This window comes from Bradyrhizobium sp. USDA3010 (assembly GCF_056429065.1).
The window spans coordinates 54,809-112,479 of the sequence record NZ_JBWJZD010000002.1 but is presented as its reverse complement, the minus strand read 5'-3'; the positions used below and the strand labels follow the sequence as shown (position 1 = coordinate 112,479).

At 63.6% G+C, this 57,671-nt stretch carries 49 protein-coding genes (2 of these 49 running past the window's edge); 22 read left to right on the top strand and 27 right to left on the bottom strand.

Annotated features, from left to right (window positions below; genetic code table 11):
• The 5 genes from AC066Y_RS03490 to psrA form a co-directional block, all read right to left on the bottom strand.
• Positions 1-532 carry the start of an MFS transporter gene (locus AC066Y_RS03490; protein ID WP_478272682.1) on the bottom strand. 773 nt of this gene lie to the left of the window's left edge, so 532 of the gene's 1,305 nt are visible here — the first part of the coding sequence; its start codon is at positions 530-532; its stop codon lies off the left edge, out of view.
• 439 nt (positions 533-971) lie between these two features.
• Complete coding sequence (locus tag AC066Y_RS03485) at positions 972-2,288, bottom strand: MFS transporter (RefSeq protein ID WP_478272681.1); 1,317 nt, start codon at positions 2,286-2,288, stop codon at positions 972-974.
• Positions 2,289-2,382: 94 nt separating this feature from the next.
• Positions 2,383-3,831 (bottom strand): phosphonoacetaldehyde dehydrogenase, encoded by a 1,449-nt coding sequence (phnY, locus tag AC066Y_RS03480; RefSeq protein WP_478272680.1) that lies wholly within the window; start codon positions 3,829-3,831, stop codon positions 2,383-2,385.
• Positions 3,832-3,854: 23 nt separating this feature from the next.
• On the bottom strand, positions 3,855-5,099 hold the full coding sequence (phnA, locus tag AC066Y_RS03475; RefSeq protein WP_478272679.1) for a phosphonoacetate hydrolase: 1,245 nt from the start codon (positions 5,097-5,099) through the stop codon (positions 3,855-3,857).
• 28 nt (positions 5,100-5,127) lie between these two features.
• Positions 5,128-6,258, bottom strand: a complete 1,131-nt coding sequence (gene psrA / locus AC066Y_RS03470) for an iron-containing alcohol dehydrogenase PsrA (RefSeq protein WP_478272678.1) — start codon at positions 6,256-6,258, stop codon at positions 5,128-5,130.
• An 80-nt stretch (positions 6,259-6,338) separates the two neighbouring features.
• On the opposite strand from psrA, the gene AC066Y_RS03465 reads away from it, so the two are divergent.
• Positions 6,339-7,247, top strand: coding sequence for a LysR substrate-binding domain-containing protein (locus AC066Y_RS03465; RefSeq protein ID WP_478272677.1), 909 nt, complete (start codon positions 6,339-6,341; stop codon positions 7,245-7,247).
• Here the strand turns inward: AC066Y_RS03465 and AC066Y_RS03460 are convergent.
• Genes AC066Y_RS03460 through AC066Y_RS03445 form a run of 4 tightly spaced genes read right to left on the bottom strand, consistent with a single transcriptional unit; the run spans position 7,216 to position 9,858 of the window.
• The gene (locus AC066Y_RS03460) at positions 7,216-8,382 is read right to left on the bottom strand and encodes an MFS transporter (protein WP_478272676.1); all 1,167 of its coding nucleotides are present in this window, start codon (positions 8,380-8,382) and stop codon (positions 7,216-7,218) included. The genes AC066Y_RS03465 and AC066Y_RS03460 overlap by 32 nt on opposite strands.
• Positions 8,379-8,816: an arsenate reductase (glutaredoxin) gene (arsC, locus tag AC066Y_RS03455; protein ID WP_478272675.1), complete on the bottom strand. Its 438-nt coding sequence runs from the start codon at positions 8,814-8,816 to the stop codon at positions 8,379-8,381. The genes AC066Y_RS03460 and arsC overlap by 4 nt, the downstream gene beginning before the upstream one ends.
• Positions 8,813-9,499 (bottom strand): aquaporin, encoded by a 687-nt coding sequence (locus AC066Y_RS03450; RefSeq protein ID WP_478272674.1) that lies wholly within the window; start codon positions 9,497-9,499, stop codon positions 8,813-8,815. Before AC066Y_RS03450 ends, arsC begins: the two co-directional genes overlap by 4 nt.
• Positions 9,499-9,858 carry an ArsR/SmtB family transcription factor gene (locus tag AC066Y_RS03445; RefSeq protein ID WP_478272673.1) on the bottom strand — a complete coding sequence of 120 codons (360 nt, stop codon included), beginning with the start codon at positions 9,856-9,858 and terminating at the stop codon, positions 9,499-9,501. Before AC066Y_RS03445 ends, AC066Y_RS03450 begins: the two co-directional genes overlap by 1 nt.
• A 49-nt stretch (positions 9,859-9,907) precedes the next feature.
• On the opposite strand from AC066Y_RS03445, the gene AC066Y_RS03440 reads away from it, so the two are divergent.
• Entirely contained in the window at positions 9,908-10,435 is a 528-nt protein-coding gene (locus tag AC066Y_RS03440) for a DUF6428 family protein (protein ID WP_478272672.1), read from the top strand.
• Positions 10,436-11,174: 739 nt separating this feature from the next.
• On the opposite strand, the gene AC066Y_RS03435 is transcribed toward AC066Y_RS03440, so the two are convergent.
• Positions 11,175-11,495, bottom strand: coding sequence for a helix-turn-helix domain-containing protein (locus AC066Y_RS03435; protein WP_478272671.1), 321 nt, complete (start codon positions 11,493-11,495; stop codon positions 11,175-11,177).
• Between the two features lie 94 nt (positions 11,496-11,589).
• Positions 11,590-13,011: a magnesium transporter gene (gene mgtE / locus AC066Y_RS03430; protein WP_478272670.1), complete on the bottom strand. Its 1,422-nt coding sequence runs from the start codon at positions 13,009-13,011 to the stop codon at positions 11,590-11,592.
• Between the two features lie 84 nt (positions 13,012-13,095).
• Between mgtE and AC066Y_RS03425 the strand changes: the two genes are divergently transcribed.
• Positions 13,096-13,911: a polysaccharide deacetylase family protein gene (locus AC066Y_RS03425; protein WP_478272669.1), complete on the top strand. Its 816-nt coding sequence runs from the start codon at positions 13,096-13,098 to the stop codon at positions 13,909-13,911.
• Between the two features lie 95 nt (positions 13,912-14,006).
• Entirely contained in the window at positions 14,007-15,383 is a 1,377-nt protein-coding gene (locus AC066Y_RS03420; RefSeq protein ID WP_478272668.1) for a polysaccharide deacetylase family protein, read from the top strand.
• A 489-nt stretch (positions 15,384-15,872) separates the two neighbouring features.
• On the opposite strand, the gene AC066Y_RS03415 is transcribed toward AC066Y_RS03420, so the two are convergent.
• The 5 genes from AC066Y_RS03415 to AC066Y_RS03395 form a co-directional block, all read right to left on the bottom strand.
• Positions 15,873-16,865, bottom strand: coding sequence for a Csu type fimbrial protein (locus AC066Y_RS03415; protein WP_478272667.1), 993 nt, complete (start codon positions 16,863-16,865; stop codon positions 15,873-15,875).
• A gap of 88 nt (positions 16,866-16,953) precedes the next feature.
• Entirely contained in the window at positions 16,954-19,323 is a 2,370-nt protein-coding gene (locus tag AC066Y_RS03410; RefSeq protein WP_478272666.1) for a fimbria/pilus outer membrane usher protein, read from the bottom strand.
• Between the two features lie 70 nt (positions 19,324-19,393).
• Entirely contained in the window at positions 19,394-20,074 is a 681-nt protein-coding gene (locus tag AC066Y_RS03405) for a fimbrial biogenesis chaperone (protein WP_478272665.1), read from the bottom strand.
• A 143-nt stretch (positions 20,075-20,217) separates the two neighbouring features.
• On the bottom strand, positions 20,218-20,742 hold the full coding sequence (locus tag AC066Y_RS03400; protein ID WP_478272664.1) for a Csu type fimbrial protein: 525 nt from the start codon (positions 20,740-20,742) through the stop codon (positions 20,218-20,220).
• A gap of 471 nt (positions 20,743-21,213) precedes the next feature.
• Positions 21,214-21,588: a hypothetical protein gene (locus AC066Y_RS03395; protein ID WP_478272663.1), complete on the bottom strand. Its 375-nt coding sequence runs from the start codon at positions 21,586-21,588 to the stop codon at positions 21,214-21,216.
• An 857-nt stretch (positions 21,589-22,445) separates the two neighbouring features.
• Here AC066Y_RS03395 and AC066Y_RS03390 point away from each other — a divergent pair.
• Positions 22,446-22,952, top strand: a complete 507-nt coding sequence (locus tag AC066Y_RS03390; protein ID WP_478272662.1) for a very short patch repair endonuclease — start codon at positions 22,446-22,448, stop codon at positions 22,950-22,952.
• Between the two features lie 13 nt (positions 22,953-22,965).
• Here AC066Y_RS03390 and AC066Y_RS03385 read toward each other — a convergent pair whose 3' ends face one another.
• The 5 genes from AC066Y_RS03385 to AC066Y_RS03365 form a co-directional block, all read right to left on the bottom strand.
• On the bottom strand, positions 22,966-28,815 hold the full coding sequence (locus AC066Y_RS03385) for a DEAD/DEAH box helicase (protein ID WP_478272661.1): 5,850 nt from the start codon (positions 28,813-28,815) through the stop codon (positions 22,966-22,968).
• Positions 28,808-30,592 carry a hypothetical protein gene (locus tag AC066Y_RS03380; protein ID WP_478272660.1) on the bottom strand — a complete coding sequence of 595 codons (1,785 nt, stop codon included), beginning with the start codon at positions 30,590-30,592 and terminating at the stop codon, positions 28,808-28,810. Before AC066Y_RS03380 ends, AC066Y_RS03385 begins: the two co-directional genes overlap by 8 nt.
• A 373-nt stretch (positions 30,593-30,965) precedes the next feature.
• Entirely contained in the window at positions 30,966-33,542 is a 2,577-nt protein-coding gene (locus tag AC066Y_RS03375) for a hypothetical protein (RefSeq protein ID WP_478272659.1), read from the bottom strand.
• Positions 33,524-33,646, bottom strand: coding sequence for a hypothetical protein (locus tag AC066Y_RS03370; protein WP_478272658.1), 123 nt, complete (start codon positions 33,644-33,646; stop codon positions 33,524-33,526). The genes AC066Y_RS03375 and AC066Y_RS03370 overlap by 19 nt, the downstream gene beginning before the upstream one ends.
• A 1-nt stretch (position 33,647) precedes the next feature.
• Positions 33,648-34,877, bottom strand: coding sequence for a DNA cytosine methyltransferase (locus AC066Y_RS03365; protein ID WP_478272657.1), 1,230 nt, complete (start codon positions 34,875-34,877; stop codon positions 33,648-33,650).
• 1,129 nt (positions 34,878-36,006) lie between these two features.
• Between AC066Y_RS03365 and AC066Y_RS03360 the strand changes: the two genes are divergently transcribed.
• The 5 genes from AC066Y_RS03360 to AC066Y_RS03340 all read left to right on the top strand — a co-directional run bounded on the left by AC066Y_RS03360 (position 36,007) and on the right by AC066Y_RS03340 (position 40,951).
• Entirely contained in the window at positions 36,007-38,079 is a 2,073-nt protein-coding gene (locus AC066Y_RS03360; RefSeq protein WP_478272656.1) for an ATP-dependent helicase, read from the top strand.
• A 19-nt stretch (positions 38,080-38,098) separates the two neighbouring features.
• Positions 38,099-38,701: a hypothetical protein gene (locus AC066Y_RS03355; RefSeq protein WP_478272655.1), complete on the top strand. Its 603-nt coding sequence runs from the start codon at positions 38,099-38,101 to the stop codon at positions 38,699-38,701.
• On the top strand, positions 38,694-39,422 hold the full coding sequence (locus tag AC066Y_RS03350) for an SOS response-associated peptidase (protein WP_478272654.1): 729 nt from the start codon (positions 38,694-38,696) through the stop codon (positions 39,420-39,422). The genes AC066Y_RS03355 and AC066Y_RS03350 overlap by 8 nt, the downstream gene beginning before the upstream one ends.
• 129 nt (positions 39,423-39,551) lie before the next feature.
• Positions 39,552-39,818: a hypothetical protein gene (locus AC066Y_RS03345; protein ID WP_478272653.1), complete on the top strand. Its 267-nt coding sequence runs from the start codon at positions 39,552-39,554 to the stop codon at positions 39,816-39,818.
• Between the two features lie 29 nt (positions 39,819-39,847).
• Entirely contained in the window at positions 39,848-40,951 is a 1,104-nt protein-coding gene (locus tag AC066Y_RS03340) for a hypothetical protein (protein ID WP_478272652.1), read from the top strand.
• 49 nt (positions 40,952-41,000) lie between these two features.
• Here AC066Y_RS03340 and ku read toward each other — a convergent pair whose 3' ends face one another.
• Positions 41,001-41,930 carry a non-homologous end joining protein Ku gene (gene ku / locus AC066Y_RS03335; protein ID WP_478272651.1) on the bottom strand — a complete coding sequence of 310 codons (930 nt, stop codon included), beginning with the start codon at positions 41,928-41,930 and terminating at the stop codon, positions 41,001-41,003.
• 212 nt (positions 41,931-42,142) lie between these two features.
• Here ku and AC066Y_RS03330 point away from each other — a divergent pair, with 212 nt between their 5' ends.
• Both AC066Y_RS03330 and AC066Y_RS03325 read left to right on the top strand, forming a co-directional pair.
• Positions 42,143-42,313, top strand: a complete 171-nt coding sequence (locus AC066Y_RS03330; protein ID WP_478272650.1) for a hypothetical protein — start codon at positions 42,143-42,145, stop codon at positions 42,311-42,313.
• Between the two features lie 3 nt (positions 42,314-42,316).
• On the top strand, positions 42,317-42,562 hold the full coding sequence (locus AC066Y_RS03325) for a hypothetical protein (RefSeq protein ID WP_478272649.1): 246 nt from the start codon (positions 42,317-42,319) through the stop codon (positions 42,560-42,562).
• 220 nt (positions 42,563-42,782) lie between these two features.
• Here AC066Y_RS03325 and AC066Y_RS03320 read toward each other — a convergent pair whose 3' ends face one another.
• Together AC066Y_RS03320 and AC066Y_RS03315 are read right to left on the bottom strand one after the other, a co-directional pair.
• Positions 42,783-43,283, bottom strand: a complete 501-nt coding sequence (locus AC066Y_RS03320; protein WP_478272648.1) for an NUDIX hydrolase — start codon at positions 43,281-43,283, stop codon at positions 42,783-42,785.
• Between the two features lie 16 nt (positions 43,284-43,299).
• A complete protein-coding gene (locus AC066Y_RS03315; RefSeq protein WP_478272647.1) occupies positions 43,300-45,150 on the bottom strand; it encodes a DUF7380 domain-containing protein in 1,851 nt (616 codons plus the stop codon).
• Between the two features lie 429 nt (positions 45,151-45,579).
• On the opposite strand from AC066Y_RS03315, the gene AC066Y_RS03310 reads away from it, so the two are divergent.
• The 6 genes from AC066Y_RS03310 (at position 45,580) to AC066Y_RS03285 (ending at position 52,177) form a co-directional block, all read left to right on the top strand.
• Positions 45,580-46,725 carry a patatin-like phospholipase family protein gene (locus AC066Y_RS03310; RefSeq protein ID WP_478272646.1) on the top strand — a complete coding sequence of 382 codons (1,146 nt, stop codon included), beginning with the start codon at positions 45,580-45,582 and terminating at the stop codon, positions 46,723-46,725.
• Positions 46,726-46,802: 77 nt separating this feature from the next.
• Positions 46,803-47,783, top strand: a complete 981-nt coding sequence (locus AC066Y_RS03305) for a cyclic GMP-AMP synthase DncV-like nucleotidyltransferase (protein WP_478272645.1) — start codon at positions 46,803-46,805, stop codon at positions 47,781-47,783.
• A gap of 40 nt (positions 47,784-47,823) precedes the next feature.
• Positions 47,824-49,563 (top strand): ThiF family adenylyltransferase, encoded by a 1,740-nt coding sequence (locus AC066Y_RS03300; RefSeq protein ID WP_478272644.1) that lies wholly within the window; start codon positions 47,824-47,826, stop codon positions 49,561-49,563.
• A complete protein-coding gene (locus AC066Y_RS03295) occupies positions 49,560-50,039 on the top strand; it encodes a Mov34/MPN/PAD-1 family protein (RefSeq protein WP_478272643.1) in 480 nt (159 codons plus the stop codon). Before AC066Y_RS03300 ends, AC066Y_RS03295 begins: the two co-directional genes overlap by 4 nt.
• Before the next feature lie 225 nt (positions 50,040-50,264).
• Positions 50,265-50,936 (top strand): hypothetical protein, encoded by a 672-nt coding sequence (locus AC066Y_RS03290; RefSeq protein WP_478272642.1) that lies wholly within the window; start codon positions 50,265-50,267, stop codon positions 50,934-50,936.
• Positions 50,937-51,181: 245 nt separating this feature from the next.
• The gene (locus tag AC066Y_RS03285) at positions 51,182-52,177 is read left to right on the top strand and encodes a hypothetical protein (RefSeq protein WP_478272641.1); all 996 of its coding nucleotides are present in this window, start codon (positions 51,182-51,184) and stop codon (positions 52,175-52,177) included.
• 51 nt (positions 52,178-52,228) lie between these two features.
• Here AC066Y_RS03285 and AC066Y_RS03280 read toward each other — a convergent pair whose 3' ends face one another.
• Positions 52,229-53,497, bottom strand: coding sequence for a radical SAM protein (locus tag AC066Y_RS03280; protein ID WP_478272640.1), 1,269 nt, complete (start codon positions 53,495-53,497; stop codon positions 52,229-52,231).
• 155 nt (positions 53,498-53,652) lie between these two features.
• The gene (locus tag AC066Y_RS03275; RefSeq protein WP_478272639.1) at positions 53,653-53,859 is read right to left on the bottom strand and encodes a hypothetical protein; all 207 of its coding nucleotides are present in this window, start codon (positions 53,857-53,859) and stop codon (positions 53,653-53,655) included.
• A 759-nt stretch (positions 53,860-54,618) separates the two neighbouring features.
• On the opposite strand from AC066Y_RS03275, the gene AC066Y_RS03270 reads away from it, so the two are divergent.
• Positions 54,619-54,822, top strand: a complete 204-nt coding sequence (locus AC066Y_RS03270) for a hypothetical protein (protein WP_478272638.1) — start codon at positions 54,619-54,621, stop codon at positions 54,820-54,822.
• Positions 54,823-54,892: 70 nt separating this feature from the next.
• On the opposite strand, the gene AC066Y_RS03265 is transcribed toward AC066Y_RS03270, so the two are convergent.
• Positions 54,893-55,891, bottom strand: a complete 999-nt coding sequence (locus tag AC066Y_RS03265; RefSeq protein ID WP_478272637.1) for an alpha/beta fold hydrolase — start codon at positions 55,889-55,891, stop codon at positions 54,893-54,895.
• 341 nt (positions 55,892-56,232) lie between these two features.
• On the opposite strand from AC066Y_RS03265, the gene trbB reads away from it, so the two are divergent.
• The 3 genes in view from trbB to AC066Y_RS03250 are tightly spaced (each overlapping or abutting the next) and all read left to right on the top strand, a layout consistent with a single transcriptional unit that may run on beyond the window.
• The gene (trbB, locus tag AC066Y_RS03260) at positions 56,233-57,222 is read left to right on the top strand and encodes a P-type conjugative transfer ATPase TrbB (protein ID WP_478272636.1); all 990 of its coding nucleotides are present in this window, start codon (positions 56,233-56,235) and stop codon (positions 57,220-57,222) included.
• Entirely contained in the window at positions 57,219-57,530 is a 312-nt protein-coding gene (locus AC066Y_RS03255; protein ID WP_478272635.1) for a TrbC/VirB2 family type IV secretion system protein, read from the top strand. Before trbB ends, AC066Y_RS03255 begins: the two co-directional genes overlap by 4 nt.
• Positions 57,527-57,671: the 5' portion of a VirB3 family type IV secretion system protein gene (locus tag AC066Y_RS03250; protein ID WP_478272634.1), read on the top strand. 128 nt of this gene lie beyond the right edge of the window; the window shows 145 of its 273 coding nt (coding positions 1-145); the start codon lies at positions 57,527-57,529; its stop codon lies off the right edge, out of view. The genes AC066Y_RS03255 and AC066Y_RS03250 overlap by 4 nt, the downstream gene beginning before the upstream one ends.

Sequence of the window (57,671 nt, the reverse complement as noted above, 5' to 3'; positions counted from 1 at the left end):
CGCGCCAGGAGCTGAAGGCCGCCATCAGCCAGGCGATCACGATCGAGCCGAGCGCAGCACCAAGCGGCGCGCCGCCGTCCAGCAGGGTGGCGCCGCGGCCGCGTTCGGTCTGCGTCATCCAGATCGCGTTGAGCTTGCCGCCAGCCGGATAGATCGGCGCTTCCGACGCGCCGAGCCCGAGCCGGGTCAGCAGCAGCAGCATCCAGCTGGTGGACAGCGCCGCCAGCGCCTGGAAGAAGCCCCAGAACAGCGTTGCGAGGGCGATCACGATCCGCGGCTTGAAGCGATCGGCGAGCATGCCGCCCGGTACCTGCATCAGCGCGTAGGTCCAGAAGAACGAGCTCAGGATCAGGCCCTGCATCGCCGGATCGATGTCGAACTCCTTGGCGATCACAGGCATCGCGACCGACAGCGAGGCGCGATCGATATAGTTGATCGAGATCAGGAACAGCATCAGCAGGAAGATCTTCCAGCGCACGCCGGATGGCTTCGCCGTATCTGCCATTGCGATGGTGGACACCTGATCGCTCATTGCTCGCTCCTCTGCCGGCAGATTGTTTTTGCCCCGCGCGACCTTCGTCATCGAAGGTCATCGGCCCTCTCCTGCCCCGCGCAAAGTCTGCTTCAAGCCGCGCGAGGCGACAAGCACATTTTGTATTCTGCATGCAATTTTATATATCATATTGATATTACGTAATATTATTCCTAAGACGCTTTGTTGTTAGTCAGCCCGTGATGAGGAATTGGGCGTCAGTTCGCCGGCGCGGCCAGGCGGTTTCAGCGAATTGGCGCGGTGTTTGGGCTCCAGCGTTCGCGCGCGGCTGCGTTCCGCTGGCTGCAAAAAGGCGTAGCCCGCATGAGCGAAGCGACATGCGGGACCACAGCAACCCCGAATATCGCTTCGCTCATCCGGGCTACACATACCCCGATGGCCGCGTCCCGGGCAGTCACCCGGGACGCATGTGAGTGAGCTAGCGTCGGATGAAGGCTGCCACCACGGCGCTGGAGGTCGCGCAGACCGCGACCACTAGGAACACCAGCGACGTCTGGTTATGCTTGTCCATGAAGTGGCCGATGATGGGCTCGCCGAGACCTGCGAACAGATAGGCGAAGGAGTTCATCACCCCGGTCGCGGTCCCTGCCCGCTTGTGGCCGACCAGATCCGGGCACAGCGCCCAGAACGAGGATTGCGGGCCATAGGTGAAGAAGCCGCACAGGAACAGCACCGTCATCCCGAGATAGACCTCGGAAGTCGGGATCGCGTACATGCACAGCGCGGTGACCGCGGCGAGCGCCATGTAGAGCACGATGGCGAGGTAGCGGCGCGAGCCGAACACCTTGTCCGAGACCCAACCGTTGCTGAAGGCGCCGACCGCCATGCCGACCGGCAGCGCGATGCTGATCCAGCGCGGATCGATCACCGAGGTGGCGCCGGCCTTGGCCCAGTTGCTGCCCAGGAAGTGCACAGGCACCCACACGAGCAGCCCGTAGCGCGCCGCGTTCTGGAAGCCGATCGAGACGCCGGCGACCAGCAGGCGCCAGTTCGACAGCACCGCCTTGTAGCGCGCGAGCGAGCCCTCATTGGAGTCGACCGCGGCTTCGGTTGCGGTGACGTCGTCGGCCTCGTCATGCGGCGAGGCAAAGCCCATGTCCTCGGGCTTCTCGCGCGCGATCAGATAGAACGCGATGCCGCCGAGCAGCAGCAACACCACCGGGATCCGGAAGATCCAGCGCCAGTCGAGCTGGAAATAGCCGACCACCACCAGCGACGTGACGAACGACAGCACCGAGGCGAGACCGGCCGCGAACGTGTAAAGCCCATAGACCGTGCCGCGCTCGTGCCGGCCCCACCAGTTCGACAGCAGGCGGCTGCCCGGCGCCCACCCCATCGACTGGAAATAGCCGTTGATACCCCAGAATGCCGTGAGGCTGACGATCCCGGTCGAGAGGCTGGTGGCCCAGTTCATGATGAAGGAGAGGATCGCGCCCGCGCTCATCACGCGGCGGCCGCCGAACTTGTCGCCGAGATTGCCGTTGATGGCCTGCCCGACCGCGTAGCACCACAGCAGCGCCGCGCTGGCCCAGCCCAGCGCCTCCTTGGTGACGCCGAACTCGGCCTGGATGCCGGGAATGGCGAAGCCGAAGGTTTGCCGTCCGGTGTAGAAGAACAGATAGCAGAACATCGCCGCGAACAGCATCCGCCACTGCGCGCGGCGGAACGATGTCGCAAGCTCCGGGTTCTGTATTCCGACCGAGCCTACGCTCGCCGGACTGAATGTGACCGACATTGAAACCTCCCCTGTTGCCAACTTAATTTTCGCGTTCCGGCCGCGCAGTCTTCTTGTTGTCATCGCGCGGTCTCCGCTTCTCCTCGGCTGCGGGCTATGCAGGCCAGGGCAGCGAATAGGTCTTGACGTTGGTGAAACTCTTGATCGCCTCCTGCACGCCTTCCTTGTAGCCAAGGCCGGAGTCCTTGATCCCGCCGAACGGCGACATTTCGATCCGGTAGCCCGGCACTTCCCAGACATTGACGGTGCCGACGTCGAGCTCGTTGACAAAGCGCGTGATGTAGTCGAGCCGATTGGTGCAGACACCGGACGACAGGCCGAACGCGGTCGAATTCGAAATCCGGATCACGCTGTCGATGTCGTTGGGTACGCGGATGATCGGAATGACCGGACCGAAGGTCTCCTGCATCACCAGCTCGCTGGTGTAGGGAATTCGATCCACCACCGTCGGCGGATACAGCGCGCCCTTACGGTCGTTGCCGTGCAAGAGCTCGGCGCCGTCGGTGACGGCGGCATTGACGCGGCGCTCGAATTCCGTGGCCGCGCCCTCATGGATCACGGTGCCGACGTCAACCGTCGGGTCCATCGGATCGCCGCACTTCAGGGTGCGTGCCTTCTTCAGAACGAGAGCAGCGAAATCGTCGGCGACCGCTTCCACGCAGAGGATCCGCTTGACGGCGGTGCAGCGCTGGCCGGAATTCTTGGTCGCGCCGGCGACCGCAAGCTCCGCCGCCTTGTCGAGGTCGGCGTCCTCCATCACGATTAGCGGATCGTTGCCGCCGAGCTCGAGCACCAGACGCTTGTAGCCGGCTTTGTCGGCGATGTGCTTGCCCACCCTGACCGAGCCGGTGAAGGTCACGAGATCGGCATCCGGGTCGGTGATCATCGCATCGCCCATCGAATGCGGATTGCCCGTCACCACCGACAGCATCTCGGGCGGCAGCCCGGCTTCGTACAGCACGTCGGCGAGCGCGAGCGCGGTCAGCGGCGTCAGCTCGGTCGGCTTCAGCACCACGCGGTTGTTGGTCGCGATCGCCGGCGCGATCTTGTGGCTCACCATGTTGAGCGGATGGTTGAACGGCGTGATCGCCGAGATCGCGCCGAGCAGCGGCGTCCGCGTCGTGAAGATCTTGCGCGCCTTGCCTTGCGGGCTGATGTCGCAGGAGAAGGTCTCGCCATCATCCCTGATCGTGAGCTGCCCGGCGAACGAATAGACGTCGTAGGCGCGGCCGGCCTCGTAGAGCGAATCCTTCCAGCACAGGCCGGACTCCGCGGTGATCAGCCGCGCGAATTCCTCCTTGCGGCCGGCGAGGATCTCGGCGGTGCGCAGCAGGATGCGCTGGCGCTCGTAACGCGTCAGCTTCGGCTTGAACGCCGCCGCCTTGGCAAAGGCGCTACGCACGTGCTCGGGGCGCGCCGCCGGAACGGTGCCCACCACTTTGTTGGTATAGGGATTGAAAACCTCGACATGCTCGTCGGTGTCGACGAGGCTGCCTGCGATGCGCATCTGCTCGTGGCGAACGGCGGGGGTCTGGACGTTCATGATGATGTCCTCATGTCCAGGTGTCACTGGATGCGGTTAAGCGCGACGTCGAAGGCGTCGAAGTTGCGCAAGGCATGACCGGCCGGCAGCGCGATCTTGCGGTTGGCGATCAGCGGCACCCGTTGCTCGGTCAGCCCGCCATGCGACCGCAGCGGCTCGGTCAGGCCGGACAGATCGTGCCGGGCTTCGCTGGTGCCGAGCACCTTGTGCCTGGTCGAGATCACGACGATGTCGCCGATCCGGTCGGGCGGCAGCTCGAACCGGGCGCAGGCGTCGTTGCGCGGCAGCGCCACCTCGATACCCTTGATGTCGCGCAGCCGCATCAGCAGCGTGTCGACGTCGGCGCCCTCGGGCGTGTAGATCGTCGCGAACGAGCCGAGCGCGCCGTGATGGGCGACATAGGGATCCGTGATCGGCAGGATCACGCGCGCCGCGCCCTTCCCGGTCCAGTCGTCCATGACGTCCTGGAGGTAGATCACGTCGGGTTTGCCGTCGGGCAGGTGCTTGTCGTTCATGCCGTGGTCGGCGGTCGCCACGATGGTGCAGCCGAGCGCATCGAGCCGGGCAAGATAGCCGTCGATCATCGCGTAGAAGTCGTTGGCGACCTTGGTGCCAGGTCCGACCTTGTGCTGGATGTAGTCGGTGGTCGACAGGTACATCAGGTCCGGCCGATGCCGCTCGACCAGCTTGACGCCGGCCGCGAACACGAAGCGCGACAGGTCGGCCGAATAGACCTCGGGCAGCGGCAGGCCGACGAAGTCGAGCACATTGTCGATGCCGTTGTTGGCCCTGGTGGCCTGGTCGGCCTTCTCCGACGAGAAGGCAATGGCGCGGCCGCTCGCATAGTCGAGCCCGTAGGCCAGCAAGGTGCGCAGCTTGTCCTTGGCGGTGACGGCGGCGACCTTGTAGCCGGCGTCATGGACACCGGCCAGGATGGTCGGCGCGCGCAGGAATTTCGGATCGTTCATCATGACTTCGGCATCGTTCGCCCTGTCATAGAAGTAGTTGCCGGCAATGCCGTGCACCGCAGGCGGCCGGCCGGTGATGATCGATAGGTTGTTCGGATTGGTGAAGCTCGGGATCACGCTGGCGGCATGCACATGCGCGCCCTCCTTCATGAAGCGCGCGAAGGTCGGTGCAACGCCGGCCTCGATCGCCTGCTCGATGTAGCCTGGCTCCGAGCCATCGAGGCAGATCACGACCGTTGGCCGCGTCGGTGCGTCGTAACCGCGCCCGTTGACGGTGATGATTTTGCGATTGTCTTGCATGATGTCTCTCCGTGTCGCTATGCCGTCGTCACGCGCTCGCCGCGCTCGGCATCCGCAACGTCTGCGATGCCTCGATCAACCGTTCCTTCGACCCCAGGAAGTTGCGGCCGCGCTCACCCTCGAGCGAATCCGCGATCAGCGCGTGCCACTCGCTGCGCTCGATCCTGTAGGCGGCCGGATTGCAGGAGATGCCGAGCCGCGCCATGAAGTCCTCGAGATCGTCGGCCGCGCGCGCCAGATCGGCGCCAAAGATCTGCCGGAGGCTGTCCTCGCAAAGCCCGCCCGCCCCTTTCACGCTGCGCAGCACCATCGGCAGCGAGAACGAGCAGGCGATGCCATGCTGCACGCCGTGCCGCAGCGTGATCGGATAGGACAGCGAATGCGCGATCGCGGTCTTGGTGTTGGAGAACGCCAGCCCAGCGAACAGTGCCGCTTGCGCCATCCGGCTGCGCAGCTCGAGATTGCCCAGATCATTGGCGAGCCTCGGCAGCACGTCGAGAACGCCACGCGCCGCCGCCACCGCATGGTTGGCCGACACCGGGTTGTTGTTGACGTTCCAGATGCTCTCCAGCGCATGCGACAGCGCGTCGAGGCCGGTGCTGATGGTCAGAAGCTGCGGCTTGCCGAGCATCAGGCGCGGATCGATCACCGCATGGGTCGGATAGAGCGACGGAAGCGCCAGCGAGTATTTCTTGCCGTTGGCCTCGTCCCACACCGTGCCCCAGCACGTCACCTCGCTGCCGGTGCCCGCGGTGGTCGGGACCGCGATGATCGGAATGGTCGGGAGGCGCTCGGCGCCCTGCTGCGTCTCGAGATAGGTTTTGACCGTCGCGAAATCGCTGCCCGCGGCCGCGAACACCTTTGCGGAATCGATCGCCGAGCCGCCGCCGAGCGCGATGATCACCTCGGGCCGGCTGGCGAGCCCGGCAAACCGGGCGGTCTGCTCGGTGAGCAGGCGATAGTCCGGATTGGGCGCGACGTCGCGGATGGTCAGGATCGAGGGACCCGCCGCGTCGCGCAGCCGCCGCTCGAGTTCGGCGAAGAACGGCTCGCCATAGGTCACGAGCGCATAGACGCGCTTGCCGATCAACTCCGGCAGCTTGTCGAAGCTGTCGGCTCCGAATTCGATCTGTACCGGGTTGGAATATGTCCAGGCCATCAGCGCGTCCTCCATTTGACGCGAACGTACGGCGCCGGCTGCTATTGACAAATTCATTCTACGGATGCGTTCTATTGATTATGTCAATAGTATTCAGCCAGCTTCGCGCCTTTCATGCAGTCGCCACCCATGGTGGCTTCACCGCGGCGTCGCGCGTGCTCAATGTCGGGCAGCCGACGCTGACCATTCAGGTCAAGGAGCTGGAAGAGACCTACGGCGTCGAGCTTCTGATCCGGAAGCCGCGGCACACCGAGCTCACCGAAGCCGGCGCCGCGCTGTTCCAGATCACCCGCGGCATCATGACATTCTGCGACGAGGCGCACGAACTGCTGGCCGCGCACGGCAAGGCGACCAAGGGCCATCTGCGGGTCGCGACCGTCGGGCCGTTTCATGCCACCGAGATCATTGCGGCGTTCAAGCGCCATCACCCCGAGGTGCAAATCTCGACCCTGCTTGGCAATTCCGAGCGGACTTTTCGCCACATCGTCGACTTCGAGGCCGACGTCGCGATCCTGGCGGAGGTCCCGGAGGATCCGCGCGTCACCATGATCCCCTATCGCACGCACCGCGTGATCGTGTTCGTCAACCGCGACCATCCCTGGTTCAAGCGGAAATCGGTCAGGCTGCGCGAGCTCGCCGACCAGCCCATCGTGCTGCGCGAACGCGGCTCGACCACGCGGCGCGCCTTCGAGGCGACGATGCAGGCCGAGGGCATCAGGATCGAGCCGGTGTTCGAGATCGAAAGCCGCGAAGGTGTGTGGAAGGCGGTCGAGCGCGGGCTCGGCATCAGCATCGTCGCCGACTTCGAATTCGTGCCGCATCCCAACCTGCGCGCACTCGAGATCAGCGACCGCACCATCAAGACCCAGTACAGCATCGCCCATCACAGCGGGCGCGGCCACTCCCCGATCATCAAGGCGTTCATCGATACGGTTCGGCGGATGAAAGGTCGCGACGCTACTGCGAGGGGATCTTCGGGTCGGTCTTGAGTGCGAACAATGCCAGGAGCGCAGCCAGACTGAGGGCCGATGTGACCGCGAACGTATAGCCGCCGAGCGGTGCAATCAGAAATCCGAAGACCAGCGGCGCGATCGCTTGCGACAGTCGCGATGGCGCGCCGAGCAGCCCCAAGCGGTAGCCGTAATCCTTCGGACCGAAGATCGCCAGCGGCAGCGTGCCGCGCGCAATAGTCAGGATGCCGTTTCCGGCGCCGTGCAGCAGCGCAAATATCCCGGCGAAGCCACCGCCGAACAGGCCGATGACGCAGGCGCCCAAGGGGTGCGTGATGCAGGCCAATCGCGCCGACCAGAGTGGATGGAAGCGCTTCAGCAGGCTCGCTTCGACAATCCGTGCCGCCACCTGCGCCGGGCCGATCAATGCACCTGCCGCAATCGCCTGCGTTTGCGTTGCGCCCAACGCCTCCAGAATTCGCGGCAAATGAACCGCCATCGCCGACGTGACGCTCCAGGCGGCCGCGAAGGCAAAGGCGAGCAGCACCATCGCGCGGTCGATCGGAATATGCGGCTTTGGCGTGTCGGCTGCGATCCGATGCTCGCTCTTCAACCTGGGGACCAGGAAGGCGTTCAACGGCAGGCAGATCAGAATGTGCGCAGCCGCCCAGCCGAAGCAGGTCCAGCGCCAGCCGATGGTTGCAAGGCCCCACGCGGTGAGCGGCCAGCCGATCGTGCTGGCAAACCCGGCGATCAGGGTAATGCCGGTGATGGAGCGGCGTGCGGCGTTGCCATAGATGCGCCCGAGCGCCGCGAAGGCTGCATCATACAGGCCAAGGCCCATGCCGACGCCGAGCAGCAGCCAGCTTGCAGCCATCAGAACGCGGCCTTGCGAAAGCCCGAGCAGGATCAGGCCGAACGCCAGGATAAGATTGGACGCACAGAGCACTTCGCGCCCGCCCATGCGATCGATCTGGCGGCCGACGCGCGGGCCGAGCAGTCCTGATATCACGAGCGCCATCGAGAACGCGGCGAACAGCCAGTTCGTGGATATGCCGAGGTCCCGCGCAATCGGGTCCGCGAGAATGGCCGGCAGATAGTAGCTCGACGCCCAGGCCAGGGTTTGCGTAGTGCCGAGCGCGACGATCAGGAGGTTATCTGCACGGCGGCTCATTCAGCGCGCGCACCCGGCGTCTTGGGCGATATCTTGGGCGAAACCACCTCGCCGTCTTCCTTGACGAACCGGCCGATGTCGGCAACGGCGAGGAGATCGAGGACGGCCTCGGACGGCCGGCATAGCTTCACGCCCTTCGGCGAGACCACGATGGGCCGATTGATCAGGATCGGATGCGCCATCATGAAATCGATCAATTCGTCGTCGCTCCATTTCGGATTGGCGAGATCGAGCGCGGCATAGGGCGTGCCTTTCTCGCGGAGCAGCGCGCGCGGTGTCATGCCCATGGCAGCGATCAGCGCGATCAGCTTGTCGCGCGAGGGAGGCGTCTTGAGATATTCGACGATCTCGGGCTCCTCCCCGCTTTGGCGGATCATTGCCAGGGTGTTGCGCGACGTCCCGCAATCGGGATTGTGGTAGATCGTGATCGTCATCGGACTGCTTCCTTGGTGGTTTCGGCGCCCCGCAGCAGCCAGGTCATGAATGCAAGCGCGACCATGGCTCCCAGAACCTCGGCGACGATGAAGCCCGGCAGATCCTGCGCGCGGATGCCGGAAAACGTGTCGGTAAACGATCGCGCGATGGCGACGGCCGGATTGGCGAACGACGTGGATGCGGTGAACCAGTACGCGGCCGTGATGTACAGCCCGACCAGCCATGGAATCGCGGCCTCACGAAATCGGAGGCCACCGATGATCGTTGCGATTAGTCCGAACGCGGCAACGAATTCGGCAAACCATTGCGGAAATCCCGTCCTTGCCTTCGCCGAGAATTCCAATAGCGGCAGGCCGAACATGGCGTGCGCGATCATTGCGCCGAGGATTCCCCCGAGCACCTGCGCCGCGGCGTATTGCGCGGCATGCGGCGGACGGAGTTCGCCCTTGAGCATGAAGACCAGCGTGACCGCCGGATTGAAATGCGCGCCGGATATTGGCCCGAGGATCGTGATCAGCACCACCAGAATGGCGCCGGTCGGAAGGGTGTTGCCGAGCAGCGCCAATGCAACGTCCTTGGTCAGCGTCTCGGCCATGATGCCGGAGCCAACGACGGTCGCGACCAGCAGCAACGTACCGAATCCCTCGGCCACTAGGCGCCTTGGCAGGTCGAAATCGCGCATCAGGCACGCGCCTTCTTCTTGACCGTGGGGGGCCTGCACTCGGCATCGGCGAGCGCCGGCGCGCAGATTTCCGGGTGGCCCGCGCAGCAATCCTTCATCAGGAAGGCAATGAGATCACGCAAGCCGGTGAAATCCGCCGAGTAAATGATCGAACGCGCCTCGCGACGCGGGACGATCATGCCGGCATGCTCGAGGTCCTTCAGATGGAACGATACGTTGGATGGCGATACTGCGACCGCCTCGGCGATCGCCCCTGCCGCTATGCCATCGGGACCGGCCTGTACAAGCAATCGCACGATCCGAAGCCGCGTTTCCTGCGACAGCGCGGCGAAGGCGGTTCGGGCTTGACGCTCCTCCATCTTTCGATAATCCTACAATTCAATAACCATTGAAATGAGGATAGCAGCCGTGACCACGCTTGCCAATACCCGATCGACCGTCGGCGCCCTGCTCCCGGTCGAAGAGCTCTCGTCCGCAGCGCTGCTTTCCAGCCTCGAGGCACACAAGGAGAAGCCGCTGATCTTCAGTTACGACGGCCGGGATGTCCGCCCCAGCTACCACGTCACCGAGGTCAAGACCGGCTCATTCAGAGGGCTCGATTGCGGGGCGAACCCCGAGAGCTGGAGCGAGACCTTCATTCAGCTCTGGGACATCGAGGAGGAAAACCGGGGCCACATGCCGGCCGGAAAGTTTCTCGCGATCATCCGCAAGGTCGACGAGGCCGTCGGCTTCGATCCGCAAGCCAGGCTGACCTTTGAGGTCAGCGACGGTGTGCGGCCGATGCAAATCTATCGCGCGGAACGCATGGATACGGGCGACGCCGCGATCCGCGTCTATCTCTCGGCGCGCCCGTCGAGCTGCAAGCCGCGCGACCGATGGCTGCAGGAGCAGCAGTCGTGCTGCGCGCCGAAAGCCAAGCAACCGTGCTGCGGCTGATTGTTGTCTGAGCGGGCTCAGCCCGAAATTGCCAATCACTGAGTTGCCCGACGGCGCAAGCCCCTATAGCAAAAATATTTCGCTTTATCCGAAGCGCAACTCACTATATGGTTTGCCCGTCTCACCCGATCGAGGGGCGCTTCGCGGTCGTCACGAACGTGGGTCGAGATGCGGTGGACGCCGAGCGTTGTGACTGACGAGCACACGCAAGACGGACGGTGAAGTCGTGCAGGCCTGACGCCCTAGCGGCAGGTGTCCTCTCGCAAGATGCGAAAGCGCCTTTGCAAGAGCGGTGACAAGAAAGCCCAGTCTCGCCGGGGAGAGCACGTATAAGCCGTAGCCCATCGCGCAGGGAAAGCCGGAGTTCCCGGTTACACCTGTGGTCCTACCCCCGAGCTTTCTACCCATTGCTCGGGGCCCATGGGTGCGATCGGCACCCGGCTTTCCCTGCGCCCTCTTCAAGACAGAGGGCGAAACGAACAGCAAAGCTCGGACAAATCATGTCGCGAGAATGCGGAAGTTTGACTCACAGATCGTGCAACATATTCGCTGTCGTCCCAGCGAATGCAGGGACCCATAACCACGAATGTCGATTGTTGCGCGATGGTGGAACGACGAATCCCGTTCACAACACGGGCCGCTGCGTATGGGTCCCTGCTTTCGCAGGGACGACACCGGTGTTGTGGCGTGCAAGCGCGATCAATCGGCTGACAATGAACGCCGCGCGCTGCGTATCAGCTCAAGCCGCCGTCGGCTCGCTCGACAGCGCGGCGAACACCGTCTCCGGCGAATGGGCGATCACGGCGAGCAGCGCGCGGGCGGGTCCCCGCGGGGCGCGCTTGCCCTGCTCCCAGTTGCGGATGGTCTCCACCGGCACGCCGAGCTTGGCGGCGAATTCGAGCTGGGTGAGTTGGGCCCGGCGGCGCAGATCGCGCACGGCCGGTTGCGCGACCGAAGGCTGTATCGCCGCCTCGGCCGGATGTGCGGGCGAGAGCGGGATTTCCTGCCCGTCGCGCAATTCGACGATCCGTCCGTCCGCCTTGAGCCGCAAGCGCTGCATGATGGCCCCCGTGATGGCCCCTCTGGAGATAGGAGCATCATCCGCTAACCCCGTTAAGGCGCGATTAACGATAAACGCGCCCGCCGGCGCCGGACTACTTCAAGCCGAACCACAGCGTGGCGATGCCGAGAAACGAGAAGAAGCCGACCACGTCGGTGACGGTCGTGACGAAGGTGCCGGAGGCGACCGCGGGATCGGCGCGCACCCGTTCCAGCACCATCGGAATCAGGATGCCGCCGAGCGCGCCGGCGACCAGGTTGCAGATGATCGCAAGCCCGATCACGATGCCGAGGCCGGGGATCTTGAACCAGGCCACCGCGGCGATGCCGGTGATGACGGCAAAGGCGAGCCCGTTGACGAGCCCGACCATGGTCTCGCGCAACACCACGCGCGTCGCGTTGAACGAACCGAGCTCGCGGGTGGCGAGCGCGCGCACCGCGACCGTCATGGTCTGGGTCGCGGCATTGCCGCCCTGGCTCGCCACGATCGGCGCCAGTACCGCGAGCGCCACCATCTTCTCGAGCTGGCCCTCGAACAGGCCGAGCACCGAGGAGGCCAGGAACGCGGTGGCGAGATTGACCAGGAGCCAGTTGAAGCGGCCGCGGGCGATGGTCCAGACCGTGTCGGACAGCTCTTCAGGATGGGTAACGCCGCCCAGCGCCTTGAGGTCCTCGTCGGCCTCCTCCTCGATCACGTCGACGACGTCGTCGATGGTGATCACGCCGACCAGCCGCTCGGTGGTGTCGACCACGGGAGCCGCGACGAGATTGTACTTGCCGAACATCCGCGCGACCTCTTCCTGGTCTTCCAGCGCGGAGACCCGGCGGCGGTCCTCGTCGATCAGGTCCTTGACCGGAACCGGGCGGCGGGTGCGCAGCAGCGCGTCGAGCGGCACCGCGCCCAGCAGATGCTTGTCGGCGTCGACCACATAGATCTCGTAGAAGCGGTCCGGCAGATCGGGCGTGTCGCGCATGTAGTCGATCGCCCGCCCGACATTCCAATCCGGCGGCACCGCGATGAACTCGGTCTGCATCCGCCGACCGGCGGAATTTTCGGGATACAGCAGGCTGCGCTCGATGTCCTCGCGCTCGGCCGCCGGCAGCTTGTCCAGGATCTCTTCCTGGTCCTCCTCGTCGAGGCTCTCCAGCAGTTCGACGGCGTCGTCGGATTCGAGCTCGCGGACACCCTCGGCAACGGTCTCCGGCTCGAGTTCCTCGAGGATCTCCTCGCGGACGGTCTCGTCGACCTCGTTGAGCGCCGAGAAGTCGAAGTCCGTGCCGGTGATCTCAACCAGGGTGACGCGGTCGTCCGGCTCCAGCGCCTCGATCAGGTCGCCGAGATCGGCCTCATGCAGTTCCGCCACCACCTCGCACAGCAGGGGCCGGTCGGCGGCATGGATGGCCCGGGTGATCTCCGCGACGAATTCGGGACGGAGCTGGCCCTCCTCGTCCCGCATCGGCATCCGGGCGAGCGGGTCGGCCTCGGCGGGTTCGACAACGTCGATATTCTCGGCCATGCCGTGTTTCGCCGGTTTGACAGGAGGGGAAAAACTGCTCTGATGGGTGCGGAACGGATTACCTAATCGGTGGGGCCCAGTGCAATGAGAAAGATGTCGAGCGCACCGCGACCGATCCTGAACATTGTCGCGGCGCTGATCGCGCTCGCACCTGTTGCGCTGATTAGCTCGGCGAAGGCCGCCGAATGCCCGCGCAAGGACGCGCTCGGCACCTCGCGTGTGCTGGAGGTCGACCCTGCGACCTATCCGCGCGTCGGGCTGAAGAGCTTTCCGCAGACCCTGCCGCTGCGGGATGGCGAGGTCGTGCTGACCTTCGACGACGGGCCGACACCTGGCGTCACCGACAAGGTGCTGACGGCACTTGCAGCCGAATGCGTGCAGGCCACCTTCTTCATGGTCGGCCGCAATGCGGCCGATCATCCCGATATGGTCCGCAAGATCGCGCGCCTCGGGCACACCATCGGCTACCATACGTGGGACCATCCACATTCCAACAAACTCTCGACGGATCAGGCCGAAGCGAACATCAATCGGGGGATTGAAGCGATCCAGACGGCCTTGCGCGGCACCGCGAGCACGGTCCCGAGCACGCCGTTCTTCCGGTTCCCCTATTTCGAGTCGACGCCCGCCCTGCTCGAGCGCCTGGAAAAGCGCGGTATCGCGGTGTTCGGCGCCGATTTCTGGGCCAGCGATTGGAACAAGATGACCCCCGAGGAGGAACTCAAGCTGCTCACCGGGCGGCTGGAGGGCCATCGCAAGGGAATTATCCTGCTGCATGACCCGCAGATGCGAACAGCCGAGATGCTGCCGGCCTTCCTAAGGTACCTGCAGGAGCATAATTATCACGTCGTCCACGTCGTTCCGGCGGCGTTGAAAACCGTGTCTGACCGGACACATTGAACCCGGGACCCGAGGTGGATTACAGACCGTTAAGGCGGCATTCATGAGGCCGCACCTAAGGATTCGTCAGTGCGTTTGGAATACGGCCGAGATTGATGATTGCAGACGTCCTAGTGATGATCCGGAAGCGGTCGCGGACCGTGGTCGGCGCGGCGCTGCTGGGCTGCTGCTTCATGACGCCGGAGGCCGGCCTCGCCGCGGATTGTCCGGGTAACCCCAACGCGCTCGGCACCTCGCGGACCATCGTCGTCGATCCCAGGGAACATCCGCGGATCGGCACCATGCAGTATCCGGAGACACTGCCGCTCGCCGATCACGAGGTGGTACTGACCTTCGACGACGGGCCGCTGCCGAAATACAGCAACCAGGTGCTGGCGATCCTCGCCAGCCAGTGCGTCAAGGCGACCTTCTTCACCATCGGCTCCCAGGCCCGGTTCAATCCGGAGGGCGTGCGCAAGCTGGTTGCCGCCGGGCATACTGTCGGCACGCACAGCCAGAACCATCCGCTGACGATGAACAAGATGCCGCTCGAGCGCGTGCGGCAGGAAGTCGACGACGGCATCGCCTCGACGCTCGCCGCGCTCAACGGCGACAAGAGCAAGCTCGCGCCGTTCTTCCGGATCCCCGGCCTGATGCGCGCCGAGATCCCCGAAGCCTATCTGGCTTCACAGGGCATCCAGGTCTGGAGCGCCGACTTCCCGGCTGACGACTGGCGCCACGTCTCGCCGCAGCGGGTCTACGACCTCGCGATCCAGCGGATCGAGGCCAAGCACAAGGGCATCCTGCTGCTGCACGACATCCAGCCGCGCACCGTCGCGGCGCTGCCGCGCATCCTGAACACGCTGAAGGAGCGCGGCTACCGCATCGTGCATGTGGTGCCCGCGACAGCGGACCGCCCGGCGACGCCGACCGAGCCGCAGCAATGGTTCATGCGTCCGCCGACCGAGACGGTCGCGATCACGCGCTGGCCCAAAATTCCGAACTTCGTCTTCACCGCGACGCGGACGCTGCCGGCCCCGGCGTTTGCCGACATGGATTGGCGCGATGCCGACATCCTCGATCACGCGCAGCGCGCGCGCGTCGGCGCATCCGTCCGCACGCTGTGGCCGCAGCCACCGCTCACCCAGCTCGCGTCAGTCTCGACATTGCCGATCCCGGCGGCTGACGTGTTTCGCGTTCCCGAAGCGCTGGACCTGACCCTGCTCGCGGCCCGCTCGGCGGCCGATCGCCGTCTCGCACAGCGCGCGACAGCTGCCCCCGGCCTTGGCGCACCGCGCGCGCAGGCGATCTCGGCGCGCCAGGCGGGGCACCCGAAGCAGGCCGCGCATCAGATCCCCGCTGCGGCTCACGGCCGACTTCACGCAGCGCCGCTGCGTGTCGCGCCGCCGGCCGCGAGCAATGCGTCGGTCCACGTCGCCAGGCGCACCCCGCGCGCCGAGGCCTCGGCGGCCAGCAAGCGCGTGCCTGACTAGGACGAATCCACACCTTATCAGATCCCGCGCCTCTTAATCAGCAGCTCTATTGGAGCATCTCGACCCGATGAGTGGGCGACGATTTCATTCACCATCATCTAAGTCAGTCTAGCGCGATCGAGCGGAGAGCGGCGCGAACTCGCGCACGAACGGAAAGTGCACGTATCTGATGCGGTTTCTGGTGAGGTGGTTGCGCTGCGGGCAACGAGGACGGAGCAAGCTATTGACTGACCTCATTGGTGGGCTCGGCAGGACTCGAACCTGCAACCAGACCGTTATGAGCGGCGGGATAACGATCGGCCTGGATTGATTTGGTGCCGCTTTCGGTCGAGCTTGATTGCGTTCGTTGCGTTTCGGTGAGCTCGTTTCTGCTCCGAAATCGGTGCGGTCATCGGCTGTCGAAATTGAAGGAGTTGGACATTTGCGGCGATCGGCATCGTGTCGATTTTGATTTTCGGATTCTCAAACCGCTAATCCGGGAAGATCAGGCTAGAAGGTCACGGTGACGATGATGGTGTCGGCGTAGACTCCTGGAGCGGGTGAGGTTTGCGGCGGAACGCGCCCATAGACTGAAACGTTCTGGTTCAACGCTGTTCCTGTGCCAAGCACGCAGGTGTTGGCACCGGACGTGCAGGTTGTAGCGGATGTCGCACCTGTCCAGGCGCTGGTCCGGGCTGCGTCCGTATAGAGATTGTAATTGATGAAGCTGGAACTTGCCTGCATGCGCCGCTGGCTGCCGTTTACGTGTAGTCCATTGTCGAGGCCGATCGAGTACGGGGTCGTATTGGTGCACTTCACTGAAATCGTCCCAACGCCGTCAACATTCGACGTCAACAGCGAAGCGTTACCGAAGTTGAGTGACGTGGTCGAGACAACGCAATTTCCGCCGATTGTCGCCGTCCAGGGCGAGGAGCCTGCATTTGTTGACGTCCCCGGGTTCGTCGAACAATTTGGGCTTGCGACAAGATAGGCCGCGTAGGCGACGACCGGAGAGGTCGTACTCCAGACGTAGGTCCCAGGTATCGTTGCCTGCTGATTGGCGAGGAAGCGCCCATAGACGGTCAGACTTTGTTGCGCGGGTCCGCCCAAGAGAGGAAGGCTGAGATTGATGCTGACACCACCGGAGCCATACCCGGTGGTCCCGTATCCCCAGGATCCCCAGACCTGCGTGCGCCCGGAATCCGTATAGAGCTCGTGTATTGCCGCATTCGCTCCACTTCCCAGTGATCGAACCGAGCTGCTGCTGTTGGGCGCCCCCTGGTTGAATTGCACACACGCATTGACAGCGCAGCCGAGGGCACAGCCGCTACATGTTACGGTAAATGTCGAGGTCGTATCGACGGCGGTGCCAGCCAGAATGTCGACAGATCCGTAGTTGCCGGGCGCCGCGGTAACGGAGCAGCTTTGAGCGTGGGCCGCAAACGATGCCGCAAGTTGCAGGAGCAACGCGAAGAGCAGGGTTCGCTTTGAGCCGATGACCACGATTTCGCTCTCGCAATGCGGGTTGGTCAGAAGGGATGATCGAGGAAATTGACGTACGAAGGCACTGTTTTACGTCGGAATGACTGCATCATCGGCACGCGACCCCGGGGATCCGGACCTGTTCGCCCGGCCGCGGAATGAACGCAAACATTGCGCGGCAGCGTGCGTCGGCAAACTCGATTTCGGCTTCGTTCATTGACGAGAGCCCCTTGATATAGGCCTGTCCGTCGTAGCCTACGACAAACTCTACTCCTCCGGTCATATGGCCGACAGCCCCGGCCGGCAGAACGCGATTGTCAGGCCCGACAAAGGTAACCAGAGCGGCGGTCGTCTCCTTGCGGACGTCGAATCTGACGAGCATGCCGGCGCGATCTGCCGGAGCGACGATGTCATGCGTCGTTGCTGCCTCTTCGTCGACCGGAAGGTTCGTCGGGTCGATCGCAATCTTGTTCTTCTGGTAGGACCGGAGCGTCGGGATCAGCAGCATTCCGCTGGAATCGGTGACGCCAGCCCGGCGGTTCTCGCTGAGGACCTCGACATCAGGCACGCCAGTCGCGACCACCGCGAAACTGTCGTCGATCCAGTTCGAAAGGAAAACGCCACCTCCCATGGTGGTGATCGAACCGCGCAATTCGAGCGATCCCACGCTGCCGGCTCCGGCCTGGCTTGCGCCTGCCTGGATGGTGCCGTAGCTCGACCTGTAGGAAGCTGTTGCCTCCCGGTACTTCGATGCGCCTTCGGAATCGTGGACGCGCCAACCGTAGCTGCCAGGCTCCGGCCCAAGCGACTTGACGGCATCAACGCTACCGGTCGTACCGCTCCGTCCGCTCGAAACTCCGGTCGTGATCGAAGCTGAGTCGCCAAAAGGCATGCTCAAACCAGCAAACATGCCGGTATTCTTCTTGGAACGGAAATCGTGGAAGACAGTAGAAAATATCGAAGCATTGTACGGCAAAGAGCGCGAGTAGGAGGCCGTCACAATACTGGACCGATGGCCTGAGTCATCGCGCAGATCGACAAAGCTTGCACTCAGGCTGGCCCGGGGGTCGAACGGCATCGGAGCGCTGAAAGTGATGCGATCGAGTGCGACCGGCGCCCGGGCGCTGCCATAGATGCCGGTCACATAGGCAAACGAGTTCGACAATGAAGCGATACTGCCGGGCAGGTAATTGAACAGACCGTTCAGGTTTTGCAGGCCGCCGTTCAACGCCGCGATAGTTTGCAATCTTGCGGTCGCCGAGGCAAGGTCGTCATAGGTCCCGAAGGTGTGTAGCGAACTCGCCGAAATGCTCACGCCGAAGAGCCGGGTCTCATAGGAAGCGTAGCTCTGCAGACCGCGGTTCGTGCCGCTTGCGCTGCCGGCCAGGGCCACGGCCGCGACGCCGACCGTTCCGGTCCTGAAGACACCACCGATACCACCGTTGATGACACCGGCTCCGCCTTCGACGTGTGCCTCCGCCGTCAAGCCGTCGTAGATACCGCGTCGCAGGGTTGCAGACCCGACCGGCGAGCCGACATAGACGTCACTGCTCGAGCCGTAGGACAACCGCGGCAATCCGCCCTCCACCGACCAGCTGCTCAGCCCGGACGCAAGCAGGCTCGAGGCCGCATAAAACGGCGCCGACGTCTGGGTTTCGTGACCTGCCGAATCCCGCACCACGAGTTGCGTTGTGCCGGCTCCGGAAATCAGCGGTATGTTGTTCACACTGAAAGGGCCGGAGCTGACATCCTGAGAAAATGTCTTGATGTTGTTGACATAGACATCGACAGTTGACGGCACTGCCGCGCTGCCACCGATCGTTGCGAGTGGTGTGGTAATGAGATCGGGCCGCAGGGCAAAATCGCGTTGCGCCTGAACGCCGCCTATCCTGACCGGGCGCGACCAGGCCAGTCCGCCGTTGATCGTATCCCCCGCAACGTAACCGATCATCCGGTCCTGATCGGAATACTGGAAAGACGAATTCAGCCTTATCGCTTGCGCAGGCTGCTGCGGACCAGTGCGGACGATCGCCGACTGTTCGGCGGTGCCGTAAGGCGAAAACGCCCGGGCATCGAGTAAAAGCGATGTGCTACCGAGCCCGATCAATCCCGGGGTAGCTGCGTTGCTCGTTGAACTCAACAGGTCATAATTCAGCACCGCGCCGGGATCGCCCCGCGCCCTTGGCAGGTTCCCGCTGGAGCCGCCCGCGTCAAACAGCTGCGGTTTGCGTCCGGCTTCGTCGACGGCAATGAATATCCGCTGTGTTCTCTCCTCATATCGATACTTTAGGGTCGGGATATCATCCAGCGCGATGATCTCGCCCGGTCGATGCGGCCCGCCCGGCCGCAGGCCGAGGCTTTCCAGTTCCTCCACCGTTCCGCCGATACGGCCATTATCGAACCGCACGAATGATCCGATCGTTTGGGCGGGCATGGTGTTGATCACGACATCGAGTTGCAGATTTGTCTGCTGTTCCACCGCACGCGAACGCCCGGCACAGAAGACTATGCCAAGCAGCGCTATCACTGACACAAGTGAAGAGCCTCTTCTACCGACGAGCCGGAGACTCAATAATCGCATGAGTCTGGCCCTTGTCGGTGTCCGCCGTGACGGCGATGGATCCGCCGGATCCAAAGCTGCGAGGATATTTCGGCGTGGCCCAACTCATGGAGGAATGTCCGAGGACATAGCCGAGGAGACCGTTGCCAAAGGACAAGGTAGCTCCCGAAGAATCCTTGAGCCGCAAGTTTGCGATGCGTAGCCGCTCGTCGCCGGCATTGCTGGTCACGACGGTCAGTTGGCCAGCTTCAGTACGGAGCGCCCAGGAAACTTGTGGCCGGCTGATCTCACGACCACGAAAAAACGCCGGGATCGACTGTCGTATCAAAAGATTGACGCTGCGACCTTGCCTGCCGCCTGCTCGCGGCAATTGGTCGACGATGACACGATAGCTTTCTTCGCCATCGACCGGCTGTTTCGACACCCGCACAACTCGTACGACGTAGTCTGAATGAGGCGCCATCCTGACAGCCGGAGGTGATGCCACCACATCGGTCGTCGGTTCAAGCCTCTCCTCGCCGTCGGACTGCGACCAATGAAGCACGCGGGTTTGGACTTCGACTTCGGCATCTTCGTCATTGCGCAGTGTCAGGGAAGCCGCAGCCGCCGGGGCATTCAGTTCCAGGAGAACGGGCTCAACGCGAAGCGCGGTGGCCTGTGCAACGTCCATGCATGTCAGGCTCGCGACAAATGCGGCCAGCAGAGTCGAATTTTCGTGCATCGCGATGCCCAGTCGATTTGGAGCGTGCGCCGGAAGGCATTTGGTCGATACGCGAAGCAACAGAACAGCGAGCCGCTGCCGCGGTCTCTACTTCAATACGTGATGGTCATGACCACCGTGTCCGTGTAGGTGCCGGTGTTCGGTGCGATGCCGGTAGCGGGAACGGTGCCGAAAATGTTGATCGTCTGCGCCGATCCGTTACCGGTGCCGAGAAAGCAGCCGTTCGTGGTCGTGCAGGTGGTGCTGCTGGTAGCCGTGGTCCAGGGGTTTGTATGGGCTGCATCAGTATAAAGATCGTAGTTGATAAAGTTCCCGGCATTCGTCATCCGCCGCTGGCTGCCGGACACATTTGCTCCGTTGTCCATGGCGATGGAGTACGGGCTGCCATTGGTGCAGGTGACCGAGACGGTTGTGCTGCCCGACTGCAAGGTGGTCGCGAGCGTCGTTCCGGACACGCTCCCGAAATTGAGCGTTGCAGCGTTGATTGTGCAGGCCGCCGTGATGGTGATCTGAACGGTCAAGTTCGCGGTCGATGTGCCGGCCTGGGCGGACGTTTGATAACCGGATGCCACGGCAACGAAGAGCGCGACCGCTCCCAGTCGCGAAGCCTGCTCCATTCTTCGCTTCAGCAAAGGTCCGCGGTCGTCGCGGATGCTAATCTTTCGACAAGGATCGAAAACCCGGCAGGCCGCTTTCCTGGTCGGCCGGCAACCTTCTTCAGTGTCTTCCAATGAATTCGTTTTCATCGCCAATTGTGCCGGACGAGAGGCCGTCGTCGTGAACAAGAGAATCAAAATTGGGTAAACTTTGAATGAGCAAAAGCTTAACGACGGCTGATCGAGCTATCGACAACTATGCCTCCATCAAAAACTATAATGGTTGGCAAAGTCGGCCCACGGATTCGGCGCCACCGGCTCTCGCTGCGCTTGGGCTTGGTCTGCTGCCCTCTGAAATCACCGGCGGGCCCTGCAGGACTCGAACCTGCAACAAGACCGTTATGAGCGGCAGCATATCGATCCCCCTCGTCAATTCCGCTCAGCTTTCGTTCGGCTGTCCCGCCTGGCCCATTTCGCCGACTAGAGCGCGATCTAGCTGACCACGATCTTGGCGACGCAGAGCAGAATCACCAGCGCCAGGAAGAAGATGTCGACATAGGATTTGATCTCGCCGGCATGCCTGAGCGCGGTGACGTCGGCGACGATCTGCTTGCGCGAGGCCACGGCATTGGGCCCCTCGCCGGCCGCAGCGGCGAGCCGCCGCGTCTCGCCTTCAAGGCGCTCGATACGCTGGAAGAAATAGAACGAGCGCAGGCCGGAAAGGGCATGCATCGTTGCATAGACCAGGACCAGGATTGCGACCGTCGCGCGCTGCTCGTATTTCTCCAGCAGGTTCAGCGTGAAATAGACCAGTCCCAGGAACACGAAGTTGGAGAGAACACGGTAGGCGTAGCTAGCAAAGATCATCGAGGTCTCCGGGTGGGGCAGGCTTGCGGCCCCGCGGTCGGGAGACGCGGCCGCCTCCGGTCGGCAGCGCCACACCGGCAAGGCCGTGCATCCGCGAATCTACCTGACCGGTGTTACAGGACCGCATCGACCGGCGCCTTCACGTCACCCGCCGGCGTTCGCCGGACCTGCCTCGGGGCGGGGCCGGCACGGCCATGCTCCGAAAAGTCCAGCGATTTCAAGGATCAGCTGAGGTGTGGTGCGCTCGGAGCGCCCACAACCAAGCCAATCGCCATTGTAATCATTAGTATTTTCAGCGAGACGCCTACGCATTGTATCACAGCTTGTATCTCAGTCTGTATCCCGTTTTTACGCCGGTCAGATCACGCTTCTCGACGCAAGTTGCGTCGCATGAGTGACTTGAGCGAGGGTCCTCCGCGATCTTCTCGGCCAATTTGATTCTGGCCATAAGCGGTCCTCGCGGGGACGCGGCGATTGGCTGTGGGCCCAAACGCCCGACGAACGCAGGCGAAACGTCCGCTACTCGGCACAAACCAGTGCCGTGATCAGGCACCGACTTCGAAGCGGCGACGTTCGTCGCCGGACAAATATGGGTTTGATGGGTGGGAAACTAAGTTGTCTAGAACGCTGATCGCACGGTATCTGACCGGTATGTTACCGCGAGATCGGCGGTTATTGCCCCTGCTCTGAGCCACATCGTCCATTTCGGCCTGGGCCTCGACCGGTGCCCCGGCGGGATATGGCGGAACTCATCCGGTGGCCAAGCCGCCGGCAGGCCAGCAAGGTCCGCCATCAAGGTAGTTGAGGCACATCGCCGACGGGCTAGAAAGCGCGTTTGGTGGTACACCGGACGACCAATGGCATTCCATCGTAGAGCATCTCGCCGAACACGTGCAAAACGGCCCGGCCTAGAGACCGACAGGAAGTATGCTCAGCGCCCGGCCACGCCGAGGGAAAGCTATCCGTCCCATCGTTCGTGGACGATGTCGCGGGTAAGGTCGAAGGACACCAAGCCCGAAATCACCGTCCGGAAGGCGGCGCATGCGCTGGGGCTCCGCTTTCGGCTGCACCGAAGAGACCTTCCCGGAACCCCGGACCTCGTTTTTCCGTCGCTGCAAACGGCGGTGTTCGTACATGGATGCTTCTGGCACCGCCACCGCTGCGTCCGGGCCACGACGCCGGCGACCAACGCGGATTACTGGTCAGCCAAGTTCGACAGGAACATGCAGCGGGACGCTCGGAACGCCGCGGAACTTCGAAAGCTCGGATGGCGCTGCGTCCGGATTTGGGAATGCGAGACTAAGGATTCCCGAAAGCTCGTCGGCATTATCTGCCGCAAGGTAATCGCCAAGGCGCGCAAATAGTCGCTTGGTAGCATCAGGGCGTCAGGGGCTCGTCTGTGGGACGGTTCGCGGCGAACTTCAATGCGTTCAGAGGCCGCCGCTCCAGGTCGAACGTGTCGACGAAGCACAACGGATTGCCGTCAGGCTCGATCCCAAACTCCCGGATCGACGCTTGGTCCAGCCGCCATAGCGGATAGACGACCGAATAGCGCCTTTCCAGCCGGCCATCGACGGTGCGTTCCTCGATGCACGGCAGACGGCCGCCCGATCCGGCGCGTCCGTACCGAAGCGTCCTGGGCCGCATGGACACGACCGCCTGAGCCAGCGAATGAGCCTTCTCAGACCAACCACGGAGCTCCGGATAAGCGTCGAAATTTCCGTCGAGACCGCAGGCGTACCGCGGATCGGTCATTCCGCGCAGATAAGAAATCGCCAGCCTCCAGTCGAGAAGCGGATGATATCTGCGGTTCTGATACTGCTGGACGCACGCGTAGCACGAGGTCGAGCAGCGCGTGACGTGCTGCTCGTCCAGAAAGTCCCTCAAAGGCCACTGCCCTTGATCTCCCACCACCTCGTCGACCAGCCGCGCGATCTCCGGTCGACCGTCGCGCCCGGCCTCTCCCAAGCGCCGGCAGAGACCCGAACCATTGATGAGCGTGTCGGCGATCTGAAGCATCGGGCTGTCGCCTCGGAGCCGAGGCTCCAACGCTTCGAATTCGTCCGGCGCGACGTCGAGCACGAGCGCTGCCTTTTGCACCAGCAGGTGCGTGGCGCTGACCGCGGCGGACCGGGCGCCGATCCTAGATCGCACACCGCGGCGCGCGACGAGATCCAGGTTCAGACGTCTGTTGAAGCCGGTCGCCTCGAGAAACAGCGCGTCCGTCTCCTTACGCGCGAGCAGACCGAACCGCATCGCGACTGGCGCCGTCACCGTCCACCTCGGATTGCCGGCGAGCCTCTCGATGTCCGGATCCACGGCCTGCTCGGGCAACGTGACGTTCTTCTGCCAGCCCAACACGTCGTTGTCCGTGACGACGTCGGCACCGAAGAACTTGGCCTGGCCGTTCTCGTCCTCGACGCCGCTGTTGAGGTTCATGATTGTCGTTCCGGCGCCGGCATGCACCGTCAGGCTGCCGATCCTGCTTGGCACGCCGTCACGCTGGATCGTCGCGACAGTCCTGATCGCCATCTGACCGGGAGTTTCGACGTCCTTGGCGGTCGGCCGGAAGTCGGTCCTGAACGCGCTGGGCGAGACGTAGTAGTTGAAGGTGCCCTCCGAGATGTCGGCGCCGCAGTCCCCGCATTGCACGGGCGCGCCCGGCCTGTTGGCCCTATGGCTGGCCGCACCGCAGGATCCGCACCACGCGACGTGGGTCGCCTCGCCGAACCAGTCGGACTTCGGCGGGTCGACGACGACGTCCCTGCCGCGGCGCTCCGGCTCGGAGAGCGGCCCGGTGAATCCGATGGCGCGATGCCGCGCCTTGTCCTTTACGAGGACCGCACCGGGCGCGAACTCGTAGATCGCCATTTCGAGGTCGCGATCCATGACGCTCCAATCGTACTCCTCCGGAACGACGCCGGCCTCGCGCCTGGCACCGAGATAGAGATTCCGCACGCGCGTCGGCATGCCGTACATGGGAAGCAACCCCTGCTCCGCCAAGAACTGCGCCAGGCCGCCGCGCACGCGGGGCTTCTGCGCGGCGAGCCCCATGATCTCCGCCATGAGCACCGACGGCTCCGACATGTCGAGCAGTTGCCGACGTTGCTCAGGCTTCAGAATGGCGGTGCGGATGAACCGCTGCCGGACGTCGTCGGTGTCTTCGAGCGCCTTTCTGAGCTTGCCCGGCCACGCGGAGCCCGCATCGTAGAATTCGTCGGTCGGCACGTACTCGCCATGGACGTCCGGCGGCGTGAGGTCGTCGCCGGGATACGGCAGCCCTTGCGAGATGCACCCGTCGCGCACGAGCGCGAACGCCTTTCTCAGCCAGACCTTCCGCAGGAGGCGCAGCGGGATGGGATTGTGATCGACGGCCAAGAACGGTGCCGGCGGCGGGTCACCGGTGATGGACTCCGGATGGCGGAAGTAGAACGCGTCGTGGCTGCGTCCGCGGCAGAAAGTGGTGACGAACGAGAACGCCTGCCCTCTTCTGCCGGCCCTGCCCACGCGTTGCTGATAGTTGAAGCGCTGGGGAGGCATATTCGCCTGATAGACAGTCTGCAGCGAGCCGATGTCGATGCCGACCTCCATGGTCGTTGTGACCGACAGCATGTCGATTTCCTGCGCATGTTGCCCGACCACATTGTCCTGGCCGACGAAGATGTCCTTGAACCGCCTCAGCCGGTCCGAAAAGTCGTCCGTCTGACCGCTCAGTTCCTCGCACTTCAGCCTGAAGCGCGGAATGTTCTGGTCATGCCCGCGCACGATGCGGCGTCCCAGGAAGTTCGAATTCCACAGCTCCTCGACCGGGCCCGTCTTCGACGCCTTGAGCGGCGCGTAGCAGCGGGTGCACCGACCGACCCCGCGGTGCATGTGAACCCGCTCGCATTCCGTGCAGCGCCAGTACGGATCGTCTGCCCTGGCGATCTTCAGATAGAGCTTCCCGACCTGGATGGTGCCGCCGAGCTGATGCTCGGCGATCAGCCGCCTCAGCACGTCGTCGAGGCCAATCTGCCATTGCGCGCCGAAGATATGGTCGGCAAAGCGCCGCACCTTATTGGACTCCTGCACGTCTCCCGCGGCATGCCACTGCTTGTAGTCGTTTGGGTCGAAATACTGTCCTTCCTGGACCCGGTTACCGCTCGCGAAGACACGTAGCCACGCGTCCATCTCGTCCGCCGCGTCACCCTGCTCTGCCGAAAGCGATGGGTACGCGAGTCCCGTCTCCTCGATTGCAAAGAAGCTGTTCGCGAAGATGACGTCCTCAATTAGCTCGTACTGGCTCTTCATAATCTCCTGCGAGAGATCGCCTCGCAGGACCGGTGTCAGCGCGTTCGAGAACGTCACCTCGCCCGCGGTCTCGTTGAACGCCTGCCACCAGTGCTGTCGGTTGAACCGCTTCCTTCCGAATTCGTCGAAGGGATGGATGCCTAATCGGACGAGCTCGGAGGTGATGCGCGAGACGCTTGTGCTGTTGACGGAGAACTGCAGCAGGTGATCGAGCCGGACCTTGCGGGTCGGCACGCTGATCGCTCCCGCGCCGGAGTTCCTCCTCCAGCCATCGATCATCGCGACGATGCCGCCCGGATTGGTTCTCGCCATCTCCTGGATCAATGCGTTCTGCTGATCTTCCGTGAGGTACGTGGCTTCCGCCTCGCTTAAGGCAGCTCTTGCGACCGAGACGAGGATTTCCCGGCGCAGGTCGCGAAGATGGAGCCGCTCAATCTCCAACGATTGGTTCGCGGCGTCCTGACGGCTGTCGCTGAAGACGATGCTCTTGGGGTCCGCTCCGATGGCGTGCAGGAGCTCGAACATCTCTGTCGCCACCATCTGCGACGCCTTTCCGACGCCGGTCCGGAATGCCCTGATCGGAGAGCGCGATCTGCTCTCCCTGGGTCGGTTCGAATAGTCGGTGGAGCATTTCGGGCAGCAGAAAGGTTGTGCGGTCTTCGGGAACGCCACCCGCCTCTTCACCGTCACCGCTGCGTCCGTCTGAAAATAGAGATGGCCGCCGATGTGGCCAGGAGGCACGTCACCGCCGAGCGTCGCGACGCCCGTGTTCGGGTCGAGAGAAGCCTGCTCCCACGAATCGAACTTCTTCTCGGACCCCTTCCACTCGTCCCGCCGCGGCCAGAAGACCGCGAACTGGTCGAACAGCATCTTGTCGTAGTATTCGGAGACGCCCTTCTCCGGAATGTTCTCCAGGTCCGCCGCCGACGGCAGCATCTCGACCACGGCGCGCGAATCTTTGTCGCCGCGCTGCCCTCCGATTAGAAGCTCTCCGCAGGCTTCGCAGTACAGAAGCTCGAACAGGCGGCGGCCCCTTGCCTCGTCGCCGACCTTCTCGCCGTGCGAGACGCCGCGCTCCATCGTCAGATCGTCGACCTCGATCCCGCCCGGGACCGCGCGGATCGATCCGAAAAGCCCTTCCACATTTCGTATGAACCCATGGAATCGAAAGGAAGGCACGCCCTCCGGCAGCTTCGCCTTGAATTCGTCGTCCCTGCTCTCCGGAAGGGCGCGGACAAGCATGAGCCCGCGGACGGCATCGATCCTCGTCTTATCTCCGAACACGCGCTCCGCGACGTCGGCGACGGAAGTCGCGCGCACGCCGTCGCCGCTCGCGCAGGACGCGGTCAGCGCCGCGGCGGCAGTCACCGCCGCCTGCACGACACGGTCCGTGGCTCCGCGCGCGATACCGAACTCGGTCAGGACGTCCCCGAGCGCGGATCGGACGCCGTCCGTCGGCTCGATCGTCGCCACGAAGCCGTGCACGTCCGGATCGCAAGCCCGGAGCAGACGCTCGAAAGGCTCGGGCGACAGGTGCCGCCCATCCCATGGCAAGACGTTCGCCTCGCCGGGAACGACGCATCTGCGCCAGAACTCGGTCTCCGTGCTTCCTCGATCGTCGGCATCCACGCAGGTGCCGAACGGCGCGAACAGGTCCCGCAGATACCGAAGGCTCTGAGGACCGCGCGCCGCGTCCAACGGCAGCGAGGCGCTCGAGGCCAGGATACGCAGTTTGTACATGTGCGCCGGATCGTCGAGACCGAGACGCTGCAGCAGCGATTTCAGCAGGAACGACACCTCGGTGCCGGCGGAGCCGCGGACGAGATGGAGCTCGTCGATGACGAGGTAGAAATACGCGTTCTCGTCGCTCAAGAGCCAGTCGCGGGTCTGATCGAACATCTGCTCTTCGACCTCGCGCGACAGCATCGTTCCGAGCATCGAGGCGTTGGTGACGAGGATGTCTGGAGGCGCGGCATGCATGTCCCAGCGGCTCACCATCTCGCCGCCATCGACGCTTGAGAAGATGTAGCGCGTAGGATCTTCGGGCAGTCCGATGCCCGCCGCCACTTCTGCGGCCTTCCGGGCGTCGTGCGCGCGGGCCGCATTCTGGCTCTTCTCGAACGAACGCATTGAGGCTCTGAGCTTGGCAAGGCGCCTCGCGCGGCGCTTCTTCTCCCCGGGATCGGCGAACAGGCGCGGATGACGCTGGTAGCCTGTCACCGGGGTCGCGCTGGTGTACTGTCCGAAGAATATCCGGTTCCCGTTGAATCGGTCGTCCATGACGGCCCGCGCTCCGTCCGAGTCCAGAGTTCGTCGCAGGCGCACCATCTGGTCGTCGACGAGCGCGTTCATCGGATAGAGGACGAGCGCCCTGATGGAGGCTGGCCTGGTCTCGCCGCCGCGTTGTGCCCTGTAGCGGTCGGTCCCCCTCCACCAGCGGTTTTGCAGATAGCCGGGGCCAGGGGCCGCCCACTGCGTCGCCTCGTCTGAGAGCTGCGCAAGCAGCGGCAGCATGAAGCTTTCCGTCTTCCCCGAGCCGGTGCCCGACGTCACGATGCCGGGCTTGCCGGGCTGCACGCCCCGCAGCAGCATGTCCTTCTGATGGACGTACGGAGGGTAGGTGGACTTCCGCTTAATTTCTCCGTCCGCAGGCTCGCCGTCGAACAGGCCGGACAGCGCGAGCTCCGCGAACGCGACCTTGCCCGCCCGAGAAAGGCGCCCAAGGGCAGGATCGTCGATCAGCTTCTCAATCGGCTCCTTGGCTTGCTGGTAGCGCAGCACGGGCTCGATAAACGGCACCGTCGCGAGCATCCCTTCGGACTCCAGCAACGCGCGGCGCGCCCCGGCCGTCCTGCGATCAGAGATGCGGAACGCCGTCTCCACGTACGAAATGAAGAAGTCTTTGATGCGACCGAAGCCGCCGACAGGATCAAGCATTCGACGAGCCTCCGGACTCGATCACTCTCAGCCCCGGCTTTCCATTGCTAGGCGCGCCTCCCTGTGAGGCCGGAAACCTCCGCTTCACGGCACCAAGGATGAAGTCGTCGGCCTCTTCCTTCAGAAGGGCTTTGGCGACGGCGACGACGCGGCCGAACCAATCGGCGTCGGCGAAGCCCACGTGCACGTCCTTGAGCATGAGCTTTGCGGCGGCTTCGACCGTCGCGGACGCGGAGGCGCGATCGAGCGTGGTGAGGTCGACTTGGCGTTCGAAGCTCTCGTCGGACCGCCCGGAGAATGCCGCAACGGCGGCCGCCTTCTCCATCGATCCGGACGTGTCTATCGACGGCAGTCGCTTGAGGATCTCTCCCAGCGCCTCGCCCGGCACCCCGGCGAGCGTCAGGCAGACCAGCATGTTCTCAGGAATCTCTCGCCGACGGAGCTTGTCCACCAGAGTGTCGAGCCAAAGATGCGCGGCCGCCCGATCGACGTTCCGTATCACGCAGAAACGCACCGCTTCTTTCTTATCGCAGTCGGTCAGCGCTTGGCCCAGGGCGGTCGCGGATCCGCTTCCGGGCCGGACCCACAGGTCGTCGAACGTGATGACGGCTGGATCGCAGTCGAAGGACACGTGCCTTCCGCCTCCGACGGCTCCAGCCAGCACCGCGACGAAGTCGTCGACGCGGTCGCCGCTCAGAACTGGAAGTCCCCCCGCCATAACGTCGACCAGCGCACGAAGGCACTGCGACTTGCCGCTCGCGGACAGCACATTGCTGGCTTTTATCCAGGATGCGAGCTCACCGACTGCGATGGGCCTCGCCGGCGGATCGGCCGCCCGGAAACCGGGGACCCGCGGCCTGCCGTCGTCGGCACGCGCCGGTCCGCGATCTTGCAGCAGCGACTCCATCCGGATGATGCGATCGATCTCGTCCCTCCGGCTCGCGAGCTCTTTTTCCAGGTCTGTCAAACGCTCCTTGGCTTCGGCGAGACGGCTGCCTTCCGCTTCCGACTGCGCGACGATCTCGGCGCGCGTTCCCGTCAGCGCGCCAATCTCGCTCTCCAACTCTGTCTTCTTCCGGGAAATGTCGGCAAGAGCCGCATCCTCGACCGACTTCAGCCGCGCCGTCATCGACGCGAATTCGGTCGCCTCGAGATCCCGAAGCGTCTCCTCGAGCTCCGCCTGTCCGCGCGCGCGCCGCTCCTGCAGGTCCGCCTTGAGGGAAGCCGTGCCCTCGCCGACCAATGCCTCGATCCTGACCGCAGCAGCTTCCTTCGCGAGCTGCTCGGTGCGCTCGGCCAATTGGGCTTTGACCTCGGGATCGCTGCGCAGGACGGACATGAAGTCCTTCAGCATGTCGTCCCGCGACTTGAGGAGATCCGCCAGCCGGCGGGATCGCATGATCTCCTGCCCGACGCGCGGATCGAGGCGCTCCGCCTCGGAGAGCTTGCCTTCGAGGGCTTCGACGCGTCCGGAGAGAAGGACCGCCGCCTGCTTCAGAACGCCGTCGTCAGCCTTCTCATCCGCGAAGCTTCTGATGACGTGACGCACGAAATCGACGTCGGAACACCAGTTGACGACACCGCTTTGAACGGCACCGGCGTCCCTCGCATACAGATCGACAAAACCCGCCTGGGTCGGCACTCGGAGATGCCTTTCGGGCTGAAACGGCCAGACCGGCAACGCCGCCAGATCGTCGGGCTGACCGATCCGCGATCGGCCGTCGGGCGAGACCACCATCCGCACTTCGATGACGTCGGTCGTGCCGATACGGAACATCTTGTCGCCGGCGAAGCCGTCCTGCCGTCCCGTCTCGACCAGCAGCCTGCGTGCCGCCTCCGGCGCGTAGAGGCCGGACAGGTCTTCGAACGGCAGAAGCCGTCTGCCGGAGGAGGCGACGTGCCGCTGCCGCTTCGGCGGGCCTTCCAGCGTCGGTCGCGCCTGCACCCAGTCGCCGACCTTGATCGCGGGCCGCGCCGATCTGACTTCGATCTCACCGTTGTTGCCGAACAGATTGTGCGACGACGAGGATATGTCGGTGATCGTGCCCTCGATCGACTGCGCCCGCACCTCGACGAAGGACGACGGCCCCTGCGTCCTCGTGCACACTCCCACCACGAAATTGCTGCTGTCGCTAGACACTCCGGCACCCTCACCCAATGGGCGGCAATACGCGCGCCACCCTTACGCTGTCGTTGATCCAAAGCAGTCGCGCGGCTCCTCCCGACTGGCGGCGGACGTTCACCGCCTCGAGCACCGACTGCGGCCCGTCGCCATGGAGGATTCCCGGAAGAAGCCTTCGGAGCTTCGCGAGATCGGCGGCTCGCGCCGAGTATGCGTAGTGACGCCGTCCCGACGGGCCCGCGTTGCCGAGGTTGCGATATCGAAGCCGCGCGGCGACCGGGATCGGCAGCGCGCCTTCTCCCGTCGAACGGACGAGCTTGTCGTCGACGAAATCGAACATCAAGGCGCCACGCGCGACGTGCGCATGCACGATCGCGGCCTGCCTCGACAAGTGCCTAAACTCCTGCCCGCGGGCCACGACCACGTAGACGTCGTGGTCCCGATTGCTTCTCCATCGCGTGACGCGCACAGACTCCCCGTCGTCGTCGCGCGCCGTGACGAAGTGCCGTCGCTTCCAAGACCAATGGGACGCCGCCACGTAGAATTCATGACTGATCGGCGTCGGGACGAACGACGTTGGCGAGTCGCCGGGCACGCCGACCGTTCCGACTGCCCAGCGCAGCCTCGACGTCAACTCCTGGGGCTCGACCCCAGTCGCTCCGACGAGCGGCGGCGACCACTTCGCGACACCGTTCGAGCGGAACGCCTTGCCGCCCATCGCGGCGACGGCCACGCGGAAGTCATCCGTCTGGCGAGATCCGATGCAGCCGTCGACGACGACGAGCCCCGCCTCGGACGAGCAGAGCGGAGCCAGCGTCGGACGCCGCAGCATCCAAGTCCGTCCCTTCCAAGCAGGCTTCAGGAAGGGCTCGAGCATCGTCGCTTCCTGCAGGCCGCGCAGCATGTCCCACGGACTCGCGTCTCCGGCGAGGGCGTCCGATAGCAAAGGAATGAGTTCGCTCTCGTCCCATCCGGCGCCGCCGCCGGCGTAGACCGCTTCGATCAAATCACCCAGCTTGGGATCGAGTTCGCTCCAACCTTCCACGGGAGGCGCGACCTTGTCCCGCATCTCCGCAACGTCGGCCCATTCGATGACAGGCGAACCCTTGGCGCCGCTCAAGGCCCGGTGAACGTGCGCGTCCCGCACGAACGTCAGGCTGCGGGACCATGACGGCGACGCGCGGTCCTCGTCCGCGGCAGGCTGAACGACGTACGGACCGTCGAGCGGCTTCTCGCTTCGGATCGCGTAGGTGCCGGCGATTTCCTCCTCGCATCGTATTGTGCCGTCGTTCTCGCCGGGCCGGGGCGTGATGGTGAGGCCCGAAGCGTCGGCCGCCACTTTCGGCAGGAAGCTCGCCCTTCCTAGCCATTCGCCGCCACTGCGGACGCCGCCGAAGACGCGGACGTTCCGGATCTGCTCTTCGGGCTTGGGCAGCTTCACCACGGCACCGAGACGGTCCTGCGCGCTGCCAGCCGGAACGATCCGCGAGAGCGACCAGTCCCCGCTCCGCTCGAGCGGTCCGAGCTTCGCGCCGATCTTGCCGGCGACGCGTGGCGACAGGCCGACGATGACCCTGCTCAGTCCCTCGGCCAGGATCGGCATCGCCTCCCAGCGCGCGTGTCCGGACTGCCGAAAGAAGATGACGCCCAGGTCGATGGCGCGCATCAGTTCGTGACCTTCCCTGGCGGAGCATGCCACGACCGCCTGCGCGAGCGTGCCGTACGATCCGAGCAATCGCCCGGTCGTCGCGTCTGACACCGCGAAGGACCAAAGGTCGTCCTCGTCCCGTAGCATCTCCAGCGACAGCTCGAACGCCGCCGTCGTTTTTCTGCCGAGGCTTATGGTCTGGACCAGGCGCCAGAAGCGATGGTCTGCGAGCGCGCGGTGTCCAGTGAGGTAGCTGCGTAGGAAGTCCTGGTAGGCTGACTTCAGATAGGCGGACGACTTCGAGCTGTCTGCGACCCGCCGAAACCTGCTCAGAAATTCCAATGGGCTGCCGAGAACGCCATCGTTGTCGTCCAGGAAATGCTGGACGACTGATTTGTCCTTTCGCGACGGAAAGGACAGCCGCACCGAGAAGCCGATCTGCTTGCGCCAGTCCTCCACAGGGGGAAGCTCGAGCGCGCGGAAAGGCAGTCCTTGACGTGCGCGGAGGTTCAGCCATTTCTCGAGTTCCACCCACATCCGGTTGATGCCGGTCAAATTCGAGAAGGTGCGGTTCAGCTTCAGAAACGAGGCGAGCTTGGGCCGGAATTCATGTCCGCTCGCGTCGGGGTCGATCATGCCTTCGACCAGCATCGTCAGCGCGAGGTAGGCGAAACATCCCGGGATCTCGTCACCGGAATACTTGCGGTAGTCGGCGTGCTGAAGCGCGCGGACAAGGCTATCTTCGCTCGCCGCGAACATCGAACGAAAGGCTTCGATCGTTCGCTCCCTGAACTCGTACCCGAGCCCCAGCGCGTCGGTCAGAGTGTAGTCCGTGACCTCGAACGAGCGGAGCGGCGAAGCGTCGCCCTCGCCGATCGATAAAAAATGCCGCGTCAGCGCGATCTCCCAATCCAGATAGGTGGTCGGGAGGGCGACCGTCATCGCGCTGCGGTCCACGGCGCGCGCCGGTCCCGCCGCGCCGCTTCGCTGCCGTGCACCGTCAGGCGCCGCTTGAGCGCCACTTCCCCGTTGGACAGGCCGGTCGCGAGGTCGACGCGCATCTCAAATCCGAAGCTCCAATTGGCCGCGCCCGTTTCGCCTTGCCGACGCGCGTATGCCGCGCCGCGGCTTGCGTCCGTTCGCCGAGCTGGATTTCTTGATGGAGCGCAGCAGCGGATTAAAGAGCTGCGTGCGAAGGAAGGCCACGACGGGCACGGCCACCCCATCGCCGATCACCCTGAACGCGAATTCGTAGACCTCCGGAAGCTTGTAGCCGGCCTTCAGTCCCATGAGCGAGGCCGCTTCCGCCGCCGAGAGAAGCCGCGTTCGGACGTCCGAGCCGTTCACGACGATGATGCGCGGCCTCGATCCTCCTCCCTTTGGGGTCCGAAGACATCCGGCGAGGCCCCGGAAGCAGATTTCGGTCCGCTGCACCGTCTTTCCGTTCGACGGCCTCATGCGCAGGGAAAGCGTGCCCACGATCCGCTTGCCGGATCTCTTGGCCTCGGAAAGCTTCTGCTTGTGGATGTCGGACATCATGCCGATCAGACGCTTGGTCTCGGCGGGCGTGTGCCACTCGACGCCGACCGGCTTGTCCTTAACGATCGTGTTCAGCGTCTTCTTCAGTTCCGGAGCGGCACCGAGATTGAACCAAATCCACTGCTCGCGGCACCGCGGCGACAGCTTCTCGACGGCCTTCACCAGCGGATCCGGGTGCCACGTCGGATGCGGCTCCTCGCGAACGAGCTCGGCCGCAATCTTTGCCGACTTCGAAACGGCGACGATGAAGACCCGCTGTCTCGACTGCGGAACGAAATGCCGCGCGTCGACCACGACGGCACCAGCGCGCATGCCCAGACGGTCGAGCGCTGCGACGACTGCCTTGAATTCCTCGCCGCCGTTTATAGTCAGGAGGCCGACGACGTTCTCGAGGACCACGATGCGCGGCAGGCGGCCGTTGGCCTTCAGGCCCTTCATGAGGTCGATGAACGCCCAGAACGTGCCGGATCGCGTGCGGTTGGACCCGCTCGCCTGGCCTATGCCCAGCCCGTTGCCGGCCGCCGACAGGTCCTGACAGGGGAACGAAGCCCAGGCCAAGTCAACGCGGCGCCCGAGATTTTGCGCCTCGACATCGTGGATATCGTCCTTGAGGATTGCCGCTTCGCCCCAGTTGTCGGCGTAGACCTGGACCTTAAGCGGATCGAAATCGTTGGCGAACTGGCACTTCCACCGGCCGCCGAGGCCAGCACGCACCATACCTCCGCCCGCGAAGAATTCGAGATAACTTGGCACTTCAGACGGCCCCCTTAGCGATGGCGGCCATCATCATTCGCGGACCGGCAAGTAGCCAGACCCGCAGAGTCGCGAACGGATCCGGTCCGTCCGGATTTTCGAAATTTTCCACGCCCCTCATTTCCTGCCCAGCCGTCGGCAGCCTCGCTTGCGCCTCTCCGAACCATCCCCGCCTCGATCGGTTCCATTTGGAAGGTGGTGATGCGACCTTCCGACCGTCTTGCGGATGCGCCAACCTTAGGTCGGCCTTGTGTGTCAAGATGCGCGCCGCGCCTGTGCTGCCTGCCTTTCGGTGCAGGCCAAAGCCCGATTCTTGCACACGAAAGCGGCGGAATCGTCGCACAGGTTGAATCCGCCCACAAGCTCAATCGCGTAGTCTTTTAGTTGCTCGACCTCATGTGGACGAAATTGCTGGTTCCCCTCGTCAGCTAGGCGATCTGACGGGCTGCAACCCGGTCCATGTTTCTGTGCTCGTGGACGGACCGGAACTCAGATCGCGCGGCAGGTGACCGCTTCGTACCGCGCGATAAGCGATCTAGAGAAGTTAGCTTCCCAAGGGGGCGGCGACGCGAGCGACGTCACCCAGCCTGGCTTCCACCTCCCGAGCCGTCAGGCCGGCGCCCATAACATTCTATGGGCCCCTGGATTCGATGCCGTCGCGACAGTCCGATTTTTTGTGAAGCTAAGCCGAAATAGCTTCCCAAAGACGCCCCCGCAGGGCTCTCTGAGTAGCGCTTTTGGGCCACCCTCGAAGGCGTTGGCCGCCCACCGAAGTGCCGAAAGCGGAGACGGCAATGAAGTTCCGTAATGCCATTTAAGCATTTGTTATTGCTATATTAAATCGCCGCGTTTTCACAGCTTATGCTGTCGATCTGAAAGTCGGGAATGCAGGATGACCGGGTCCGGAGCACGCGCGGCGGTAGTTTTTTTTCGGGCGAGAAACTGCCCCCGTCCCGGACCGCATCGCCGCGTCCGTGAGGCGATGGAAAGCCGCCGCCGTGGTCGCGAACGCTGGCGAGATCGCTCGGCAACACCCCATCCTGACCATTGCGCGCTCCACCGGTGCTTCGTACCGCGTTTGCAAACAAAACAAGAACGACTATCCTCCCCCCGCCTCGGGGGATGATTCATGCTTACGACCGCTGCAGTGTCCCATCTGGACACCCTGAATCCGGAACAACGCCGGGCTGTCGAGCACGGTGTATCCGTGGACAGCCATGTGGGCACACCCCTGCTAGTGATCGCCGGTGCCGGATCCGGCAAGACGAACACCCTAGCCCATCGCGTCGCCCACCTGATCGCCAGCGGCGCCGATCCCCGGCGGATCCTTCTGATGACATTTTCGCGGCGCGCAGCGTCCGAAATGGCGAAGAGGGTTGAACGGATCGCCCGCAAGGTCCTGGGCGAACAGGCCGGCGTCATGACCGACGCTCTGAGCTGGACCGGCACCTTCCATGGCATCGGCGCTCGTCTGCTCCGCGAGTACGCCGACCAGATCGGGCTGGATCCGGCCTTCACCATCCACGACCGAGAGGACTCCGCCGACCTCATGAACCTCATCAGGCACGAACGCGGACTTTCCAAGACGGAGAGCCGCTTTCCGGCAAAGGGCACATGTCTTTCCATCTACTCGCGCTGCGTCAACGCCGAGATCGAGCTCGAACGGGTCTTGGGGGCTTCTTATCCCTGGTGCTCCGGCTGGGTCGCCGAGCTGAAGGAGCTCTTTGCGGCCTACGTCGAAGCCAAGCAGAAGCAGAACGTTCTCGATTACGACGACCTCCTGCTCTACTGGGCACAGATGATGTCCGACGGCGGCATCGCCAACGACGTCGGCGGCCGCTTCGACCACGTGCTGGTCGACGAGTACCAGGACACGAACCGATTGCAGTCGTCGGTCCTGCTGGCTTTGAAACAAGGAGGCCGCGGCCTCACCGTGGTCGGCGACGATGCTCAGTCGATCTACTCGTTTCGCGCCGCCACGGTCCGGAACATTCTCGATTTTCCTGACCAGTTCAGTCCCAAGGCCGAAATCGTCACCCTCGACCGCAACTACCGCTCCACGCAGCCTATCCTGTCCGCCGCCAACGGCGTCATCGATCTCGCCAGGGAACGCTTCACCAAGAACCTTTGGACGGAGCGGACTTCGTCGGCGAAGCCCCGCTTGGTCGCCGTTCGGGACGAAGCCGACCAGGCGCGGTACATCGTCGAGCGGATTCTGGAGAACCGCGAGGAAGGCTCCCTTCTTAAACAGCAGGCGGTTCTCTTCCGCACTTCGTCGCACAGTGGACCGCTGGAAGTCGAACTCACCCGCCGCAGCATTCCGTTTGTGAAATTTGGCGGCCTGAAGTTCCTGGACGCCGCGCACGTGAAGGACGTGCTGGCCGTGCTGCGCTTCGTCGAGAACCCGCGCGATCGCGTGGCCGGTTTCCGCGTGATGCATCTGCTTCCCGGCATCGGGCCCGCTTCCGCGCAGCGCGTACTCGATCACATGGCGGAGGCGGCCGACCCGCTCGCCGCGCTCTGCGCGATGCGTTGTCCGCCCCGCGCCGGCGACGACTGGAAAGGATTCGTCGACACGGTCGGAAACCTCCGCTACTCGGAGTGGCCCGCGGACCTCGAGCGCGCCCGGCTGTGGTACGAACCCCATCTCGACCGGATCCACGAAGACGCGGAGGTCCGACGCGCCGACCTCATTCAACTCGAGCAGATCGCGAGCGGCTACTCCTCGCGCGAACGCTTCCTCACCGAACTCACCCTGGACCCTCCGGACGCGACGAGCGACCAGGCCGGCGTGCCGTTGCTCGACGAGGACTACCTCATCCTGTCGACCATCCACTCGGCCAAGGGGCAGGAATGGAAGTCCGTCTACGTGCTCAACGTGGTCGACGGCTGCATGCCTTCAGATTTGGGCGCCGGCACCTCCGCTGAACTCGAGGAAGAGCGTCGACTGCTGTACGTCGCGATGACGCGGGCGAAGGATGACCTCCACTTGGTCGTGCCGCAGCGCTTCTTCACGCACGGACAGCATTCCCAAGGAGACCGTCACGTCTATGCGTCACGGACCCGCTTCATTCCGGAGAAACTGCTAAATCTGTTCGAGAGGACGAATTGGCCCAGTATGTCGGCTGCGGCGCCCGCGCGCGGTCCTGGCCAAGGTCCTCGGATCGACATCGGCGCCCGAATGCGCGGCATTTGGCGCTGAGAACGGGCTTGACTGCAGCATGACGAAACCCTCGCCAGATCCTGAAAAGATGAGGCTGCATGCCGAGCGTCGCCGTCGACGGCTGCTGTATTCGCTCAACGATCTGCAGCAGGCATTGAGCGCCTGTTCATTCCTGTACGACTGCGAAAAGGAACGGACTTACTCGAGGGTGGAGCTACGCCGATTCCGTTGTTACGAAACGACCCTGATCGTAGCATACGGGCGGCCATTCTCGCAGTCGCTCGCTGGGGGGATTCCTCCTCTAACGACCAAGATGATTGGCCTGAAACTGTCGCCGGAGCGACGGGCGCTTCACGACTGGCTAATCGGCATGCGCAATCAAATCATGGCGCATTCCGACGGAGAGATGATGCGAATGACCGTCAAGCCGCTCGACGTGTCGCTCGACGACGAGACCCAAGCCGTAGTCTTTCTCCAGACGGTATTCGACGAAGGCGTTACGCTGATGGGTACGCTGCTCGTCGAGACGAACGAATTGCTGCACGATGTCTACGCGACCATCGTTCGATGTCTCCACCGCGAGGCTCAGAAGAACCCTGAACTGTTCGACCTCAAAATCGACAGCGAGGAAGCCAGGGCAGCGAGAAATGTCGATGTGTAATCTCTATTCCATGACCAAGAATGTTGACGCGATCCGTCGCCTGTTCGCCGCTCTCAACAGCCGAGTCGGCAACCTGCCGAGCATGCCCGGCATCTATCCCGACTACCCGGCGCCGATCGTGCGCAACGCGCCGGAGGGGCGAGAGCTCGTCATGGCGCGCTGGGGCATGCCGTCATCTTCCAAGGCGCTGATGGATGCCACCAAAAAGCGGGCCGAGAAGCTGCAAGCGAAGGGTAGGACGGTCGACTTCAAGGAACTGCTCCGGATGGAGCCGGACTCCGGCACCACCAACATCCGCAACGTCAACAGCGCGCACTGGAAGCGCTGGCTGGGTCCGGAGCACCGCTGCCTGGTGCCGTTCACCTCGTTCAGCGAGTACGACACCATCGACGGCAAGAAGACGCCGGTCTGGTTCGCGCCGGACGAAAGCCGTCCCTTGCTCGCATTCGCCGGCCTCTGGACCAACTGGACCAGCGTGCGCAAGGCCAAGGAGGGCGAGATCACTGCCGACATCTTCGCGTTTCTTACCAGCGAACCGAATGCCGAGGTCGCGCGTGTCCATCCTAAAGCTATGCCGGTGATCTTGACGACGACTGACGAGCACGACACCTGGCTCCGCGCCCCTTGGGACGAGGCCAAGGCGCTACAGCGTCCCCTTCCGGACGGCGCACTCAAGATCGTCGCGACGGGCGAGAAGGAAGACGTCGTGCAGGCCGCCTAGCGTTTTGCACAGGGCGGCGGAATAGGTGGAAAAGCTCCGGCCCCTCCGATCGCGAATCCCAGCCCTGTGTTAGCAGGCCGGGAACGAGCAAGGGGCCTAAAGGATTCGTCCTGTGCAGGAGCGATCTCGATGTTGATGACCAAGGAACGGCGGCCGGCGATCCGGACGCTACGCGGATGGGCGATCTCGGTGCTGAACGAAGCCGGAGCCATCCGCGAATGCGAGACGCACGGCTGGATGCAAGACCGCGCCGACCCGCATGCCCGGGAGCGCGCCTTCGAGATCGCCCGCCAGGATCCGCCGCCCGGCGTCTCGCCTCAAGCGGCAGCCGTCGCGATCGCGGAGCTTCTGGACTCGATCGGCGACACGTGCCCGGAGTGCCTGCCCGCGGCCTAGACATAATCGGCGTGTCCGGTGCATTGACAATGATGACCGCATCTCCTCCGCCCCCAGCTCAAGCGTTGCTCGACATACTTGGCCGATTGTCGGGAGGCACGCCGCCGACTGATGCAGAAGCGGATAAGGCGATAACCGAGTTCATCGTTCATCTTGCGGCGCTCGATCGACAGCACAACCGCAAGAGCCGGTCCGAAAAATATCTTATCGAAAAAGTCTTCGGGCGAGCGCGGCTGTTTAAGAACGACGTGGAAACTCTGCAGTATTGCCGTTGTCATCTGCAGGCCGCCGTCAGGCAACTGTCGGATCTCTCGGTTCACCTGAAGAAGAATTCGCCATCTGACAGCTTTACCGCTGCTTCGCTCGTCACCTGGGCCGACACCATCCGGGACTACATCTTTGACTTAGGGGACATCGTCCCCTTCCTGCAGCGCAACGAGCCTGGCTACGTTTATTTGACGGGCTTCAAAAATGCGACGGTACATAGCTGGGAGGTTTTCCGCCTAGCGCGTGGCCTCGCATACCAGTCGGCCTTCCGACAAATCGGACCCTTCGGTCTGGATCACAAAGCCGCGCAAATCGCGGCAATTGCCGTGCTGAGGCAAGCGCTCGAACTTCGCTTCGAACGGCTCATTTCGGTATATCCGACAGACAGGAAGGGCAAGTCTCCAAGGCTCAAGCATGGGTTTCACCAAGATTTCGTAGTCGCAAATCCGTATTTTTTCCAAGCACGTGGCTTCAGCATTCCGGATCTGAGACCCGTCTACGACTGGTGCAGCGAAATCGTCCATCAGGCCTACCAGCCGTACGCTTGGCAGATCGCCTGGGCGCTTGAGCTAAGCGATAGACTGCTAGGCTCTCACGAAGTGCCGCCCACCGCCGCTTGGTCGATTGCCAACGGCGTCGAGATCATCGGCGTGCAGGACATGCAGACAGCTTTCGAGTCGCACTTCCTAGAGTCCTACGATCATGGCGAATGGAGGATGACAAGGAGGCGCCCCGAAGCCTTGGTTCGCGATTGGACTACCGCGATGGCGTTCACCAGCCCAGGCTTCCAGTCAGTCCGGCACCGCCCGTGTCTGTTACGACGTACCGTTAGACGAATCTCAAACCTCTGGCCAGGCCAACAATGACCGAACGTCTAAAATCGCGTCATCCATCCGCGCACTGGCCGCTTGAATACTAGGCTGACTTCCGCTGCGCCTTAGCCGCCGGTTTCTTCGCCGCCGCCTCTTTCGCGGGCTTCTTGCCTTGGATCGGCATAAGCATCTCCTTCTGGCCGGCCGCCGCCTTCTTCGGCTTCCTCGCCGGCTTCTTCCCAAGCTTGGCCTCGCCCGAGGAGCTGCCGACGCTCCGCCGCAGCGCCTCCATCAGGTCGACGACGTTCTCGCCGCGGGGGCGTTCCTTCGGCGTGATTGGCTTGCCGGCACGCTTCTGGTTGATGAGGTCGACAAGCGCGGTCTCGTAGTGATCTTCAAACTTCTCCGGTTCGAATTGCCCGCTCTTCGAATTCACGATGTGCTTGGCGAGATCGAGCATGTCCTTGGTAACTTTGACGTCCTGGATATCGTCAAAGTATTCGGCCTCGCTACGCACCTCGTAGGGGTAGCGCAGCAGCGTGCCGACGAGCCCCTTGTCCAGCGGCTCGAGCGCGATGATGTGCTCGCGGTTGGTCAGCACCACCCGGCCGATCGCGACTTTGTCCATCTCGCGGATGGTCTCGCGGATCACCGCGAAGGCGTCGTGGCCGACCTTGCCGTCGGGCCTGAGATAGTACGGCCGGATGAGGTAGCGCGGATCTATTTCGGATTTCGAAACGAACTCGTCAATCTCGATCGTCCTGGTGGATTCCAGCGCGAGCTCCTCGAGCTCTTCCTTGGTCACTTCGATGAATTGGTCATTCTCGAGCATGTAGCCCTTGACGATGTCCTCGTTCGGCACCTCCTCGCCCGTATCGGCATCGACCTTGAGGTACTTGATCCGGTGACCAGTCTGACGATTGAGCTGGTTGAACGAGATCTTCTCGGACTCGGAAGTGGCCGGGTAGAGCGCGACTGGGCAGGTCACGAGGGACAGACGCAGGAAGCCTTTCCAATTGGCGCGCGGGGCCATACGCAAAACTCCGGATACAGGGACCTCGGACTCGAGACGAACGGCGCAGCCCGGTTCCGACATTCCGCCCCTCGTTTTCCGGATTCATCCTCAAGCGGGCGCGCAGCGCCAGCGGGATCGGCGACTGGGTCTTGACTCTGCGCGAACGAAAAGTGAACATTCGGCATGCCTGGTGCGCCCGAACCATCTGAGCCCCTCTGGTCGACCTTGATTTGGCCGCCGACCAGGCCATCCCCGCGTGCGGAGGGGACGCCCGCGAGGCGGTCAAGGCGCTGTTGGTCGCCAACGATTTTCTCGAGACCCAACTCGACGAGTTGCGGGGGTCGGTCTCCGTCGGCTACGCGCGAGGCCGGTTCGATCGATCGCGCGATCGCAAGGAGTGACCTATGGATGTCACCTACTACGTCGCTCTCCCCTTTGTCCCGGCGGACGATGGCGTCGCGCCGGGCGAGGCGGTGGAGTGCACGAGCGCCAACGCGGCCGCCACGCGCGCGGAAGTGCTGTCGCGCAAACCCGGCTGCGCCGGCGCGATAGCGTTCAGCCGAACCGGGGACCCGGCGACAGGCGAGTTCGGCGACGCCAAGCTGATCCGGAAATTCGGCGACGTGCCCGATGACCTGAGCGCGCTGTGACAGCGGACGGCGTACGGAATTTGAGTGCTATGAAACCGACGCGCACCGAGATCCGCTGCGATGCCTGCAACGGGACGGGCTCGGTGCCGACCCGCGAGCCGGAGCCGGGCCGCCGGATCTATCCGGGCCGATGCACGAAGTGCGGCGGCAAGGGTCGGCTACCGAAGTCGGAGTGAGACGTCCCCGCGTCCGCCGCAGCCCGTTTTCCGGCTTCGTTGACCTAGGCGGGTGAAAGGGCGGCTTCCAGGCGATTAAGCAACTCGATCTGGCCGGGCAATATCCTCATTCGGGCGGTCGAAAGATCGAGCCACGCGGCGCGATCGACTTCGGGGAACGTTTGGGTCCTGCCGCTTTTCGGCGGCCATTCGATCTCGAAGGTATTGCTGGATAGCTTCGCTGCATCGAATTCGGCCTCGCCGGCGAAGGCGATCACACGCTTGCCGCCGCGCTGGCGGACCTCTCCCAGGGCCAGCAGCGGGCCGATCGAAGCCGTCGGCCCGAGCTCCTCGGCGAACTCGCGCCTGGCGGCCTGCTCCGGATCCTCCGACGGCGAGATCTCGCCCTTCGGAATAGACCACGCGCCCTCGTCCTTGCTTCGCCAGAACGGCCCGCCAGGATGCACGAGTAGGACCTCCAGTCCGCGTTTCGCCCGCCGAAATGCGAGGATGCCCGCGCTCAACTTCCCCTTCGGGGCGGACGCCTGTCTTGACGCCTTTGCCATCATGCCTCGCGTGGCGCTACCTCCCCGGCTCCTCGATCGCAAGGCCGGGACGTACGAACTCATCCCATCGGGTCAAAAGCGGCAGGCAGCAGACGCGATAGAGCAGCCAGCAGGCGTAGATGACGTCGGCCGAATAGCACTGCCCCTCCGACAGCTGCCCGTGAGCCACGTCATGGCGGAGCGTCGGACCCGGCTGGAGGTTGAAGATGCGGTTCAACTCGTCGAGCAGCGGCTCGCCCATCATCTCGAGCAGGTCGCTGCGGTGGTTGGCGATGATTGCATCGAGGCTGCGGTTCTCTTCGGTCGCGTCGTCGCGACGCTTCGTTGGATCGGCCCCGCGCGCCTTCAGGATATGACGCAGGCTCGCCTCCAATTGCGGGATCAGCAGATAGGCGGCCGACGTGAAGTCGCCCTGGAAGAAGCGGGCGAACCCGAGCGCGTAGAGCGGCGCCTGAAGACGCGATACGAACGGCGACACTCCGACGATCGGGCGGAAATGCCGCTCCTCGATCGCGATCGATTGGGCGATCAGAGACCGCACGGGATCAATGCTGTTGGCGACCACATCGGCGCGGCGATGGGATTCCGCCTGGGAAATCATGCGCAGATACCAGTCCTCCGGCGGCTCTCCGCTGCCAGCGTCGGAGGTGTGGACGATCGTCCTGCCTTCGTCGTCGACGTGCTTGCCGCCCATCATGCCACTGAACGGCTCGCGCTCGGCCCGCGCCCGCGCATGTGCCTTTAGGTCTTCGATCTTCGGCGACACCGCGAGGAACGCGAAGGACTGCAGCGCGGTCGACAAGTCCATCGGTACGAACAGATCGAGGATCCGGTCTCGCTCGACCGGGTCGACGATGTCGACGACGAAAGTCCCCATCTCTCGCATCGACGCGCGCTGAAGTCTCCGCAGCTCGAATTCGAGTTCTTCCTCCAGCGCAGTGGCTTCTTCGCATTTGATCTGACGCAAGCGCATCAGCGCATCCATGACCCAGGACGCCTTCGCGCCCGCCTGGCTGCACTGGTCGCGCATCCTGAGCATCTGGTGGACGGCGCCGAGTTGGCAGCGCCGCTCGCTATCCGCGTCGCCCGTGCGGCCATACAGGTAGCCGGCGTAGTCGAGCGCCACCTGAACAGCGTGCGGAACGAGCGTCGGGTTCGCGCCCGCGACCGCCTCGAGGTCGACCGCCGCCTGCCGCTTGTCGATCAGTCCGTAGTCGACGCAAAGCTGGGCAAGCCGGCTGAAGATGACCGGCTGCGCCTCTTGCCGGGCCTGCCGATACAGGCAGGTGAGCGCCGAAACCAGCCGGTCGGAATGCGGCGCTTTGCCTTTCTTCGTCGCCGACGAAATCTGCAGCGCACGATGCGCCGGTGTCTGTGCGTCGATCAGGTTGCGGCCGTCGATGGGAACGCAAGCTTTCAGCGAACCGCTCATCAGACCCTCGACGCAATCGCAATAGGCGTCGATGGCGATTCCTGCCACGGCCGCCTTGCGCCGATCGCTCGTCCAGACGACGTCCGCGACGCGGGCCCGCATCGCAGGGTGTCGGATTTTCGGCAGAACGCGCTCCAGGACATCCGCCTGACGTCCGCGGATGTCGCTCGGAATCATGGTGCGCAAGTCTGCCCGTTGCGCGCCTGGTCCGAACTTATTGCCGGGATCCGAAGGCCTGAGATGAATCCCGGCGACAGCGGACAGCAGAAGGTAGACGTCCTTGGCCGGAGATGCGGCGACCGCGGATGCTTGTCCGTAGGCCATCGCGATTGCCGGCATGCTCACCTGGTCGACCGCGGCAATGGGCACGTTCAAGTCACAGGCTTCGAACGCCGCCAGCTCGACGACCGGCACCTGCGTTCCTTCCTCGGCCATTCAGATCTCCCCGAAGGATCGGTCGAGCGGCTTGTTCGACTGCCGGCGACGAGCTTGCAGATGTTGGATCGATTTTCGTCCGGACGCAGGCCACCCACCTGGCCTGTACCATCGTAGAAAATCAAGATGTTACGGCCCCTTAAAGGCGACTTCTCAACCGACACCTGATCGCCCATGGCGCGGACCGCCTACTGCAGGTTGAGTCGCGATAAAAAGCGCGCACGATTCGAGACATGTCAATATGTAGCGGCCGAAAAAAGTCGACTATCAACATCTTGAATTGGCGGCGGCAAGTCCCATGTGTGCAGAACATGTGCCCGAAATGTGGGCAACGCTGTCGGCCTTGGGGGGCCCAATGCGGTTCGCGAAAGAGAAGTCGCGCGCGCCGGCGCGCCAACTATCCGGTCCCGCCGACCGGCCGGAGGGCTCATGACCCACGGTCGACCTTTCCGCGTCCTGAGCCTGGACGGCGGCGGCATGCGCGGCACGTACACCGCGACCTACCTGGATCGCGTCGCGACGACGTTCGCGCGGCGCAGGAAGCTCGATTCTCTTGACATAGGCAAGGGGTTCGATCTGATCGTCGGCACCAGCACCGGCGCGATCATCGGCTGCGCCCTCGCCGTCGGACGGCCGCTTTCCGAGGTCGTCGCCCTCTATCGCAAGCACGGTCCCAAGATTTTCTCGAAAAAGCTCCCCTCCGGCTTGGCCGGTGTGGCTCCCGATCTGCTGTTGCGGAAACGAGCCCTCAAGGCGGGCGAGGCCGAATTGCTCGGTGCGCTCGTCGGTACCATCGGCGATGAGACCATGGCTGAAGTTTACAAACGGCGCGGCATCGCGCTGGCCTTTTCCGCCGTGGAAATGAGCCAGCATCGGGCATGGGTTTTCAAGACGCCCCATTTCGCAGGCACCAACCATCGCGACGACAACTACCGCCTGGCTGACGTCTGTCTAGCGTCCTCGGCCGCACCGCTCTATCGCTCGCTGGCCGCGATCGATCAGCCGGACGGCGGCGACGGCACCCCCTTCAACGTCTTCGCCGATGGTGGACTGTGGGCCAACAACCCGGTCCTGCTGGGTCTGATCGAAGCCCTCGACGTGGCCGAGGCCGGTCGCGAGATCCAGATCTTCTCGCTCGGAACGTGCCCCGTGCCGCAAGGCGAGCAGATACCGAGAGGCGACCGGCACCGCGGCCTTCCGGAATGGAAGTTCGGCGGTAACGCCGCGAGCCTGTCGGTCGATGCGCAGGAATTCGCCTTTGACCATATGGCGCGGAAACTGACCAAGCACGTGAACCGCAAGTGCAGCATCGTGCGCTTCCCGCACGACAAGGTGCCGGCAACGCTGGTGCCCTATCTCTTGCTCGACGACACACGCGAAGAGGCCATGAACGCGCTGATCACCCAGGCGCGGACCGACGCCGACATGACCAACAGCAAGTGTGCCTACCGCGACACCGATCCGGAGGCGGAGCTGATCTGCTCGCTGTTCGAAACCACCCCTCCCCTTGAAGAGCCGCCGGCCGCTCGGCGATCGAGGGACACCGATGCCGCGGCCGCGAGCCGATCGAGGTGACCATGTACGATTGTTCAGACGATGTTCTCGTATACCACGACGACGAGGTGACGCTCCCGGGCGGGGAGCGGACCGCAATGAGAAAGCGGCGCGACGCCAACCGCGAGCGCCTGAAGAAGGGCCTGTCGGAGGCCAAGAAGCCGGCACCGCTCCAGTTCAAGTCGCAGGGCAGCTACGCCATGAGGACGATGACGCAGCACCCCGACAACGACTACGACATCGACGACGGCGTCTATTTCGCAAAGGAGGATCTGGTGGGCGAACGCGGCGCCGAGATGACCGCGCTTCAGGCGCGTCAGATGGTGCGCGACGCCGTCGACGACGGGGGCTTCAAGACGCCGCCGGAAGTGCGCAACAACTGCGTGCGCGTCTACTATGAGGCAGGATATCACGTCGACCTGCCCGTCTACCGCCGGGTCACGACCAAGGATGTCTTCGGCAACGAGTCCCATTTCTATGAACTCGCCAGCACCGACTGGAAGCGGTCGGATGCGCGCGAGGTGACGGCGTGGTTCGAGAAGGAAAACGACGCGCAGAGCCCGGACACCGAAAACGGGCGCCAGCTTCGGCGCGTCGTCCGTGACATCAAGAAGTACGCCAGAAGCCGGTCGAGCTGGAAGGCCCAGATCCTCAGCGGCTTCGGCATCACCAAGCTTGTCACCGAGTGTTTCCGCGGCGACGCCGGTCGCGAGGACAAGGCGCTGCACGACACGATGAAGGCCATCCGTGACCGACTGAAGTGGAATCTGGTGGTGCAGCACCCGGTGACGCCAGGCGACACCATCACCAAGGGCAACGAGGATCCCAAGGCCAAATTCCTGCGCGAGAAGCTGGACGAGGCCTTGACCAGCCTCGCTCCCCTCTTCGACAGCGACTGCGACAGGCAGGCAGCGCTGAAGTGTTGGGACAAGGTGTACGCCACCGAGTTCTTCAGCGACCGCTATGAGCCGGTCATCAAGGCGTCAAGCAGCGTTGCGGCGCCGGCGCTCGCAGGTCTGTTCTCCGGCAAGGAGCCGCAGGTGGCCGTCCGCAAGGATGGCGGCGGTCGGTATGCCTGATCGCGTGCCGCAGCCACCTTCCTGCGAGGATGCGCTCCTCATGGTCGAGGACCGCATCCGGCGGAAGTTGGGTGGCTTCGAGCGCCTCGACAGGCAGGCTCTGCGCAAGTACGCGGCCCGGCAGCCGGCGGCCGGATGGCGGCTGACGGTGCCGACGCCGGAAGGAGAACGGCGCCTCGACGTGGTCGTGCCCCGACAATTCCCGTTCGCGCTCCCACGCGTGGCCTTCGTCGGCCCGTCTATGTTCCTGAAATGGGCGCACTTCGAAAGAGACGGGATCCTTTGCCTCGACGGCGAGGGTTTCGATGTCGAGCGGCCCGGTGCCGTAGTCGCAGACCGCATCGCGTCGGCTTGCCGGCTTATCGGCGAATGCGAGCGCGGCGAGCGGGACGGCGACTTCGCCGACGAGTTCCTCTCCTATTGGGGTCAGGCCTCTAACGACGAGGGCGTTCCGGTTTATAGCCTGCTGCCGCCGGCCGGTCCGTCGAGGCTGGTGCGAGTCTGGCGCGGCAAGCGGTTCGTGCTTGTCGCGGACGACGACGAGGCGATCGCAGTGTGGCTGAAGAACCGCTACGGCACGGCCAACGTCAAGACCCAGGCAGGCGCGCTGCTTTGGCTCGATCGGCCGCCGCTGCCAGCGGACTTCCCGAAAAGCGGCATCGCGGTTCGCCGGCTGGCAGCGGAAGCTGGCCTCGCGGACGAGCTCTTATGCCAATTGGTGATGCAGGACGTGAGCGGCGCCACTCTGCTGGTAGGGGTCGACACGCCGGTCGGGCCCGCCCTCGCCTCGGCGTGGGTCCCTCACCCGACCGAGCGCGGACGCTCGACCCTCGGTGACGGCTTCAGGAACAAGCTGGTGCCGGCGCAGATCGCGCTCGGGCGCTATTTCGGCGGCGCCCCGATCAAGCGCGCGAGCGTCGATCGGGCCGACGCGGCCTGGATTCACGGTCGCGGGGTAAACCCGAAGTTCGATCGCTTCCGACTCGCGAAGGTCGGCATCGTCGGATGCGGCTCGGTCGGCGCTGCCGTCGCCATCCTGCTCGCGCAGTCGGGCATCGGCCATTTCGTCCTCATCGATCCGGAACGGCTCGCCTGGGCCAACATCGGCCGGCATCCGCTGGGCGCCCCCTACGTCGGATCTCACAAATGCGTCGGGCTGGCCCAGAAGATCCGGACCGATTTCCCCCACGTGGCCTCCGTCGACGCGATCGCGCGTGACATCGAAAGCGTCATCATGGAAGAGCCCGACGCCCTCGCCGATTGCGATGTCGTCGTCTCGGCGACCGGTTCGTGGGCTACCGAAGCGTTCTTCGACGTCTGGCATGTCGGCTCGAAATTCGAGGGGCCGGTGATCTACGCCTGGACCGAAGCGCATGCGGCGGCGGGGCACGCCGTCACGATCGCCAAGAACGGGCAGCGGTTCCGGGAAGGATTCGACGCTTGCGGCAAGCCCCATCTGCAGGTGACTGAATGGTCCGGACCCACGACGCTGCGGGAGCCCGCCTGCGGCGCGGTCTTCCAACCGTACGGGGCGGCCGAATTGTCATTCACCATCGCTATGATCGCCGAGGTGGTTCTTCGGGCGCTGGATCGCGAGATCGGGGCATCCTCGCATGGCCTCTGGATCGGTCGGTCAGGACCACTCAGGGCCGCGGGCGGCGACTGGAGCTCGCGCTGGCGATCCATGACGGGCTTTCGCGACGAGGGAGGATACGTCATCGAATTACCTTGGCCCAGCGCGGCCGCCCTGGCCGTGGTCGTAGCCGAGGCGGCCGAATGATCGTCTACCCGATCGGTCGTTCGGGACAGGCGCTGGTATTCACGGACCCCGTCATCGAGACCTTCTCCAAGCACAGACAACTGCGTTTCTGGCAGCGTGAAGCCGGAGGCCAACTGTTCGGGCGTTTCCACGCGTCGAGGATAGAGGTTGTCGAGGCGACCGGCCCGCGGAGAACGGATCGGCGAACCCGCACGTCCTATGTGCCCGACAGACGAGCCGAACAGCGCGAGATCGATGACCGCTTCGGTCTCGGCCTGCATTTCCTTGGGGATTGGCACACCCATCCCGAGAGGATTCCGCTCCCCTCCAATCCCGACGTCACCAGCCTCGACGACACCGTTCGCAGGTCTGTCCATGCCATGCTGGCCTTCGTTCTTGTGGTCGTAGGGCAGCTACCGGCGCCTGAAGGACTACACGTCTCCCTCTTCCGTGGCGACGGCTTCCCCAATGTGCTGAGGCCGGTCGCCGGAGCTTGAGTGCCGCCGCGGCATCGCCACCTTTGTGCGGAAGAGTGCACGTATCCAGCCAGGCTTAACGACATGTGCAACGCCGCAAATCACCCCTATGACTGTAGCTGCGGGTTCGGAGGAGACACCGGCGGCGGTCGTCGCCGTTGGGGAAGCGTCTCGCATTTCGCGTTGAATTACTCACCCCCGTCCTTCGGTTGGTCCCGCGATAGCGGCGGGACTGTCGAGAGCTACGTGAATCCGAACGCCCACTGTCCGGTGTGCGGACACTCGGTCTTCTTCTACCGGAGCCCGTATAACGGGCGCGTGTTCTTCGACGATCTGGGCTGGCCATGGCCGAAGCACGGCTGCACGGACAATCGCGGAGAACCCCGTCGGGCGACCCGCAATTCGATCGTGCCGAAGTCCGCGCATGAGTCCGGCTGGCACCGGGAGGGTTGGAGCCCGCTCCTTTCGCCACGCGTGGCTCTGGAGGGCGACCGTTGTGCCGTCCGGGGCGATTTCGACGATGCCTTCGTCGATTTGCTCCTGCCGGCGGGCTCCGGGGTCGACCTCGAGAGTCCCGTTCTGCTTAAGCGGCTCCATTCTCACGTCTTCCGGATCACCTGTCTCGCCTCCGATCCGGGATCGACAAAGACGGTCGAGACCGTGGCTTTCGATAGACGGCTGACCGGTGCCGGCGACGACGCCGCGCGGCGCGCTGCGGACGGCGACCCTGTCGGCCTCCAGGCAATCGGTAGCTTTCTGCTCTGGGAACTCGACGATCCGGCTGCGGCCCGCCCTTACCTGCATGCTGCTGCAGCGGGCGGAAGCCTAGACGCAGCCATCGACCTGTTAGTGGTCGCTCTGTTCGAGGCATCGCCCGCAGCGGCCGGCGTCCTCCGCGCGGCCGAATTAGCGCTCTAGGCGAAATAAACGGATCGGCACCGGCGATCTAGCTAGCCGGGATAGTAGCCGCCTCGTCGGCGTAGATGGTGCGTAGAAGAAGACGACAAGGCGCCTTCCCCCCCCCGCCTCAAAGGAGGGTTCGAACACCTCTGGAAGGCACCTTGCCGCCGACAACGTAAGCAACGACGAATTGCGGGAGTGCATGCCTCTTGTCATGCAAGTATTGATTGAGCGAAACTCCGGTCTTTCAGGAGGTGATTTGAGTGGACGCATTCGTCTTTCTGAAGGGCTTGCCGGCCATCCTCGGCATCGCCGGTTTCTTCGCGTACCTTTGGGCTGGCCAATACCGCATCGGCGGCGATTTGATGAAAGGCGTCGTCGAGAAGCTTCGAGCCGCGCCTAACGTCGACATCAAGGACTATGCGTCCCTCACGCCTGCGCGCATCGGACAGTTGATCGAGCGCGACACCACCGTCCGGAGCGCGGTCAACGACCAGGACGTCCGGCTCATCCGCCTCATCGTCATCCTGCACAACGTCGTGACGGTCATCGTTCTTCTGGTCTGTGCGGCACTCGTCGGGTTAGGCATATGGCTCATCGCCAGACCCGAACCGCTTTCGATTGTCGCCCGGCCTCCCGTCGCCGCCCGGGCCGGAGCCGACGCCTTGACTGATCTCGATGCCGTCAAGGTCGAATGGGACGCCAAGGGAGCGACCGAAACCGTCAGCGTCTTCCTCGAAAACGTGGACACGAGCGGTCGCACCGGCAAGAAGGCGGTATTGGCCGACGTTCGGAGTGTGACCTTCAGTGCGGACGAGTTGCACGACGTTGCGAGCAATCGCAAGTATCGAGGCAAGAACCGCGTGCGGACTGTCGTCGAGTGGAGCGGCCAAGCCGCCCGATCGGACATCGCCGATATTCTTGTGGGCGTAAAATACAGACTGATGATCGGCGGAGCGCTTGTGACGCCCCAGGGCAGCCGATCAATCAATACCTTGGTGGCCACTATCGACGACAGCACCGAACAGATGCCGCGAGACTACTGCTTTGCCGTGGATTTCGCGGGCTGGAGCCGCTCGGGCTCGGCGCTAGTAGCTCCGCTCAAAGCCTGCAACGCGAAGTCGGAGGTCAACTTGCCCTTCCTTCAACAGGTCGAATGGAGCCGCCAGCCCGGTCTGGTTCTCAACGAACCGTTGGCGGACCGACCCATCGCGCGGTTGTGCATCACGGCGCCGCAGCGTCCCGACAACGATTGCTGACGGACGTTGAGCCGTTCGACGTCCAGATTTCGGGGCCGAGCTAGATTAGGCTCACGCCTCGGGCGAGTTCGGTCGGAACTGGTCGGCCTCCGTGAAGCTGAAGGCGCTCTCCTCGAGAGCCACGCCGAACTGCCACGCGATCTTCTGCGGAAGTGCCTTTCGCCAGTACAAGCTCTGCTCATGAAGGGAAAGCGAATTTCCCTCCAGATGATTCTTCGGACAGCCGCCCCAGCAGACCGGCAGGAACGAGCAGCGGCTGCAATTCGGCTGGAGCGTCGGATCGAAGGCGGTCCACCAATCGGCGTCACGACCGGGCGTCATCTCGCCCCGGGCGCCGCGGAGGGCTACGGGGCGGTTCTTCTCACCGACCTGAAGCCCGCACCGGTAATGGTTGCCATCTGCTCCGACCACGATTGAGTCGTCGGCCAAGGCAGCACAAACAGAGGTCCGCGGCAGCGGATAGAGCGAGCGGGTCGTCGTCTCGTCAAGTGTCGCTTCGTCCGGAACCATTTGGCGGGACCGTTCGCGGAGCCTCTCGAAATCTTCCTCTGGGAGTTTCGTGCGGCTCAGGAATGCGGCACGCTCCGAAAAGTCGGATATTCGGGCGAGCTGGAAGATGCACGGATACGGTCTATCGAACCAGCCTCGATCTCTGCAGAAGGCAATGAATCCCTCAAGATCGCCCTGATTTCCGTGGTCAGCGTTGAACCTCAGGTCGACACGCACGATATCGAGCAACTCATCGACCACTGCGACCGCCTGCTCGAACGAAGAAACGGACGGATGCGGCACCCTTCCCTTTCGATATCGCCGTCTCTTGTCGTGGTTCGCTTTAAGCCCGTCGAAGGATATCTGCACCTGCCGAATGCGGTGCCGCCGGACGAAGCCGCCGATATCATCGGGCCAGCATGTCCCGTTCGAGATCACCGAGGCTGAATAGCTGACGCCGATTTCCGCGCAGAGCGCCTGGAGCGGCCCTGACGCGGTATCGATGAAATCGATATTGAGGAGTGGTTCGCCGCCGTACCAATCGACGTGAAGGCTGTCTTTTCCAGACGCTGCCAGACGCTGTCGGGTCCACCCGACTATCGCTGGAACGTCTCTTTCGGCGAGCGCATCGCGTGTTCTTTCCTCGTAGCAATAGTAGCAACCAAGGTTGCAGTCCTGCGTCGTCGTAAGCGTGAGAACCATCGGGGTGCGACCACGCGCGCGCCAATAGCGCTCGCGAATTACGGCGAGTTCATCAGTGGCCTGGTCGACGAGAAACCCTCCTCGGCGCAGCGTAGCGAGAAGCGCACGCGGAATTGCGGTGGCCGACATGCTCCGCGGAGGACCGCAGAGTAGCTGCGCAAGCTCGCGCGCATCCCCGCCTGACAGGCGGACGGAGGCTCCAGAGCATGCGTTATACAACACGCTGTCATCGCCGATCGGAACGCAGAAGCTATAGCGAGACGATCGCAGGAGGTGTCGTGTGGTCACTTGTCGATGTCGATGATGGCAAGACACATTCCGGTGCCGTATCCGCAAAGTCGGGCTCCGACACGGCCGGCCTTCTTGAGATCCGGAGTGATGGTTTCGACCTGCACGACATGCAGCTTGCCGGGCCGGGCTTTCAACTTGACGTCCTTGTCGTCGGAAACGATCAGACTCACTTTCGGCGTTTTGGCCGGCTTGCGCGCCATGGCTACCTCCCGTCCGCTTTTCACTAACAACCTATGGTGGCACAATATTCGCGTTCGTCAAGTCCGCTATCGAGGCGCGCCGGCAGCCCGGCATGCGGCTCAATAGGTTCATACCTGAATTGGCCCCCACCCAGGATAAGGGCTTCCTGCCATCGTCCGTGAATTTCACTTGGATCAAAGGCAAATAAGGCTCTCGGCGTCGGCGGGAGTAGCGCCGCTCTTTGCTATCAGTCGTACCTCGAATATAGGGGCACCGGGCATATCGCCGACTTCTTCCGCACGAAATCCCTCGTGATAGAGGTAGCGGCTCAAGCGCGTAGCGAAGCCGCTCTGCTCGAGTATCTCGCGGGAGAGTGGATCAAGCATAGCTTCCAGCAGGCAATGTTCAATGCCTCCAGCACGTCTTTGTTGGTCATGTCATCGTTGGCAATGCGGTGCCGGACGAGATAAACCGCGCCTAGTGTAGCGTCGTCCAATCAGTGGTCCGGAAGATCTTATTTCAGCTGCTGTGGAGATTCTCTCCGAGCGTCCGTGATCCCGGCGCTTGTCCCGACATTCGAAGACTCGGCTCGGTCGTTGCAGGCGGAAGGAAGATGGGTGACAGTCATAATGCTGTCAGTGACCGCGATCGGCTGGCTCACAAGAAATCTTGATTCTTGACCGATCTTATACCGATCGGCACCGTCGGATCGACGAGAGCGGCGGGTTTGATGTATTCTCGTCCCGAGGATCGGTTACCTCGCGGAGCAAGTAACGGACATGCGAGATCTTGTGTTGAAGGCGATTGGCATGGCGAATGAGGGAAAATCTCCTTCCGAGATCCGCGCGTTTTTAGAGAAGGGCGCATTGGCCCTGGGCCAGACTGCTGGAAGCGGGACCGACGAAGCGTATGAAATCCGCCTGGTCCGAACCGGCGAAATCATATCTTACGGCAAAACCGGTTACGCTTATCGTCCTCGCTAAGAGCGATGCGCGAGGAGGACGCCGGAGGAACCGGTCAGCGAATGCATTGGTCACTTAAGTGACCAGGTCCTCATGGCGGAAGCTCGCCGGGCGAAATGTCAGCGGGACGATTGGCCTGGTGCAAAGCGACGACATTACCTTCGCTCCGCTTATGGCTGATGTGGATCGGAGCATCGATTTCAGGCTTATGTTCGAGACTAAGGCGCTGGCTGGCGATTTTCGCTGTCGTGTAAGAACGGCGCCAGATTCGGCGTTCAACGGCGCCTAGGAAGGTTTCGAGGTGAGCATTGAAGGCCGCGGGCTCTTCGAGATTGATGGTGTGCCCGGTGTTCGGCGATATCCAAAGGCCGGCATTTGGCAGTGTCGCCTTCAGCATCAGGTTTGTCTCGAGGCAGGCCGCATCCTCGTCACCAACGATGAGCAGGACCGGGGTATTCATGGTGGCGAACTGATCACGCAGATCGTGCAAGGATGGTCGCAGGGCCTGGCAACGGATGACTGTATTCGATAGTCCCTGCCCAGACTGATGGCGGAGCTGCTTAGTAAATTCCTGCCAGCGCTTCGGATCCTTGTATTTGAGTTGGATACGGGCTGCGCTGGTCGCGATCTTTTCGGCGATCGTAGCCGGACCGCGCTCGGCGAAAGCGCGCGCCAGGATCGACGTCTCTCTCAGCCAAGCGTGACGGCCGGAGGGCGATGAGCCCGATCCTGCGGCCGCAGCGACAATCGCGCTGACGCGTTGGGGATAGCGCAGCCCAAACTGCAAGGCAGCATAGGCTCCCATGCTTAGTCCGACAACGTGGCTGCGATCGATGCCAAGCCCGTTCATGACGGCAGCGATGTCATCGATCGAGCGCTCCCAGCCGTAAGCTGTCGGGTCCTCGGGAACGTCGCTCGGCGGATAGCCGCGAGCGTTGTAGGCGATGCAACGATAAGCGCGGGAGAAATAGCGAACCTGGTCTTCCCATTGCCGGAGGTCGGATCCCAGCTCATGTACGAAAATGATCGGATAACCGTCGCCGTGTTCTTCAACATGCAGCCTCGCACCTGCGGCCTCGATATATGGCATTGTCGTTTCTCTGTCCCCATGAATTGAATTCAGAAAAAGAACAGGCAAACGATCGGGACGCAACGGCTCGCGCATCGGGGTCGTGCAATCGCGCAGGATCGCGCATAATTACTGGCGCGCTGGCAGCTACGCTGCTCACTCGGCGTCTCCTGTGAGGATGCGATCCAAAGCTTGCGTCGTTCCTCAAGCGGCGCAGGCCAACTCGGCAACTCCGCCGATCGCAAGTTTCTCTGCGCGGTCCTTCGCCCGCATCAAGTCCCTTGTTGCGGCGCTTGCGATCATGCCTTTTCTATTCGTCCCCGACGTTCGGTGCATTTGCTCGAACGGCTTGGGGGACGGGGATGGCCGGGACTGAGCGTAGCAACGAGACGGTGTCACGCGGCGCACGCATGCTGCGCACGGCGCTCGGCCCGGCCATCGCGTCCTTCCTGCAGGACGCCTCCGTCGTCGAGGTGATGCTCAACCCGGACGGCCGGCTCTGGATCGATCGTCTGAAGGGTGGGCTCGAGGACACCGGCGAGCGGCTATCGCCGGCCGACGGCGAACGCATCATCCGACTGGTCGCTCACCACGTCGGCGCCGAGGTTCATCCCGCCTCACCGCGCGTATCGGCCGAACTGCCTGAGACGGGCGAGCGTTTTGAAGGCCTGATCCCGCCGGTCGTAGCAGCTCCAACCTTTGCAATCCGCAAGCCGGCGGTCGCGGTGTTCACACTCGATGATTACGTCGCCTCGGGCATCATGCAGCGCGGCCAGGCCGAGGTGCTGCGTCTTGCTGTTGAGGAGCGGCAGAACGTGCTGGTCGCCGGCGGCACCTCTTCTGGCAAGACCACCCTGGTCAACGCCCTACTCGCCGAGGTCGCCAAGACCTCCGACCGCGTGGTGCTCATCGAGGACACCCGCGAGCTGCAATGCGCGGCGCCGAACCTCGTCGCTCTGCGCACGAAGGACGGGGTCGCCTCGCTGTCAGATCTGGTGCGCTCGTCCTTGCGACTGCGGCCGGACCGGATTCCGGTCGGCGAGGTGCGTGGCGCCGAGGCGCTTGAACTGTTGAAGGCCTGGGGCACCGGCCATCCCGGCGGTATCGGCACCATCCATGCCGGCTCTGCACTCGGCGCGCTACGGCGGCTGGAGCAACTGATCCAGGAAGCGGTCGTCACGGTGCCCCGCGCGCTGATCGCAGAAACCATCAACGTCATCGTCGTGCTCGCCGGCCGTGGCTCCGAACGCCGTGTCGCTGAACTGGCGACCGTGCGCGAGCTCGGACCCAACGGCGACTACGTCCTCGGCCCCGCTCATCCCGAAGCTACGCAGCTAGGAGACCATTCATGATCCGACGTGCTTTCCGACCGTTGATTTTCGCCATCGCTAGTTTCGCCACGGCACCCGCTCATGCCGCCGGCTCCAACATGCCGTGGGAGCAACCGCTACAGCAGATCCTAGATTCCGTGCAGGGGCCGGTGTCGAAGATTATCGCGGTGATCATCATCATCACCACCGGTCTGTCACTCGCCTTCGGCGACACCTCAGGAGGCTTCCGGCGCCTGATTCAGATCGTGTTCGGGCTTTCAATCGCATTCGCGGCTAGCTCGTTCTTCCTGAGCTTCTTCTCCTTCGGCGGCGGCGCAGTGGTCGGATGAGCGATTCAGCCGAAACGGTCGCAGGATTTCACGCGCCGGTGCACCGGTCGCTGAGCGACCCGATCCTGCTTGGTGGCGCGCCGCGGACCGTCGCCATCGCCAACGGAACGCTTGCGGCTGCGATCGCGCTGGGCCTTCGGC

Coding starts and splice junctions, on each gene's coding strand:
- AC066Y_RS03485 (WP_478272681.1), bottom strand. CDS start 2,288: ATGTCGGTCACATTCAGTCCGGCGAGCGTAGGCTCGGTCGGAATACAG.
- phnY (WP_478272680.1), bottom strand. CDS start 3,831: ATGAACGTCCAGACCCCCGCCGTTCGCCACGAGCAGATGCGCATCGCA.
- phnA (WP_478272679.1), bottom strand. CDS start 5,099: ATGCAAGACAATCGCAAAATCATCACCGTCAACGGGCGCGGTTACGAC.
- psrA (WP_478272678.1), bottom strand. CDS start 6,258: ATGGCCTGGACATATTCCAACCCGGTACAGATCGAATTCGGAGCCGAC.
- AC066Y_RS03465 (WP_478272677.1), top strand. CDS start 6,339: ATGTCAATAGTATTCAGCCAGCTTCGCGCCTTTCATGCAGTCGCCACC.
- AC066Y_RS03460 (WP_478272676.1), bottom strand. CDS start 8,382: ATGAGCCGCCGTGCAGATAACCTCCTGATCGTCGCGCTCGGCACTACG.
- arsC (WP_478272675.1), bottom strand. CDS start 8,816: ATGACGATCACGATCTACCACAATCCCGATTGCGGGACGTCGCGCAAC.
- AC066Y_RS03450 (WP_478272674.1), bottom strand. CDS start 9,499: ATGCGCGATTTCGACCTGCCAAGGCGCCTAGTGGCCGAGGGATTCGGT.
- AC066Y_RS03445 (WP_478272673.1), bottom strand. CDS start 9,858: ATGGAGGAGCGTCAAGCCCGAACCGCCTTCGCCGCGCTGTCGCAGGAA.
- AC066Y_RS03435 (WP_478272671.1), bottom strand. CDS start 11,495: ATGCAGCGCTTGCGGCTCAAGGCGGACGGACGGATCGTCGAATTGCGC.
- mgtE (WP_478272670.1), bottom strand. CDS start 13,011: ATGGCCGAGAATATCGACGTTGTCGAACCCGCCGAGGCCGACCCGCTC.
- AC066Y_RS03425 (WP_478272669.1), top strand. CDS start 13,096: ATGAGAAAGATGTCGAGCGCACCGCGACCGATCCTGAACATTGTCGCG.
- AC066Y_RS03420 (WP_478272668.1), top strand. CDS start 14,007: ATGATTGCAGACGTCCTAGTGATGATCCGGAAGCGGTCGCGGACCGTG.
- AC066Y_RS03405 (WP_478272665.1), bottom strand. CDS start 20,074: ATGGACGTTGCACAGGCCACCGCGCTTCGCGTTGAGCCCGTTCTCCTG.
- AC066Y_RS03400 (WP_478272664.1), bottom strand. CDS start 20,742: ATGGAGCAGGCTTCGCGACTGGGAGCGGTCGCGCTCTTCGTTGCCGTG.
- AC066Y_RS03395 (WP_478272663.1), bottom strand. CDS start 21,588: ATGATCTTTGCTAGCTACGCCTACCGTGTTCTCTCCAACTTCGTGTTC.
- AC066Y_RS03390 (WP_478272662.1), top strand. CDS start 22,446: ATGGCATTCCATCGTAGAGCATCTCGCCGAACACGTGCAAAACGGCCC.
- AC066Y_RS03385 (WP_478272661.1), bottom strand. CDS start 28,815: ATGCTTGATCCTGTCGGCGGCTTCGGTCGCATCAAAGACTTCTTCATT.
- AC066Y_RS03380 (WP_478272660.1), bottom strand. CDS start 30,592: ATGTTCCGTATCGGCACGACCGACGTCATCGAAGTGCGGATGGTGGTC.
- AC066Y_RS03370 (WP_478272658.1), bottom strand. CDS start 33,646: ATGCGCGTCGACCTCGCGACCGGCCTGTCCAACGGGGAAGTGGCGCTC.
- AC066Y_RS03360 (WP_478272656.1), top strand. CDS start 36,007: ATGCTTACGACCGCTGCAGTGTCCCATCTGGACACCCTGAATCCGGAA.
- AC066Y_RS03355 (WP_478272655.1), top strand. CDS start 38,099: ATGACGAAACCCTCGCCAGATCCTGAAAAGATGAGGCTGCATGCCGAG.
- AC066Y_RS03350 (WP_478272654.1), top strand. CDS start 38,694: ATGTGTAATCTCTATTCCATGACCAAGAATGTTGACGCGATCCGTCGC.
- AC066Y_RS03345 (WP_478272653.1), top strand. CDS start 39,552: ATGTTGATGACCAAGGAACGGCGGCCGGCGATCCGGACGCTACGCGGA.
- AC066Y_RS03340 (WP_478272652.1), top strand. CDS start 39,848: ATGATGACCGCATCTCCTCCGCCCCCAGCTCAAGCGTTGCTCGACATA.
- ku (WP_478272651.1), bottom strand. CDS start 41,930: ATGGCCCCGCGCGCCAATTGGAAAGGCTTCCTGCGTCTGTCCCTCGTG.
- AC066Y_RS03325 (WP_478272649.1), top strand. CDS start 42,317: ATGGATGTCACCTACTACGTCGCTCTCCCCTTTGTCCCGGCGGACGAT.
- AC066Y_RS03320 (WP_478272648.1), bottom strand. CDS start 43,283: ATGGCAAAGGCGTCAAGACAGGCGTCCGCCCCGAAGGGGAAGTTGAGC.
- AC066Y_RS03315 (WP_478272647.1), bottom strand. CDS start 45,150: ATGGCCGAGGAAGGAACGCAGGTGCCGGTCGTCGAGCTGGCGGCGTTC.
- AC066Y_RS03310 (WP_478272646.1), top strand. CDS start 45,580: ATGACCCACGGTCGACCTTTCCGCGTCCTGAGCCTGGACGGCGGCGGC.
- AC066Y_RS03305 (WP_478272645.1), top strand. CDS start 46,803: ATGAGAAAGCGGCGCGACGCCAACCGCGAGCGCCTGAAGAAGGGCCTG.
- AC066Y_RS03300 (WP_478272644.1), top strand. CDS start 47,824: ATGGTCGAGGACCGCATCCGGCGGAAGTTGGGTGGCTTCGAGCGCCTC.
- AC066Y_RS03295 (WP_478272643.1), top strand. CDS start 49,560: ATGATCGTCTACCCGATCGGTCGTTCGGGACAGGCGCTGGTATTCACG.
- AC066Y_RS03280 (WP_478272640.1), bottom strand. CDS start 53,497: ATGTCGGCCACCGCAATTCCGCGTGCGCTTCTCGCTACGCTGCGCCGA.
- AC066Y_RS03275 (WP_478272639.1), bottom strand. CDS start 53,859: ATGGCGCGCAAGCCGGCCAAAACGCCGAAAGTGAGTCTGATCGTTTCC.
- AC066Y_RS03270 (WP_478272638.1), top strand. CDS start 54,619: ATGCGAGATCTTGTGTTGAAGGCGATTGGCATGGCGAATGAGGGAAAA.
- AC066Y_RS03265 (WP_478272637.1), bottom strand. CDS start 55,891: ATGCCATATATCGAGGCCGCAGGTGCGAGGCTGCATGTTGAAGAACAC.
- trbB (WP_478272636.1), top strand. CDS start 56,233: ATGGCCGGGACTGAGCGTAGCAACGAGACGGTGTCACGCGGCGCACGC.
- AC066Y_RS03255 (WP_478272635.1), top strand. CDS start 57,219: ATGATCCGACGTGCTTTCCGACCGTTGATTTTCGCCATCGCTAGTTTC.